52 protein-coding genes and 1 pseudogene (1 of these 53 only partly in view) are annotated in these 55353 nt (G+C 72.8%); 26 read left to right on the top strand and 27 right to left on the bottom strand.

What is annotated here, in order from left to right; all coding sequences use genetic code 11:
• Nucleotides 1–48 carry the start of a heavy metal translocating P-type ATPase gene (locus ACFY8U_RS34035; protein ID WP_389576027.1) on the bottom strand. 2223 nt of this gene lie to the left of the window's left edge, so the window shows 48 of its 2271 coding nt (coding positions 1–48); it begins with the start codon at nt 46–48; its stop codon lies beyond the left edge, outside the window.
• Nucleotides 49–219: 171 nt separating this feature from the next.
• Nucleotides 220–510: a cation transporter gene (locus ACFY8U_RS34030; protein WP_389576026.1), complete on the bottom strand. Its 291-nt coding sequence runs from the start codon at nt 508–510 to the stop codon at nt 220–222.
• Between the two features lie 166 nt (nt 511–676).
• On the opposite strand from ACFY8U_RS34030, the gene ACFY8U_RS34025 reads away from it, so the two are divergent.
• The gene (locus ACFY8U_RS34025) at nt 677–1621 is read left to right on the top strand and encodes a hypothetical protein (protein WP_389576025.1); all 945 of its coding nucleotides are present in this window, start codon (nt 677–679) and stop codon (nt 1619–1621) included.
• A gap of 51 nt (nt 1622–1672) precedes the next feature.
• Nucleotides 1673–2362 (top strand): copper homeostasis protein CutC, encoded by a 690-nt coding sequence (locus ACFY8U_RS34020; protein ID WP_389576024.1) that lies wholly within the window; start codon nt 1673–1675, stop codon nt 2360–2362.
• Between the two features lie 189 nt (nt 2363–2551).
• Here the strand turns inward: ACFY8U_RS34020 and ACFY8U_RS34015 are convergent, their stop codons facing one another.
• On the bottom strand, nt 2552–3418 hold the full coding sequence (locus ACFY8U_RS34015) for a helix-turn-helix domain-containing protein (protein WP_389576023.1): 867 nt from the start codon (nt 3416–3418) through the stop codon (nt 2552–2554).
• Nucleotides 3419–3556: 138 nt separating this feature from the next.
• Here ACFY8U_RS34015 and ACFY8U_RS34010 point away from each other — a divergent pair, with 138 nt between their 5' ends.
• Both ACFY8U_RS34010 and ACFY8U_RS34005 read left to right on the top strand, forming a co-directional pair.
• On the top strand, nt 3557–4423 hold the full coding sequence (locus ACFY8U_RS34010; protein WP_389576022.1) for an aminoglycoside phosphotransferase family protein: 867 nt from the start codon (nt 3557–3559) through the stop codon (nt 4421–4423).
• Nucleotides 4424–4562: 139 nt separating this feature from the next.
• On the top strand, nt 4563–5255 hold the full coding sequence (locus ACFY8U_RS34005) for an esterase/lipase family protein (protein ID WP_389576021.1): 693 nt from the start codon (nt 4563–4565) through the stop codon (nt 5253–5255).
• Here the strand turns inward: ACFY8U_RS34005 and ACFY8U_RS34000 are convergent, their stop codons facing one another.
• Entirely contained in the window at nt 5256–7289 is a 2034-nt protein-coding gene (locus tag ACFY8U_RS34000) for a HelD family protein (RefSeq protein WP_389576020.1), read from the bottom strand.
• Nucleotides 7290–7545: 256 nt separating this feature from the next.
• Between ACFY8U_RS34000 and ACFY8U_RS33995 the strand changes: the two genes are divergently transcribed.
• Nucleotides 7546–7725, top strand: coding sequence for a hypothetical protein (locus tag ACFY8U_RS33995; RefSeq protein WP_361598815.1), 180 nt, complete (start codon nt 7546–7548; stop codon nt 7723–7725).
• A gap of 48 nt (nt 7726–7773) precedes the next feature.
• Nucleotides 7774–8136 (top strand): hypothetical protein, encoded by a 363-nt coding sequence (locus ACFY8U_RS33990; protein ID WP_389576019.1) that lies wholly within the window; start codon nt 7774–7776, stop codon nt 8134–8136.
• A gap of 124 nt (nt 8137–8260) precedes the next feature.
• Here ACFY8U_RS33990 and ACFY8U_RS33985 read toward each other — a convergent pair whose 3' ends face one another.
• Nucleotides 8261–9922, bottom strand: coding sequence for a DNA repair helicase XPB (locus ACFY8U_RS33985; protein WP_361437118.1), 1662 nt, complete (start codon nt 9920–9922; stop codon nt 8261–8263).
• 110 nt (nt 9923–10032) lie between these two features.
• Nucleotides 10033–12798 carry a helicase-associated domain-containing protein gene (locus tag ACFY8U_RS33980; protein WP_389576018.1) on the bottom strand — a complete coding sequence of 922 codons (2766 nt, stop codon included), beginning with the start codon at nt 12796–12798 and terminating at the stop codon, nt 10033–10035.
• A gap of 62 nt (nt 12799–12860) precedes the next feature.
• On the opposite strand from ACFY8U_RS33980, the gene ACFY8U_RS33975 reads away from it, so the two are divergent.
• Nucleotides 12861–13775 carry a hypothetical protein gene (locus ACFY8U_RS33975; protein WP_389576017.1) on the top strand — a complete coding sequence of 305 codons (915 nt, stop codon included), beginning with the start codon at nt 12861–12863 and terminating at the stop codon, nt 13773–13775.
• Between the two features lie 39 nt (nt 13776–13814).
• On the opposite strand, the gene ACFY8U_RS33970 is transcribed toward ACFY8U_RS33975, so the two are convergent.
• Genes ACFY8U_RS33970 through ACFY8U_RS33960 form a run of 3 tightly spaced genes read right to left on the bottom strand, consistent with a single transcriptional unit; the run spans nt 13815 to nt 16710 of the window.
• A complete protein-coding gene (locus tag ACFY8U_RS33970) occupies nt 13815–14621 on the bottom strand; it encodes an ABC transporter ATP-binding protein (protein WP_389576016.1) in 807 nt (268 codons plus the stop codon).
• Complete coding sequence (locus ACFY8U_RS33965) at nt 14618–15709, bottom strand: FecCD family ABC transporter permease (RefSeq protein ID WP_389576015.1); 1092 nt, start codon at nt 15707–15709, stop codon at nt 14618–14620. Before ACFY8U_RS33965 ends, ACFY8U_RS33970 begins: the two co-directional genes overlap by 4 nt.
• Nucleotides 15706–16710 (bottom strand): iron ABC transporter permease, encoded by a 1005-nt coding sequence (locus ACFY8U_RS33960; protein ID WP_361437130.1) that lies wholly within the window; start codon nt 16708–16710, stop codon nt 15706–15708. Before ACFY8U_RS33960 ends, ACFY8U_RS33965 begins: the two co-directional genes overlap by 4 nt.
• A gap of 108 nt (nt 16711–16818) precedes the next feature.
• Here ACFY8U_RS33960 and ACFY8U_RS33955 point away from each other — a divergent pair, with 108 nt between their 5' ends.
• Complete coding sequence (locus ACFY8U_RS33955) at nt 16819–17448, top strand: haloacid dehalogenase-like hydrolase (protein ID WP_361598795.1); 630 nt, start codon at nt 16819–16821, stop codon at nt 17446–17448.
• Here the strand turns inward: ACFY8U_RS33955 and ACFY8U_RS33950 are convergent.
• The gene (locus tag ACFY8U_RS33950; RefSeq protein WP_389576014.1) at nt 17445–17714 is read right to left on the bottom strand and encodes a hypothetical protein; all 270 of its coding nucleotides are present in this window, start codon (nt 17712–17714) and stop codon (nt 17445–17447) included. The genes ACFY8U_RS33955 and ACFY8U_RS33950 overlap by 4 nt on opposite strands.
• A 151-nt stretch (nt 17715–17865) precedes the next feature.
• Between ACFY8U_RS33950 and ACFY8U_RS33945 the strand changes: the two genes are divergently transcribed.
• Nucleotides 17866–18249, top strand: a complete 384-nt coding sequence (locus ACFY8U_RS33945; RefSeq protein ID WP_361437137.1) for a cold-shock protein — start codon at nt 17866–17868, stop codon at nt 18247–18249.
• Nucleotides 18250–18267: 18 nt separating this feature from the next.
• Here the strand turns inward: ACFY8U_RS33945 and ACFY8U_RS33940 are convergent, their stop codons facing one another.
• From ACFY8U_RS33940 to ACFY8U_RS33925, 4 genes are all read right to left on the bottom strand, one after another.
• Nucleotides 18268–19119, bottom strand: coding sequence for a 1,4-dihydroxy-6-naphthoate synthase (locus ACFY8U_RS33940; protein WP_389576013.1), 852 nt, complete (start codon nt 19117–19119; stop codon nt 18268–18270).
• Entirely contained in the window at nt 19116–19790 is a 675-nt protein-coding gene (locus ACFY8U_RS33935) for a futalosine hydrolase (protein WP_389576012.1), read from the bottom strand. The genes ACFY8U_RS33940 and ACFY8U_RS33935 overlap by 4 nt, the downstream gene beginning before the upstream one ends.
• Nucleotides 19791–19797: 7 nt before the next feature.
• Nucleotides 19798–20277 (bottom strand): DUF2771 domain-containing protein, encoded by a 480-nt coding sequence (locus ACFY8U_RS33930; protein ID WP_361598783.1) that lies wholly within the window; start codon nt 20275–20277, stop codon nt 19798–19800.
• Between the two features lie 156 nt (nt 20278–20433).
• On the bottom strand, nt 20434–21798 hold the full coding sequence (locus ACFY8U_RS33925) for an MFS transporter (protein WP_361437146.1): 1365 nt from the start codon (nt 21796–21798) through the stop codon (nt 20434–20436).
• 327 nt (nt 21799–22125) lie between these two features.
• Between ACFY8U_RS33925 and ACFY8U_RS33920 the strand changes: the two genes are divergently transcribed.
• The 3 genes from ACFY8U_RS33920 (at nt 22126) to ACFY8U_RS33910 (ending at nt 27988) form a co-directional block, all read left to right on the top strand.
• Nucleotides 22126–23046, top strand: coding sequence for a DUF3027 domain-containing protein (locus ACFY8U_RS33920; RefSeq protein WP_361598777.1), 921 nt, complete (start codon nt 22126–22128; stop codon nt 23044–23046).
• A 382-nt stretch (nt 23047–23428) separates the two neighbouring features.
• Entirely contained in the window at nt 23429–26584 is a 3156-nt protein-coding gene (locus ACFY8U_RS33915) for a sacsin N-terminal ATP-binding-like domain-containing protein (RefSeq protein WP_389576011.1), read from the top strand.
• Between the two features lie 96 nt (nt 26585–26680).
• On the top strand, nt 26681–27988 hold the full coding sequence (locus ACFY8U_RS33910) for a glycosyltransferase 87 family protein (protein ID WP_389576010.1): 1308 nt from the start codon (nt 26681–26683) through the stop codon (nt 27986–27988).
• Between the two features lie 89 nt (nt 27989–28077).
• On the opposite strand, the gene ACFY8U_RS33905 is transcribed toward ACFY8U_RS33910, so the two are convergent.
• From ACFY8U_RS33905 to ACFY8U_RS33895, 3 genes are all read right to left on the bottom strand, one after another.
• Nucleotides 28078–30624, bottom strand: a complete 2547-nt coding sequence (locus ACFY8U_RS33905; protein ID WP_389576009.1) for a hypothetical protein — start codon at nt 30622–30624, stop codon at nt 28078–28080.
• Nucleotides 30625–30692: 68 nt separating this feature from the next.
• On the bottom strand, nt 30693–33101 hold the full coding sequence (locus ACFY8U_RS33900; protein WP_389576008.1) for an HAD-IC family P-type ATPase: 2409 nt from the start codon (nt 33099–33101) through the stop codon (nt 30693–30695).
• 120 nt (nt 33102–33221) lie between these two features.
• Nucleotides 33222–33509 carry a DUF2530 domain-containing protein gene (locus ACFY8U_RS33895; protein ID WP_389576007.1) on the bottom strand — a complete coding sequence of 96 codons (288 nt, stop codon included), beginning with the start codon at nt 33507–33509 and terminating at the stop codon, nt 33222–33224.
• Nucleotides 33510–33677: 168 nt separating this feature from the next.
• Here ACFY8U_RS33895 and ACFY8U_RS33890 point away from each other — a divergent pair, with 168 nt between their 5' ends.
• Entirely contained in the window at nt 33678–35099 is a 1422-nt protein-coding gene (locus tag ACFY8U_RS33890) for an NCS2 family permease (RefSeq protein WP_389576141.1), read from the top strand.
• On the opposite strand, the gene ACFY8U_RS33885 is transcribed toward ACFY8U_RS33890, so the two are convergent.
• Nucleotides 35092–35298, bottom strand: a complete 207-nt coding sequence (locus ACFY8U_RS33885) for a ribbon-helix-helix protein, CopG family (protein ID WP_361598762.1) — start codon at nt 35296–35298, stop codon at nt 35092–35094. The two genes, ACFY8U_RS33890 and ACFY8U_RS33885, sit on opposite strands and share 8 nt — an antisense overlap.
• A 132-nt stretch (nt 35299–35430) precedes the next feature.
• Here ACFY8U_RS33885 and ACFY8U_RS33880 point away from each other — a divergent pair, with 132 nt between their 5' ends.
• The 3 genes from ACFY8U_RS33880 to thpR all read left to right on the top strand — a co-directional run bounded on the left by ACFY8U_RS33880 (nt 35431) and on the right by thpR (nt 37944).
• Entirely contained in the window at nt 35431–35874 is a 444-nt protein-coding gene (locus tag ACFY8U_RS33880) for a MarR family winged helix-turn-helix transcriptional regulator (RefSeq protein ID WP_389576006.1), read from the top strand.
• Nucleotides 35875–35900: 26 nt separating this feature from the next.
• Nucleotides 35901–37238: an MFS transporter gene (locus ACFY8U_RS33875; protein ID WP_389576005.1), complete on the top strand. Its 1338-nt coding sequence runs from the start codon at nt 35901–35903 to the stop codon at nt 37236–37238.
• Between the two features lie 136 nt (nt 37239–37374).
• Nucleotides 37375–37944, top strand: coding sequence for an RNA 2',3'-cyclic phosphodiesterase (gene thpR, locus ACFY8U_RS33870; protein WP_389576004.1), 570 nt, complete (start codon nt 37375–37377; stop codon nt 37942–37944).
• A 155-nt stretch (nt 37945–38099) separates the two neighbouring features.
• On the opposite strand, the gene ACFY8U_RS33865 is transcribed toward thpR, so the two are convergent.
• Both ACFY8U_RS33865 and ACFY8U_RS33860 read right to left on the bottom strand, forming a co-directional pair.
• A complete protein-coding gene (locus ACFY8U_RS33865; RefSeq protein WP_361598753.1) occupies nt 38100–39089 on the bottom strand; it encodes an aldo/keto reductase in 990 nt (329 codons plus the stop codon).
• A 100-nt stretch (nt 39090–39189) separates the two neighbouring features.
• On the bottom strand, nt 39190–39726 hold the full coding sequence (locus ACFY8U_RS33860) for a MarR family winged helix-turn-helix transcriptional regulator (RefSeq protein WP_389576003.1): 537 nt from the start codon (nt 39724–39726) through the stop codon (nt 39190–39192).
• 43 nt (nt 39727–39769) lie between these two features.
• Here ACFY8U_RS33860 and ACFY8U_RS33855 point away from each other — a divergent pair, with 43 nt between their 5' ends.
• Nucleotides 39770–40240 carry a carboxymuconolactone decarboxylase family protein gene (locus ACFY8U_RS33855; protein ID WP_389576002.1) on the top strand — a complete coding sequence of 157 codons (471 nt, stop codon included), beginning with the start codon at nt 39770–39772 and terminating at the stop codon, nt 40238–40240.
• A gap of 3 nt (nt 40241–40243) precedes the next feature.
• Here the strand turns inward: ACFY8U_RS33855 and ACFY8U_RS33850 are convergent, their stop codons facing one another.
• Together ACFY8U_RS33850 and ACFY8U_RS33845 are read right to left on the bottom strand one after the other, a co-directional pair.
• Nucleotides 40244–40765, bottom strand: coding sequence for a hypothetical protein (locus ACFY8U_RS33850; protein ID WP_389576001.1), 522 nt, complete (start codon nt 40763–40765; stop codon nt 40244–40246).
• 127 nt (nt 40766–40892) lie between these two features.
• The gene (locus ACFY8U_RS33845) at nt 40893–41588 is read right to left on the bottom strand and encodes a GDSL-type esterase/lipase family protein (protein ID WP_389576000.1); all 696 of its coding nucleotides are present in this window, start codon (nt 41586–41588) and stop codon (nt 40893–40895) included.
• 139 nt (nt 41589–41727) lie between these two features.
• Between ACFY8U_RS33845 and ACFY8U_RS33840 the strand changes: the two genes are divergently transcribed.
• A complete protein-coding gene (locus tag ACFY8U_RS33840; protein WP_389575999.1) occupies nt 41728–42714 on the top strand; it encodes a WD40 repeat domain-containing protein in 987 nt (328 codons plus the stop codon).
• Here the strand turns inward: ACFY8U_RS33840 and ACFY8U_RS33835 are convergent.
• Nucleotides 42680–43435: a TetR/AcrR family transcriptional regulator gene (locus ACFY8U_RS33835; RefSeq protein ID WP_389575998.1), complete on the bottom strand. Its 756-nt coding sequence runs from the start codon at nt 43433–43435 to the stop codon at nt 42680–42682. The two genes, ACFY8U_RS33840 and ACFY8U_RS33835, sit on opposite strands and share 35 nt — an antisense overlap.
• Nucleotides 43436–43512: 77 nt before the next feature.
• Between ACFY8U_RS33835 and ACFY8U_RS33830 the strand changes: the two genes are divergently transcribed.
• From ACFY8U_RS33830 to ACFY8U_RS33820, 3 genes are all read left to right on the top strand, one after another.
• Nucleotides 43513–44619 (top strand): ATP-binding cassette domain-containing protein, encoded by a 1107-nt coding sequence (locus tag ACFY8U_RS33830; protein WP_389575997.1) that lies wholly within the window; start codon nt 43513–43515, stop codon nt 44617–44619.
• Nucleotides 44616–45455 carry an ABC transporter permease gene (locus ACFY8U_RS33825; RefSeq protein WP_389575996.1) on the top strand — a complete coding sequence of 280 codons (840 nt, stop codon included), beginning with the start codon at nt 44616–44618 and terminating at the stop codon, nt 45453–45455. The genes ACFY8U_RS33830 and ACFY8U_RS33825 overlap by 4 nt, the downstream gene beginning before the upstream one ends.
• Nucleotides 45456–45524: 69 nt before the next feature.
• Nucleotides 45525–45890, top strand: a complete 366-nt coding sequence (locus ACFY8U_RS33820; protein ID WP_389575995.1) for a hypothetical protein — start codon at nt 45525–45527, stop codon at nt 45888–45890.
• Between the two features lie 82 nt (nt 45891–45972).
• Here ACFY8U_RS33820 and serC read toward each other — a convergent pair whose 3' ends face one another.
• Entirely contained in the window at nt 45973–47091 is a 1119-nt protein-coding gene (gene serC / locus ACFY8U_RS33815; RefSeq protein ID WP_389575994.1) for a phosphoserine transaminase, read from the bottom strand.
• Nucleotides 47092–47141: 50 nt separating this feature from the next.
• Between serC and ACFY8U_RS33810 the strand changes: the two genes are divergently transcribed.
• Genes ACFY8U_RS33810 through ACFY8U_RS33800 form a run of 3 tightly spaced genes read left to right on the top strand, consistent with a single transcriptional unit; the run spans nt 47142 to nt 51162 of the window.
• A complete protein-coding gene (locus tag ACFY8U_RS33810; RefSeq protein ID WP_389575993.1) occupies nt 47142–49895 on the top strand; it encodes an FAD-binding and (Fe-S)-binding domain-containing protein in 2754 nt (917 codons plus the stop codon).
• 9 nt (nt 49896–49904) lie between these two features.
• Nucleotides 49905–50636 carry a TetR/AcrR family transcriptional regulator gene (locus ACFY8U_RS33805; protein ID WP_389575992.1) on the top strand — a complete coding sequence of 244 codons (732 nt, stop codon included), beginning with the start codon at nt 49905–49907 and terminating at the stop codon, nt 50634–50636.
• On the top strand, nt 50575–51162 hold the full coding sequence (locus ACFY8U_RS33800) for a DUF2867 domain-containing protein (protein ID WP_389575991.1): 588 nt from the start codon (nt 50575–50577) through the stop codon (nt 51160–51162). The genes ACFY8U_RS33805 and ACFY8U_RS33800 overlap by 62 nt, the downstream gene beginning before the upstream one ends.
• A gap of 79 nt (nt 51163–51241) precedes the next feature.
• Here ACFY8U_RS33800 and ACFY8U_RS33795 read toward each other — a convergent pair whose 3' ends face one another.
• Nucleotides 51242–52198, bottom strand: a complete 957-nt coding sequence (locus ACFY8U_RS33795) for a helix-turn-helix domain-containing protein (RefSeq protein WP_389576140.1) — start codon at nt 52196–52198, stop codon at nt 51242–51244.
• 162 nt (nt 52199–52360) lie between these two features.
• Here ACFY8U_RS33795 and ACFY8U_RS33790 point away from each other — a divergent pair, with 162 nt between their 5' ends.
• Nucleotides 52361–52954 carry an MBL fold metallo-hydrolase gene (locus tag ACFY8U_RS33790; RefSeq protein WP_361598714.1) on the top strand — a complete coding sequence of 198 codons (594 nt, stop codon included), beginning with the start codon at nt 52361–52363 and terminating at the stop codon, nt 52952–52954.
• 66 nt (nt 52955–53020) lie between these two features.
• Here the strand turns inward: ACFY8U_RS33790 and ACFY8U_RS33785 are convergent, their stop codons facing one another.
• Nucleotides 53021–53878 (bottom strand): LysR family transcriptional regulator, encoded by an 858-nt coding sequence (locus ACFY8U_RS33785; protein WP_361598711.1) that lies wholly within the window; start codon nt 53876–53878, stop codon nt 53021–53023.
• A 117-nt stretch (nt 53879–53995) separates the two neighbouring features.
• Between ACFY8U_RS33785 and ACFY8U_RS33780 the strand changes: the two genes are divergently transcribed.
• Nucleotides 53996–55033: a DMT family transporter gene (locus ACFY8U_RS33780; RefSeq protein WP_389575990.1), complete on the top strand. Its 1038-nt coding sequence runs from the start codon at nt 53996–53998 to the stop codon at nt 55031–55033.
• On the opposite strand, the pseudogene ACFY8U_RS33775 reads toward ACFY8U_RS33780, so the two are convergent.
• Nucleotides 55033–55219 (bottom strand): annotated as a pseudogene (locus ACFY8U_RS33775) (transposase); the annotation flags it as partial. The gene ACFY8U_RS33780 and the pseudogene ACFY8U_RS33775 sit on opposite strands and share 1 nt — an antisense overlap.
• Nucleotides 55220–55353 lie beyond the last annotated feature (134 nt).

The raw sequence follows: 55353 nt of genomic DNA, 5'->3' as shown, positions 1-55353 counted from the left end.
GCCGATGGCGAGCTCGACCTGGGCGGCGCCCGGAGTGGTCGTGGTCATGGAACACCTCATTCGTCGGTCTCGGCCTGCCGGCCTCGTTCGGCGGGGTCGGGCTCGGGGGCCGGGGCCCATGGAGGGACGGGCCCCGGCGGCCGGGTTCTGGCTCGGGCTCGGGCTGGGGTCGGGCTCGGGCCCCGAGCTCGGGTCGGGCTCTGGGCTGGGGCCGGACGGTCAGGCGCGGCCGGTGAGGTCGTAGCCGGCGTCGTCGACGGCGGCGGCGATCGCGGCGTCGTCGGGGGCGCCGCCCGTGGTCACGGTCACCAGGCCGCCGGCGATGTCGACGTCCACGGAGATGACGCCGTCGAGCGCGGACACCGAGGTCGTGATCGCGGTCCTGCAGTGTCCGCAGGTCATGCCGGACACGGCGTAGACGGTGGCGGTGGTGTCGGCGACGGCGGTGGCGGTCGTCGCCGCGCCGGCGTCGGTCGAGCAGCTGCCGTCAGGAGTACAGCAGGAACCCATGTCTTCCTCCTCGCTAGGGCTGGATACCCTTGGGGGGTATCTGTTCGTCGATTCCATGTATACCCCCAGCGGGTATCGCGTGCAAGCGTTCCCCGAACTTGACTTGATACCCCCTAGGGGTATCGTGAGGTGCATCGAACGGTTACTCACGTACGGGAGAGCTGCCATGAACACCGGAGTGAAGATCACCGCCTTCGCCGCCGCGCTCGCCGCGACCTTCGGCACCGCGTACGGGGTCGGCCAGGGCATCGGGCCCGTGGGCGAACCGGCGAAGGCCGTGCACGAGGAGCACGGCGGCGAGCAGCGCGCCGGCGAGGAGGCCGGGCACGGCGGCCACGAGGAGGGCGCCGCGAACGCGCCCGCCGCCGGAGGTCTCCAGGTCTCCGAAGGCGGCTACACGCTGGCCATGGAGACTCCGAAGCCGGCCCAGGGAAAGAGCGTGCTGAAGTTCTCGATCAAGGACGCGGGAGGAAGGAACGTCACCGCGTTCACCACCGAGCACGGCAAAAAACTGCACTTCATCGTGGCCTCGCGTGACCTCACGGTCTACCGCCACCTGCACCCTGTGCGCGCGGCCGACGGAACCTGGTCGACACCGGTCGACCTGCCGGCCGCGGGCGGCTACAAGGCCTTCGCCGACTTCAAGCCCGCGGTGAAGAACGCCACGGGCGTGACGCTGGGTGTGGACCTGTCCGTCCCCGGCGCGTACGCGCCCCGTCCGCTCCCGGCCGCCGCGCGGACTGCGACCGTCGACGGCTACGAGGTCGAGCTGGGCGGCACGCTCGCCCCCGGCAAGGCGGGCGAACTGAAGCTCACGGTGCGCAAGGACGGGAAGCCGGTCACCGATCTGGAGCCCTACCTCGGGGCGTACGGCCATCTCGTCGCCCTGCGCGACGGCGACCTGGCCTACCTGCACGTCCACCCCAACGAGGGCGGCCCCGGCCCGGACGTCTCCTTCACCGCGACGGCGCCGAGCGCCGGTGCGTACCGGCTGTTCCTCGACTTCCAGCACGACGGGAAGGTGCGGACGGCGGCGTTCACGGTGCACGCGGGGCAGACGGCGGGGGCGGATGAGGCGCCGCACGATGCGGGAGACCACGCGCACGGCTAGGGTGGTCATTGGACTAGACCTGTAGCCGTCATTCATGGAGGAATGGGCTCGATGAGCAACCGTGCAGTCCTTGAGGTGATCGCCCTCGACGAGCAGGACGCCGTCGCCGCCCAGGCCGGCGGGGCGGACCGCCTCGAGCTGGTCACCGACATGGCGGCCGACGGGCTGACCCCGTCACGGACCGGCTTCGCCGCGATCCGGTCCGCCGTGGACATTCCGCTGCGCGTGATGCTCAGACTGACGGACGGCTTCGCGGCGGGTGACATCGACGCACTGGTGGCCCGCGCCGGCGACCTGCGGGAGGCGGGCGCGGAGGAGTTCGTGCTCGGCTTCCTGACGGCGGACGGCGACGCGGACCTGGTGGCCGTGGAGCGGCTGATCGCCGTCCTGGACGGCTGCCGGTGGACGTTCCACCGGGCGCTCGACCGCGCGGCCGACCGCGACGCGCTGCGCAAGCAGCTCGCGGACCTGCCGGGCCTCGACACGTACCTGACGGCGGGCGCGGCCACGGGCGTCGACGACGGCCTGCCCGTCCTCACGGCGGAAGCGGCACGCTCGGGCGAGCCGGGCTACGAGCCGCAGATCCTGGTGGGCGGCGGCCTCCGCCTCGACCACCTCCCGGAACTCCGCGCGGCGGGCCTCGACGCCTTCCACATCGGCGGCGCGGCCCGCCCGCAGGGCTGGAAGGCCCCGGTCTCCCCGGAGGCCGTCAGGCTCTGGCGCGACGCACTGGACGCGTGACGCCGAGACGCGGCCTGGTCGTCCGGGAGGCCTGACGCCGAGACGCCCGCCGTCCAGGACCCCCGGTCGTCCGGACGCGTGACGCGAGGACCCCCGGTCGTCCGGACGCGTGACGCGAGGACCCCCGGTCGTCCGGACGCGTGACGCCGTGACGCCCGGTCGCCCCGGCGCCGTGGCCGACGGTGTGGTTCAGCCCGCGACCCGTTCCACCGGGATCCACACCTCCGCGTCCGCGTGCGTGCCGTCCTCGGACACCCGGGTGCGCGAGAGCGACGGACCCGGCCGGCTCCGGAACGGGTTCGACGGGAACCACTGCGTGTACACGTCCCGCCAGAGGTACTGGACCGCCAGCGGGAACTCGCCCGAGGACTCGAACACCGCCCACGTCCCCGGCTCGACGTCGAGGCTCTCCGAGGCCCCGGGCACCTCCGCGTCGCTCACCACCCCGTGGAAGTAGTCGAGTTCGGTGCCCTCCGCGTCGTCCGCCGAGTGGTTGGCGACGGCGGCCACGACACCGCCGGGCTCCCCGGTCGCGTACTCCTCCCAGCGCCCCAGCGTCTCCATGCCGATGCTCTTGACGAACTCCACGATGGCCGGGTTCATCCCCTCGTAGACCAGCGGGACCTGCGTCCCCCTGCCCACGAGCCTGAACCCGTCCTTCTCCACCACTCGGTACCGCATGCTGCTGCTCCCTTCGACGATCAGCCGGAAGGACATCCGTGGCTGGGAGAGCAGTGCCGCACCCGTCCGCCGCGCCTCGCCGGGGCCGACCCCGTGCACGGCGCGGAAGGCACGCGCGAACGCCTCGCCCGAGCTGTACCCGTACCGCACCGCGACATCGAGCAGCGTCCGCTCCCCGGCGAGCACCTCGGCCCCGGCGAGCGTCAGCCGCCGGCGGCGGACGTACTCGGAGAGCGGGATGCCCGCCAGCGCCGAGAACATCCGCCGGAAGTGGTACTCCGACGTCATGGCGATACGCGCCAGCTCGGCCGCGTCGACGGGCTCGTCGAGGTGGCCCTCGATGTGGTCCATGGCCTCGTTCAGCCGCTCCAGCACTCCTGGCCGTCCTTCCCTCACTGATCCCCACGCTAGGGACGTCCCACTGTGCCGGACCCGACATCCTGTGCCCGCTGCGGTCGGGTCGGCCCGCAATTCGGTGGCCCCGCACGGAGGCCGCCGACTACCCTCCCCGCCATGGTCGACCTCGTGCGCGGACTCATCGCCGCCCAGTTCCCGCAGTGGGCCGGGCTGCCCGTCACGCGCGTGCCGTCGGCCGGTACGGACAACGACATGTACCGCCTCGGCGACGCGATGGCGGTCCGGCTGCCGAAGACCGCCGAGACCGCCGGGGGCGTGGCCAAGGAGCAGCGCTGGCTGCCGCACCTCGCCCCGCACCTCCCGCTGCCCGTGCCCGTTCCCGTGGGCATGGGGCGGCCAGGGGAGGGCTTCGACCTGCCCTGGTCGGTGTACGGCTGGCTCGACGGCGCCAACGCCTTCGACGAGCCGGTCACCGATCTCGCCCACGCGGCCGTGGAGTTGGGCCGTTTCGGCGTGGCACTGCGGGGCGTGGACGCCACCGGCGGCCCGAAGTCCTTCCGGGGCGGCCACGTCACCGAGTGGACCGGTGACCACATCGACCGCGCCCTCCGCGACCTCGGCGCCGACGGTACGGTCGACCGCGCCGCCGCCGAGGCCTGGGAGTCGGTGCTGCGCGTGCCGCAGTGGGACCGTGACCCCGTCTGGATCCACGGCGACCTGCTGCCCGGAAACCTGCTGACCCGCGACGGGCGGCTCAGCGCCGTCATCGACTTCGGCGCCGTCGGCACCGGCGACCCGGCCTGCGACATGATGGCCGCCTGGACGCTCCTCACCCCCGAGACCCGCCCGCTGTTCCGCGAGGCGGCCCGGGTGGACGACGCCACCTGGGCCCGTGGCCGCGGCTGGGCCCTGGGCTGGGGTCTGGTCACGGAGCACTACTACCGGGGCAGGAACCCCGTCCTCGCCGCCGTCGCCCACCGCGCGTGGACCGAGGCGCTCCCGGAGTTCGCGCCCGGCGCGTGAGGAAGGTGCGCGAGGGAGGCGCGTGAGCCGAGGCGCGTGAGATCCGCGCAATGAGGTGCGCGCACGAGGCTGGTCATCCCGCCCCGCAGGCCGCACCATGCCCCTCACTACTCGTGCGTAACACCTTGTAGGGGGAAGCGTGTTGAGGCTCCGTGTCAGGTTCGTCCCGCTGCTCGCGCTCGTCGTGTCCCTGCTCGTCCCGGTCACTGCCGGACCCGCCCAGGGGGCGGCGCAGGCCCGTACCCCGGTCGTCCTCGTCCACGGATACAACGCCGACCCCGGGGTCTGGGGCGGCCTGCGCGAGAACCTCAAGGCCGACGGGTACACCGACGCCGAGCTGTTCTCCTTCGGCTACGACACCCACCGGTCCGTCAACGAGGTCCTCGCCGGCGAACTCGCCGCGTACGTCGCGGACGTCAAGCGGCGGACCGGCGCGAGCCGGGTGGACCTCGTCGCCCACTCCTTCGGCAGCCTCCTCACCCGCTGGTACGTGAAGTTCGACGCCGCCGGCCAGTCGTCGGTCGCCCACTGGGTCTCGCTCGCCGGCCCCAACCACGGCACCGGCACGGCGTGGGCCTGCGCCCTGTGGGACCAGGCCTGCCGGGACATGACGCCGGGCTCCTACGTCCAGAAGAAGCTGGCCGAGGGGGACGAGACCCCCGGCGCCGTCCGGTACGCCACCTGGTGGTCGAACTGCGACGAGGTCATCAACCCCGACAGCAGCGTGCCGCTGACGGGGGCCACCAACAACGCCGCCGGCTGCCTCGACCACAACGCGCTGCTCGGCGACGACGGCGTCTCCCGGGGAGTCCGCGCCTTCCTCGCCTCCTAGCTAGCCGACGCAGTCCAACTGCGGCGGCAGCGGCGAGGAGTGGACGACCGTCAGCCCCGACACCGCACGCGTCAGCGCCACATACAGCCGCCGCAGTCCCGTCCGCTCGTCCGGCTCGCCGTCCACGACGGCGGCCGGGTCGTCCAGGACCACGTAGTCGTACTCCAGGCCCTTCGCCAGCGAGGCCGGGACGAGCGTCAGACGGGACTCGGCCGTCGTCTCCTCGCCGGGGGAGAGGTACGTCAGCCCGGCCGCCGTCAGCGCCTCCGCGAGCGGCGCGATCCGGGCGTCGGCGGCGATCAGGCCGATGGAGCCCTCGTGCTCCAGGGACTCCACGCAGGCCGCCACGACCCCGGCGTCCAGCTCCGCAGGCTCGCGGTGGCGGATCGACAGCGAGCCCGGGTTCTCCCGGACCGACTCGACCGCCGCAAGACCGGGGGACATGTACGGCAGCAGCAGGGACGCGTACGCGATGACCTCGCGCGGCACACGGAAACCGGCGGTCAGCTCCTCGACCACGGCCTCCGGCTTGCCGAGGTGCGTCAGCGCCTGCGCCCAGCTCTCGGTCGCCCACGGCGTGGTGCCCTGCGCCAGGTCGCCGAGGATCGTCGCCGAACCGGTCGTGCAGCGGCGGCCGACGGCCCGGTACTGCATCGGGGAGAGGTCCTGCGCCTCGTCGAGGACGACGTGGCCGAGCGAGTGCGTCCGCTCCACCAGGTCCTTCGCCTCGTCGATCAGGACCGCGTCCGCCGCCGACCACTTCGCCGACTTCACCGACCGGGCGGGCTTCGCCCACAGCAGCAGCTTCTGCTCGTCGTCGGTCAGGATCCCCGCCGCGTGCGCGGCGAGGAACTCGGCGTCGCTCAGCAGCCGCAGCACCAGCTTCGCCGGATCGACCGGCGGCCAGAGCGCCTTCACGGCCGCCTTCACCGCAGTGTTGCGGGCCACCGCGTCCTGCACCCGGTCGTCGGGAGCCTCGCCCGCCTGCTCCATGCGGACCAGGACCGCGTGCGCGATGCGCTGCGGAAGCGCGTCGCGGGCAGCGCCGTAACGGATGTCGCGGTCCAGCAACTCGCGGACCATCTCCTCCAGTTCGTACGCGGGGACGCGCCAGCGACGCGAACCGCGCACCACCATCAGCGGCTCCGTCGGCAGCGTGACGTGCGAGCGGACCGCGCGGCGCAGCACCTCCGCCATCCTCGCGTCGCCCTTGACGGTCGCCGTCGCCGCCTCGTCGGTGCCGCGCACCTCGACATGGGCGACGAGGTCGTCGACGGTGGCCTGCTGGACCTCCAGCTCGCCGAGGGCGGGGAGGACCTGCTCGATGTAGTGGAGGAAGGAGCGGTTCGGCCCGATGACGAGCGTGCCGGTGCGGGCGAGCCGGTCCCGGTGCGCGTAGAGGAGGTACGCGACCCGGTGCAGGCCCACGGCCGTCTTTCCGGTGCCGGGGCCGCCCTGGACGCAGACGGTGCCGCCGAGCCCCGACCGTACGATCTCGTCCTGCTCGGGCTGGATGGTGGCGACGATGTCCCGCATCGGTCCCACGCGCGGGCGCTCGATCTCGGCCTGGAGCAGCCGGCTCGTCCGCTCCTGCTCGGCCGGGTCGGAGAGATGCTCGTCCTCGTACGCGGTGAGCTCGCCGCCCGTGTAGCCGAACCGGCGCCGCAGCCCGACGTCCTGCGGGTCCTTCTTCGAGGCCCGGTAGAACGGCTGGGAGACCGGGGCGCGCCAGTCGATGACCATGGGGTCGCCGCCGGCGTCGTGGACGTGCCGTCGGCCGATGTAGAAGCGCTGGCCCTCCTGCGTGGTGTGCAGGTAGTCGAGCCGGCCGAAGAAGAGCGGCGTGTGGGAGAGGTCGGCGAGGGCCTTGATGCGCTCCTCGATCTGGCGGCCGAGGACGAGCGAGTTGACCCAGTTCGCGGTGACGTCCTTGATGTCGAGCGCCTCGACGTCCTCGCGCATCGCCCGCAGCGCGGCGCGCGAGTCGGCGAGATGGGCGCGTTCGCGCGCGAGCGGATCGACGGACGTGGACATGCGGAAGCCTCCAGGCCGGGGTGCGGGACACACGGGACATGACAGGGCGGCCGCCGGTTTCCGACCGGAGGCGGCGCTCCACGGAGGGAGGCGGGGAAGTCGGAGATTGTAGCTTCGGGGGCGCGGGGGAGGCGAATGGTTTTCCGTGAGGGAGGGCGCTGATCGGACCCGTAGGGGGTGGGTCCCTCCTGAGGGGGACGGAGGTTTCCACCCCCAGCCTGATGTGTTCGGAATGTCCGGATTCCATCATGGAGGCATGACCACAGCGACCTTCACCCCCGACCGCACGATTCCCCGCTCCCACCGACTCGCCCTCGCGCTCCGCGCGATACGCGCCTACGGCACCGCCGCCGTGGACGTCGTCGTGCTCGGCCGGTACGCCGAGGAGGCGGGGGTCAGGAACCCCCGACCCGAGTACATCGGAGGCCCGGACTGAGTACGACCGCCCATGCCCGGGTCCGGCCTGCGCTGATGTGATCGGGGCATGACGACGAACCAGGCACCCCAGGCGGCGGCTCCCACGGCCGAGCCCGAGCCGACGGCCGTGCCCGACCCGACGGCCCCGTCCGCCCGCGCGCTGCGGATCATCGCGCTCTGCGGCCTCCTGGCGCTCTTCGTCTCCTTCGTCCTCACCGCGATCGTCATGCTGGAGGACAGCATCGGCGACGACGGCAGAGCCGGTGCGGCGATCGACGCGGCCTTCTGGGCGCTGGGCCTCGGCACCCTGGCCGGTCTCGTCGCCGCCGTACTGCCCCGCTCGGTCCTGGCCCACCGCGCGCGCACGTACGCGGTGGCCCTCCAGTACATGCTGGCGCTGATCGCCCCGTTGATCGCGATGATGGACTGATGCCGTGAGCCCGGCCGGCGTACGGGCGGGCGCGCTGTCCCCGGCCATCGGCCGGCATCGCGCCGACCGGCCACCGGAGCCCGGCGCCGGTCGACCCGCCGGCACCCGGCACCGGACCTCGGCGCTACTGCCCCGCCTGTTCGCCCTCGCCCGCCATCAGTTCGTCCGCGTCCACGATCCGGTACGCGTAGCCCTGCTCCGCGAGGAACCGCTGGCGGTGCGCCGCGAAGTCCTGGTCGATCGTGTCGCGCGCGACGACCGAGTAGAAGTGCGCCTGGTGCCCGTCGGACTTCGGCCGCAGCACCCGGCCGAGGCGCTGCGCCTCCTCCTGGCGCGAGCCGAACGTGCCCGACACCTGGATCGCGACCGTCGCCTCCGGCAGGTCGATGGAGAAGTTCGCCACCTTCGAGACGACGAGCACGCTGATCTCGCCCTCACGGAACGCCCCGAAGAGCTTCTCGCGCTGCGCGTTCGACGTCTCGCCCTTGATGACCGGCGCGTCCAGATGCTCGCCGAGCTCGTCCAGCTGGTCGATGTACTGGCCGATGACGAGGATCTGCTGCCCGGCGAACTTCCGCACGAGCGCCTCGGTCACCTTCCGCTTCGTCGCCGTCGTGGCGCAGAAGCGGTACTTCTCCTCCGTCTCGGCGGTCGCGTACGCCAGCCGCTCCGACTCCGTCAGGTTGACCCGGACCTCGACGCAGTCGGCGGGCGCGATGTACCCCTGCGCCTCGATCTCCTTCCATGGCGCGTCGAACCGCTTCGGCCCGATGAGCGAGAAGACATCGGACTCGCGTCCGTCCTCGCGCACCAGCGTGGCCGTGAGTCCGAGCCGCCGCCGGGCCTGGAGGTCGGCGGTGAACTTGAAGACGGGCGCGGGCAGCAGGTGCACCTCGTCGTAGACGATCAGGCCCCAGTCGCGGGAGTCGAAGAGCTCCAGGTGGGGGTAGATCCCCTTCCGCTTGGTCGTGAGCACCTGGTAGGTGGCGATGGTGACCGGCCGGATCTCCTTCTTCGTACCGGAGTACTCGCCGATCTCGTCCTCGGTGAGCGAGGTCCGCTTCACCAGCTCGTGCTTCCACTGACGGGCCGAGACGGTGTTGGTGACCAGGATGAGCGTGGTGGCCTTCGCCTGGGCCATCGCCCCGGCGCCGACCAGCGTCTTTCCGGCGCCGCAGGGAAGCACGACGACACCGGAGCCGCCGTGCCAGAAGCCCTCGACGGCCTGCTTCTGGTACGGGCGAAGGGCCCAGCCGTCCTCGGCGAGTTCGATCGGGTGCGCCTCGCCGTCGACGTAACCGGCGAGGTCCTCGGCGGGCCAGCCCAGCTTCAGGAGCGTCTGCTTGATCTGGCCGCGCTCGGAGGGGTGCACGGCGACGGTGTCCGGGTCGATCCGGGCGCCGACGAGCGGCTGCACCTTCTTCGAGCGGAGGATCTCCTCCAGGACGGGCCGGTCGGTGGAGGTGAGGACGAGCCCGTGGGTGGGGTGCTTGGAGAGCGTCAGCCGGCCGTAGCGGGCCATGGTCTCGGCGACGTCCACGAGGAGCGCGTGCGGCACGGGGTAGCGGGAGAACTCGACGAGCGCGTCGACGACCTGCTCGGCGTCGTGCCCGGCGGCCCGCGCGTTCCACAGGCCGAGCGGCGTCACCCGGTACGTGTGGATGTGCTCGGGCGCCCGCTCCAGCTCGGCGAACGGCGCGATGGCCCGCCGACAGGCGTCGGCGAGCTCGTGGTCGACCTCCAGGAGCAGCGTCTTGTCGCTCTGGACGATGAGTGGTCCGTTCACGTACGTACATCCCTTCGCACGGGCCAAACATCCAGTGTGCCTGACACCCGGCCGATGCAGGTGGGGGCCGCCGCACCGGCCGGACGGCCAGAGGGTGTCCGGCGGATCCCCTAGACCTGGTCGTCCGCCAGTTCCGCGACGCCCGTGATGCGGTGGAGGGGGTACGTGCGGACTTCGTCCGCCGTGTGGTCGTAGCCCGTCACGAAACCGCCCTCCACCCGGACCGGGGCGATGACGCGCTGGCTCGCCGCGCCCTCCGCGTTGACGTAGCCGATCCAGACGGCGGAGCCGGTCATCGCGGCGGCCTGGACGGTGGCCAGGGTCTCGGCGGGGGAGGTGCGGGGCAGCTCGCCGCCGGCGCGGGCCGGGGCATCGGGGCGTTCCTTGCGGACCGCCGTCGCGGCCGCGTCCCCCGACCGGATCGCGCGGACCGCCGCGCCGAGGAGCGTCCCGTCAGGGGCGGGCGGGCCGTCGGGGACGGGCGCGGGCGCGGTGCGGGGGCCGGTGCGGTAGGCGTCGGCGCGGGTGATCAGGACGTCGCCGGCCGCGGACTCGGCGGCCGGGGCGTATCCCATCGACCGCAGCCCGTCGAGCAGCGCCGCAGGGTCGGTCTGGGCGGCGAGCACGGTCGGCGCGAGGCGGCGCAGCCGCAGCGACGCGGAACGCTTGTCGGCCAGGATCTCGCCGAGGAGCGCGTCGTCGTCGCAGCGTACGTAGGCGGAGGCGGCGCCGATCCGGAGGTGGCCGTGTTTCCGCGCCACGTCGTCGATGAGGTACGAGAGCGGCTGCGGGACCGGCGTACGGGAGTGGGCCGTCAGGAAGTCCTGGAGGTCGGACGCGCTGCGCCCGGCGTCGAGCGCGCGGCGGACCGAGCCCGGCGTGAACCGGTAGACGGTCGCACCGCCCTTCGACTCCACGTCCGCGAGGACGGAGAGCATGTCGGCGAGCGGGCGCCTGAGCGGTCCCGGTGCGACGGCGGTGAGATCGGCCTGGAGCAGCACGTGGTCGACGGCCTCGGGGAGCAGCGGGGCGAGCAGGGTCGCGGCGCGGGCGGCGGCGACGGACAGCTCGACGCCGTGTTCGGCGACCGGCTCGGCGGCCGCCTCGGCGAGCGGCAGGTTGAGCAGCGCCCGGGCGGGCGAGGCGAGGGCGCCGCGCCCGGTGATCCCGAGCAGCTCGGCCTCGGCGAGGGTCCACAGGGCGAGCCGGGACCGGAGGTCGCTGGGCCCGTGTCCGGTGGCGGACCGGGTGGCGCCCGTACCGCCGCCGGGCCCGGTGCCGGTGCCTGTGCCGTACGCGGTGCCGGTGCCGGTGCCGGTGCCGGTGCCTGTGCCGTACGCCGTACCGGTGGTGCCGTACGCGCCGCCCGCACCCGCACCAGCGCCGTACGCGCCGCCATGCCCCGTCCCGCTCGGGCCGCCCCGGCCGCCCGTGGCCGTGCCGGCGCCCTGGTCCGGCGCGCCCGCGCCGCCCGCCGACGAGCCCCGCAGCGGGCGCTCCCACCGCAGCCGGGCCAGCAATGTCTCCGGGTCCGCCGCCACGCCGGGCGGCAGCGTCGCCTGCAGGGTGAGGACCCGGCGCCGTACCTCCGGTGCCGCGCCCCGGTCGAGGTCCGGGCCCAGGGCGGAGAGCGCGCGGCCCTTCGCGTCCTGGCCGCCGACGAGCCCCGAGGTCCGCGTACCCACCAGCCAGGACGTGGCGAGCCGGGCCCAGCGCTCGGCGGGCGGCAGGTCGAGCCAGTCGTCGTAGGCGGGCGTCGGCGCGTACCGCTCGTCCGCCTCGCCGTCCGAGGCGAGCAGCCCCGCCCCGTACGCCAGCTCCAGCCAGAACGCCGCGACCTGCTCCGTCACGTCCAGCGCCGTGGCGGTCCGCTTGAGGTCCCGTACGGACATCCCGCCCGCGCGCAGGACGGCGGGGCCGCCCTGGTCCCAGGTCTTCAGCAGCTCCTCGACCGTCGCGAGCGCCGTGTACGCCTGGCCTGCCGCCGCGTTGTCCACAACCTGGGGACGGTATTCGCGCAGAACGGCCAGCGTCGGCGCGTGCGGCTCGGGCGAGCGGTGCGCCCGGCCGCCGCGCAGGTGCAACGCCGCCTCCCGGGGCAGGACGACGGTGCGGGGCGAGGCGGGCAGCAGCAGGCCGCGGTCACGGAGCCAGCGGACCGGCGGGGCCGGGTTCGCCGTGACCTCGCCGTACGGCGGGCCCCACACCAGCCGGTCGAGCACCGCCAGCGCGTCCGACGGCGCCGTGTCGAGCAGTGCGCCCATCCGGTCCCGGTCGGTGAACAGATCCGTCAGCGCCGCCACCGCCGACACCGGGTCGTGCGTCGCGGGCAGCCCGGCGGCCGCGAGGATCTCCTGGATCCGGCCCGGCGACATCCCGGCCGTCGACTCGGAGACGGTCGGCCCGAGACCGGTCGGGGACGGGTGCTGCGGGGAGGGCGCGAGCAGCTCCCGCGCGGTCCGTACGAGCCGCAGCCGATCGTCCTCGCCCCAGACCAGGGCCTGTTCGCGCAGCACCTCCACGGCGCGGGGCAGCGCCGCCTCGATGTCCGGGTCGCCGTCGTCGCCGGTGAGGAGAGCGAGGAGTACGGGATACGGGGCGGGGTCCGGGGCCACGGCCAGCGCCTCGGCGGTCTGGAGCGTGAACCGGTCGAGCCGTTCGAGCGCGCGCACCACGGAGCCGCGGGTTCCGGCCCTGGTGGCGAGCTGGGTCAGGTCGTTCGGCACGGGGGAGAGCAGATCGGGGCGGGCGCGCAACAGCGCGGCGAGCCCTTCGTCGCCCCGCGCGCGCAGCGCCTCCGCGAGCGTGCGCGGCGCAGCGGCGGCGCCAGTTCCTCCGGGCACGTGCGCCTCCCGATCGAGCTCACCGATCCCCATCCGCCCCACGTTAGCCCCTGCGCGGGCGCTAACGTCGGGGCGTACCGGCCGTGGAGGGGACTGTGGGCATCGAGAGCGACCAGTTGGTCTTCGACTATCTGAGCCGGGTGGGCGATCTGGCGCAGCAGCGGCAGCTGCCGTCGGGGGCGCGGATGAAGCTCGTGTCGTCGCTCCGGGGCGAGATCGACCGGCGGCGCGCCACGTACGGCCGGGAGAGTCCGACGGCGGTCCGCTCCCTCCTCGACGAACTGGGCTCGCCGGACGAGGTGGTGGACCGGGCGGCGGGTATCGCGCCGTCGCCGTCGCCCTCGGTACCGATGCCCCGCCCGGAGCCGACCGCCGGAGCCGCGCCTCCGCACCTGGCCGGGACGGACGAGGTCGGGTCGGCCGACACGGAACCGGACTGGTGGCGGCTGGACGACCGCGAGCCGGCGCTGCCGGGGGACGACCTGGTGCCGGGGTTCAGGGGCGGCGTGGAGATCCCGGAGATCCTGAAGCCGCCGCCGGGGGAGACGGAGGAGGACGCGGGGGAGCCGGGGGAGCCGGACCTGGAGGCCGCCGGCCGCCGGCCGATGTGGCGACGTGTCCTGCGGCCGCGGCGGCTGCCCGAGGAGGAAGCTGTCGCGCGCCGCGTCCGGTTCGGCAGCCCGATGCTGTTGGTGGCGGCGCTTCTGCTGCTCGGCGGCGCGGTCTTCGGCTCGCTGGTGGCGCTGGCCCTGGGCTGGCTCCTCGCGTACGGCTCGCGCCGCCTCTCGGCGGGGGAGACGCGGTTCGCGGTCGTCATCCTCCCGCTCCTCGCGGCGACGGCGGGCGTGGCCTGGCTCTGGGGCCGGGCGGACGGCCGCTGGGGCGAGCCGGTGGCGGCGGGGAGCGAGGCGCTGGGGGCGGCGATCTCGGAGACGTGGCCGTGGACGCTCAAGGGCGCGGCGATCGCGACGTCGCTCTACCTCGTGTGGCGCAGCCGCCGCCACGTGTGACGCCCCTGTGGCCCCCGCCGCACCCGGCGGAACCCACCGTCACCCCCTGGGTGCCGGCACCGCCCCCCACGGCGCCCCCGGGACCACCAGGGGGGAGCCCGTGACGGGGTCCGGGACCACCACCGACTTCAGGCCGAAGACGTCGCGGACCAGGTCCTCCGTCACCACGTCCTCCGGCGCCCCCTCCGCCACCACGCGCCCCGCCTTCATCGCCACCAGATGGTCCGCGTACCGCGCCGCCTGGTTCAGGTCGTGGAGGACCAGGACGACCGTCCGGCCCCGCGCCACGTTCAGGCGGCGCACCAGGTCCAGGACCTCCACCTGGTGGGCGATGTCCAGGTACGTCGTCGGCTCGTCGAGCAGCAGCAGATCCGTCTCCTGCGCGAGCGCCATCGCGATCCAGACCCGCTGCCGCTGACCGCCCGACAGCTCGTCCACCGACCGGTCGGCCAGCGCGGCGACGTCCGTCGACGCCATGGCCTCCTGGACCGCCCGCTCGTCCGCCTCCGACCACTGCTTCCACCACGCCTGGTGCGGCTGACGTCCCCGCGAGACGAGGTCGGCGACCGTGATCGCCTCCGGTGCGACAGGGGTCTGCGGCAGCAGCCCGATCGACTGCGCGATCCGCTTCGTCGGCAGCTTCGCCAGCGACTCCCCGTCGAGGAGCACCGCCCCGCCCGCCGGCTTGAGCAGCCGCCCGAGTGCCCGCAGCGTCGTCGACTTCCCGCACGCGTTAGGACCGACGATCACGGTCACCTTGCCGTCCGGGACGGCAAGGTCCAGCTCCTCCACGACCGTACGGTCCTCGTACGCGAGCGTCAGCTCGCGCGCGGTCAGCCGGCTCACGACTTTCCTCCCACGCTTCGGCTCCGGACGATGAGCCAGATCAGATACGGGGCGCCGACCGCCGCCGTCAGGACACCCACCGGCAGCTCGGTCGGCGAGAACAGCCGCTTGCCCAGCAGATCCGCGAGCACCACGACGAACGCGCCCATCAGCGCCGAGCACAGCAGCGGGATCTGTGCCGTACGCGTCATCCGCCGGGCGATCTGCGGGGCGAGCAGCGCCACGAAGTCGACCGGACCGGCCACCCCCGTGGCCACCGACGCGAGCACGACGCCGACGCACACGAGCCCCAGCCGGGTCCGCCCGAGCGAGACCCCCAGGGCCGTCGCCGTGTCGTCGTCCAACGACACCGTGCGCTGCGCGCGCGCCGCCCACAGGATCGCCGGGAGCAGCACGATCAGGGTCCAGCGGATCGGCGCCGCCTCGTCCCAGCCGCGCCCGTTCAGCGAGCCGGTCATCCAGATCTGGGCCTGCTGGGCGACCAGGTAGTCGCCCTTGGTCATGAACAGGGTGATCAGCGAGCGCAGCGCGATCGCGAAGCCGATCCCGATCAGCACGAACCGCGTCGCGTGCAGCCCGCCGCGCCACGCGAAGACGTACACGAGCGCGGCGGCCGCGATGCCGCCGACGACCGAGAGGTACGGCAGGACGGTGTACGAGGTGAGGCCGAAGGTCATCGCGCCGACCGTCAGCGCGCCCGCGCCCTGGCTGATGCCGATGATGTCGGGGCTGGCCAGCGGGTTGCGGGCGACGGTCTGGATGAGGGCGCCGGCGATCCCGAACGCGGCGCCGACCATCAGCCCGACCGCGAGCCGCGGCATCCGCAGCTCCTCGACGACGAACGCGGACCGGGACTCCTGCCCGAGGACCACCTTCAGGACCTCGCCCGGTGCGACGAACTTCTCGCCGACACAGAGGTACGCGACGCAGACCGCGACGAGCAGCAGCAGAAGACCCGTGGCCACCAGCGCCGAGCGCCGGTGCAGCAGGAACGACCCGCCGCCCGCGCGCACGACCCCGTACCCGGCAGGCCGTACACGCCCGGCAGGACGGACGCGCCCGGCAGGACGTGCAGACGTCGTCGTCATGCCGGCACCGCCTTCCGGCGCACCAGCGTCACCAGGAACGGCACCCCGATGAGCGCCGTCATCACCCCCGCGGGCACCTCGCCCGGAGGAAAGAGCACCCGCCCGATCACGTCCGACACCAGCAGCATCACGGGCCCCACCAGGGCCGCCATCGGCAGCACCCAGCGGTGGTCGCTGCCCACGATCGCGCGGGCGATGTGCGGCACCGCGAGGCCGACGAACGCGATCGGTCCGGCCGCCGCGACCCCCGCGCCGGTCAGCACGGTCGCCCCGACACCGCCCACGATCCGTACCGTCGCCACCCGCTGGCCGAGCCCCTTCGCCACGTCCTCGCCGAGCGCCAGCGCGTCCAGTCCCCGGGCCACGGAGAGCACGAGCACCGCGCCGAGCAGCAGGAAGGGCCAGATCTGGCCGACGACCTCGGCGTCCCGCCCGTCCAGCGAGCCGATCTGCCAGAACCGGAACTCGTCGAGCGCCGACGCCCTGGTCGTGAGCACCCCGGTCGTCACGGACAGCAGCAGCGCGTTGATCGCGGCGCCGCCGAGCGCCAGCTTCACCGGCGTCGCCCCGCCGCGCCCGCTGGAGGCGATCGCGTACACCGCGACCGACGCGAGGGCCGCGCCCGCGAAGGCGAACCACACGTACCCCGTCAGCGTGTGCACCCCGGCGAAGGCGATCGCGAGGACCACGCCCACCGAGGCGCCCTGGCTGATGCCGAGGATCCCCGGGTCGGCGATCGGGTTCCGGGTGATGCCCTGCAGGGCCGTGCCCGCGAGGGCGAGGGCGGCGCCGACCATCAGCCCGATCAGCGTCCTGGGGACGCGCATCTGCCGTACGACCTCGGCGTCGTCGCTCGTGCCGCCGTGCAGCAGCGCGTCGAGGACCGTGGACGGGGCGACGGCCCGGGCGCCCACGGCGAGGCTCAGCAGGATCGCGAGGAGGAGGGCGACGACGGCGACGGTGGTGGCCAGAACGCGTCTGGAACGGAAAGCGGCGGTCATCGAGGCCCATCGGGAGGTGCGGGTGGTACGTCGACTTCGGTGAGCCTGGGCTCACCCGGTCGGCGGGGGTCAGTCTAAGCAGCAGGCCTGTTCGAACACCCGGGCACAATGTCACCCATGACTCTCGCGCGACTCCCGCTTACCGTCGGCTTCGACCTGGACATGACGCTGATCGACTCCCGCCCGGGCATCAAGGCCACCTACGAGGCCTTCTCCGCGCAGGTCGGCGTCGCGATCGACGCCGATCTGGCGGTCTCGCGGCTCGGGCCGCCGCTGGAGCACGAGCTGGCCCACTGGTTCCCGGAGGCGGAGATCGTGGAGCGGGTCGGCCAGTACCGCGCGCTCTACCCGACGTACGCGATCGAGCCCTCGCTCGCGCTGCCCGGCGCCCGGGATGCGATTCAAGCCGTTCGCGAGGCGGGCGGCCGCGCCATCGTCGTCACCGCGAAGAACGAGCCGCACGCCAAGCTGCACCTCTCCCACCTCGGCATCGACCCGGACGCCGTCATCGGCGGACTGTGGGCCGAGGGCAAGGCGGAGGCCCTGCGCGAGTACGGCGCGCGGGTGTACGTCGGCGACCACACCGGCGACGTACGCGGCGCCGCGACCGCGGGCGCCCTGTCGGTGGCCGTGGCGACCGGACCGTGCGACGAGGCGGAGCTGCGGGCCGCCGGCGCGGACGTCGTCCTGCCGGATCTCACCGGGTTCCGTGCCTGGTGGGAGGCGTACCGGGGCTAGTCGGCCCCGGCCCCGGCCGCCTTCGCCTGCCGCCGCTGAGCCCCGATCGAGCGCAGCACACCGGCTCCCGCGACCAGGAATCCGACGCCCATCAGCATGCAGACGGCGTACGCGACCGGCGGAAACGGGTCGGTGCCGAGGAACAGCGGCGCGACCGTGACCAGCGTGGCCACCGCACCGATGATGAAGACAATCGCACCGGCACGGACGAGGCCGTCACCCGGAGCGCTGTCGTCCGACGGGGCCGAAGGGGTTTCACTACGCATTCGGCCAGGGTAGTTCCCAGGCCGAAGGAACAAACCGGCGACGTCTTGTCACCGCCCCGAAGCCCATTAGCCTTGGTGCGGGCGACCGCTGAATCGGTCTCCAGAGCCGGATTCCCGGCGCATTCCATCGAGTACGAGGACGAGGACGGACGTGCCTACCGGCAAGGTCAAATGGTTCAACAGCGAGAAGGGCTTCGGCTTTCTCTCCCGCGACGACGGCGGCGACGTCTTCGTCCACTCGTCGGTGCTCCCTGCCGGAGTCGACGCCCTCAAGCCGGGGCAGCGTGTGGAGTTCGGGGTGGTCGCCGGACAGCGCGGTGACCAGGCGCTCTCCGTGACGGTCCTCGACCCGACCCCGTCCGTCGCCGCGGCGCAGCGCCGTAAGCCCGACGAACTGGCGTCCATCGTGCAGGACCTGACGACGCTCCTGGAGAACATCACGCCGATGCTGGAGCGCGGCCGCTACCCCGACAGGGCGCAGGGCGGCAAGATCGCGGGCCTGCTGCGGGCGGTCGCGGACCAGCTCGACGTCTGATCCGATCCATCCGTTCCGTTACGGGAACGACAGCGCATCCGGGCCGAGGGGCGGTACCAGCCCCTCGGCCGCCGCGCGTGTGAGCAGCCCGCGCACGGCCGCGTAGCCGGCCTCCCCGAGGTCGGCCGTGAACTCGTTGACGTAGAGACCGATGTGCTGATCGGCCACCTTGGGGTCCATCTCCTGCGCGTGCTCGAGTACGTACGGGCGTGAGACGGCCGGGTCGTCCCAAGCCATCCGAACCGATGCACGGGCCGCGTCCGCGAGGCTCCGCAGCACGTCCTGGCCGAGCGAGCGGCGGGCGATGATCGCACCGAGCGGGATCGGGAGACCGGTGGTGTCCTCCCAGTGGGTGCCCATGTCGGCCAGCGCGTGCAGACCGTAGTTCTGGTAGGTGAACCGGGCCTCGTGGATGACGAGCCCCGCGTCGACCTTCCCGTCGCGCACGGCGGGCATGATCTCGTGGAACGGCATGACGACGACGTTCCCGACCCCGTCCGGGACGACGTCCGCCGCCCAGAGCCGGAACAGCAGGTACGCCGTGGAGCGCTCGCTCGGCACGGCGACGGTCTTCCCCGCCAGATCCACCCCCGGCTCCCGGGTGAGCACCAGGGGGCCGCAGCCGCGGCCCAGCGCGCCGCCGCAGGGCAGCAGGGCGTACTCGTCGAGGACCCAGGGCAGCACCGCGTACGAGACCTTCAGGACGTCGTACGCGGGGTCGGCGCTCTCGGCCCAGCCGTTGGTGAGGTCGATGTCGGCGAACGTCACGTCGAGGCGCGGGGCGCCGGGGACGCGGCCGTGGGCCCAGGCGTCGAAGACGAAGGTGTCGTTCGGGCAGGGCGAGTACGCGATCTTGAGCTTGGGCGTCATGGGGCGGGCTCCACGAAGACGGTGGTGCTGAGCAGCTGGAACGTGTGCCGCAGCGAGTCCAGGGCCTCGCCGATACGCCAGGCGGCCCGGTCGCGCGGGCCGACGGCGTTGGAGACGGCGCGGATCTCGACCACGGGTACGCCGTGGGCGGCGGCGGCCTCGGCGACGCCGAACCCCTCCATCGCCTCGGCGGCGGCGCCGGGGTGACGGGCCGCCAGCTCGGCGGCCCGCTCGGCCGTGCCGGTGACGGTGGAGACGGTGAGGACGGGCGCGACGGTGTGGCGCTGCCCGCCGCGGGCGAGGGCGTCGGAGATCCGCCCGGTCAGGGCGGGCGGCACGGGGTGCGTGGAGCGACCGAAGCCGAGCTCTTCGACGGTGAGGTAGCCGTCGGGCGTCTGCGCGCCCAGGTCGGCGGAGACGATCGCGCCGGACACGACGACGGAGCCGAGGGGCGCGAGGGGCTGGAACCCGCCGGCGATCCCGGCGGAGACGACGAGGTCGTAGGGGGTGGCGGCCCGCGCGAGCGCGGTGGCGGTGGCCGCGGCGGCGGCCGCGGGCCCGACACCGCCGACGAGTACGTCGGCGGCGTGCGGCCCGTCGACGCGAAGGCCGCGCGCGACGGAGTCCGCCTCCGCCGCCACGGCCGTCACGATCAGGGTCCGGACCGTCACCGGAGGATCAGGATTCCTTCTTCAGCCCGAAGTGCCAGACGCCGGTCAGCTTCTTGCCGTCGCTCTCGACGATGGTGACCTGGGTCTCGTCGGTCGCCTCGCCGGTCTGGGAGGAGAAGAAGGCGCTGGCCGGAATGGTCCGGTACGTCTTGTGGTACGGCTCCGGCTCGGCGTTCTGGCCACCGAGGAAGATGGTCCAGCCGTTCTCGGCGATCGAGGGGTCGACGCCGAAGCGGATCTTGTCGTCCGCGGCGACCGTGAGGGTCTTCTCGGCCTTCTTGTTGAGGCACTGCTGGATCTGCGACTCCTTGATGGCGTCGCCGTCGTTGTAGCAGGCGGCCTCGGAGTGCACCGAGTCGGTCCCGACCGTCAGGGTCGCGAGCGGAGTCGGCTTGTCGCAGGCGGAGAGTACGAGGAGGCCGGCGGAGACGGCCCCGAGGGCGACGGCGGCCCGGCGGCGCGAGCTGGTGAAGAACGCAACGGTCATGGCCCGAAGGCTATCGGGCGGGTCGAACTCCGCCACGCGGGGGTGCGGCGCGCCGCGTTTTCCTGCCGGTGTGGCGGCGGGGGAGGGGCGGGTCCGGGGTGTGCCGTACCTCCCCGGGGTCCGGGGTGCCGCACGTCCCCGGGGTCCGGCGCGTCGTCACTCCGGGTGCTGGGAGGGCAGGGGCTTGCGGGCGGCCACCAGGAGGCCGCGGACCGCGAGGAGGGCGCCCAGGCCCAGGAAGCCCGCCGCCACCGACATGCCCACCGGGCCGCTCAGCGGCAGCGAGATGCCGATCGCGCCGCCCACCACCCATGCCATCTGGAGCAGGGTCTCCGAACGGGCGAACGCGGACGTGCGCACCACCTCCGGCACGTCCCGCTGGATCAGCGCGTCGAGCGACAGCTTCGACAGCGCCTGCGTCAGGCCCGCCACCGCACCCAGTACGGCCACCATGACCCCGCCGAAGAACGCCGCCGCGAGGATCGCCACCCCGCACACCGTCGTGATCATCGTGGCGATGATCACCTCCGGCGCGTGGCCGCGGTCCTTCAGGAGCGAGCCGACGGCCGTCCCGCACGCGTTCCCCACGCCCGCCGCCACCGCCACCATCGCGAGCGACACCGCCGCGCTCTGCCCCGACAGCGGATGCTCGCGCAGCAGGAAGGCCAGGAAGAAGATCAGGAACCCCGACAGCATCCGCTGCGCCGCGTTCGCCTGGAGCCCGTGCAGCACCGAGGGCCCCACCGTCCGCAGGCTCGGCTTCTTCTCGCCGTGCGTGAGCAGGTGCACCCGCCGTTCGCCCTTCGCCGAGTCGACCTTGTGCGGCATGCGGAAGGCCCAGTACGCGCCCAGCAGGAACAGCGCGCACGCCCCGTACAGCGGGTACTGCGGCCCGATCTGCTGGAGCCCCGCGCCGATCGGCGCCGCGATCCCGGTCGCGAGGAGACCCGCGAGGGTGACCCGGGAGTTCGCCTTGACCAGCGAGAAGCCGTGCGGCAGCAGGCGCGGCACGACGGCGCTGCGCACCACCCCGTACGCCTTCGAGGCGACGAGCACGCCGAGCGCCGCCGGGTACAGCTCCAGGCCGCCGGTCGCCACCGCGCCCGACATGGTGATCGCGAGGACGGCGCGGGTCAGCATCGCCCCGGCCATCGCGGCGCGCCGCCCGTGCGGGAGCCGGTCGAGCAGAGGGCCGATCACAGGGGCCAGCAGGGTGAACGGGAGCATGGTGATCGCCAGGTAGAGCGCGACCCGGCCGCGTGCCTCGTCCGTCGGTACGGAGAAGAAGACCGTGGAGGCGAGCGCGACGGTGATCATGACGTCGCCGGCGCCGTTCACGGCGTGCAGCTCGATCAGCTTGCCGAGCCCCGACTCGCCCGCGCCGTGCGCGTGTGTCGCCCTGCGGATGCCCTTGGCCGTGCCCGTGACCGGCCAGTGCAGGGCGCGCCCGACTGCCCGGCCCGCTCGGCTGAGCGGCCCGGCATGATCGTCGGATCGTGCGGACGACCGTGCGGCTGCCACTCCGTCATAGTGCCCCACGCCCCTGACTTGTGAACCGTGGCACGGCGGACCGGCGGTCCACGATCCGGGCCACTTGGGGCGGGCAGGTGGGCGGCGGGCGGCGGAGGGGGTAGCGTGCGTAGCGCGCCACCGGCGGAAGATCTCGGCCGCGCGCCTCTTCGGCATCCCGCAGAATGGATGACGATAGGTGTGCCCGAGAGACGCGAGACATGTCGGGCGCGGACGTCGATGCGGCCCCCTGGTCCGCTCCGCCCGCCGCCCGGGGCTTTTCGCTCCCGCTCCTCGGCCGGCGCACCCGTGAGACGGCGTAGGAGAGAAGCGAGACCTGTGAGTGCTGCGACGACGCGAAGCCGTACCCCGCGTACCCCGCGTACCCCCGACCGCCTGTGCGCCGAGGCGGTAGACCTGGCGCGGGCGGCCGCCGAGGAGGCTGCCGCACCCGGCATCGTCGGGGCCCATGTGGAGGCCGTCGCCGACGGTGACCGGGTCGTCACGCACTTCTTCGAGAGCAAGGAGCCGGGCTACCGCGGCTGGCGCTGGGCCGTGACGGTCACCCGTGCCTCCCGGGCGAAGAACGTCACCCTTGACGAAACCGTCCTGCTGCCGGGTTCGGACGCCCTCATGGCCCCGGAGTGGGTGCCGTGGAGCGAGCGGCTGCGGCCGGGCGACATGGGCCCGGGGGACCTGCTGCCGACGGAGCAGGACGACCTCAGGCTGGAGCCGGGGTACACGGGCGAGGACGCGCCGCCGCCGAACTCCGCGGTCTCGGAGGAGATGGCGGACCACCTCGACGCGGAGGACGCGGAGATCGTCTCCCGTACGCCGTCCCGGGGCGCGATCGCCTCGGTGGCGGAGGAGCTCGGGATGCGGCGGGCGCGGGTGCTGTCGCGGTACGGGCTGCATGTGGCGGCGGACCGCTGGGACGAGTCGTTCGGGGCGAAGACCCCGATGGCACAGGCGGCGCCGGCGTCGTGCGACTCCTGCGCGTTCCTGGTGCCGCTGGCGGGCTCGCTGAAGCAGGCGTTCGGGGTCTGCGCGAACGAGTTCTCGCCGGCGGACGGGCGGGTCGTCTCGCTCGCGTACGGGTGCGGTGGGCACTCGGAGGCGGCGGTCATGCCGAAGCCGCCGCGGCCGGCGCCGCCGGTGCTGGACTCGATGGGGGCGGATGCGTTTCCGCTGCGGCCGGCGAAGGACTCGGGCTCGACGACGGAACCGGACGACACGTCGGAAGACCTGGGCCACTCCTAACCACCCGCCGCTGGGCCCCGCCCGGGACGCCTGCTGCCCACCCGTTGTGGGCAACTGTTCCGCCGGGGCGTGGGGTCCCCCCGGACGGAGTCTGGGGGAGGGTGGGCACAACGGACGGCGCCCTAGCAGGCGCCTCTGCCCCTTGGGCCCGGTGCCGCCAGGGCCCTGAAACTTGGACGTGCCTCGTGGTGCGGGGGTGCTCGGAGCGGACGCGCCCGCAGGGGCGCCGTCCCGTGTGCCCACCCGTCCCGCCCAGCGGGACGATTGCCCACACGGGGGGTGGGGTGCAGGCGACTGCCCGTCCGCGGCCGGCCACCCCGTCGGCGTGGGGGAGGCGTGGGGCGCGGTACCTTCGGGCACCCGTACAAACACGCCCCGCAGAGTGGAGTCAGACGTGAGCGTCAGCGTCAGGACGTCGACCGACGGAGCCGACCCCTTCGGTACCGCCCGGCTGCGGAGAGGCGTACTCGATGCCTGGGGCGCCGGGCCCGCCCGGTTCCGGGAGGACGCCAACGCCGAGGAGGACCTCGCCCTCGGCGGCTACCGCGACCGCCTCGTCGTCGAGCTCGCCCAGAACGCCGCCGACGCCGCCCACCGCGCCGGCGTCACCGGTCGGCTCCGGCTCACCCTGCACCCCGCCGGGCCCGACGCCCCCGCCCTCCTCGCCGCCGCCAACACCGGCGCCCCGCTCGACGCCACCGGTGTCGAGTCGCTCTCCACCCTCCGCGCCTCCGCCAAGCGCGATCACGACCGCGGAGCCGTGGGCCGCTTCGGCGTCGGCTTCGCCGCCGTCCTCGCCGTCTCCGACGAGCCCGCCGTCCTCGGCCGCCACGGCGGCGTCCGCTGGTCGCTCGCCGAGGCCCGCGAGCTGGCCGCCGGAGCCGCCCGGCACAGCCCCGGCCTCGGAGACGAGCTGCGCCGCCGTGACGGCCACGTACCGCTCCTGCGTCTCCCGCTGCCCGCCGAGGGCACCGCACCCGACGGCTACGACACCGTCGTCGTGCTCCCGCTCCGGGACCCCGCCGCCGTCGACCTCGCCGAGCGGCTCCTCGACTCCGTCGACGACGCCCTGCTGCTCACCCTCCCCGGCCTCGCCGAGATCGTCGTCGAGACCACGGACGGCGTACGGGTCCTCACCCGCGCCGAGCACGACTCGTACGTCCACATCGACGACACCGCCACCCAGGAGACCCGCCGCTGGCGGACCGTCAGCCACGGCGGTCCCCTCGACCCCGTTCTCCTCAAGGGCCGGCCGGTCGAGGAGCGGCTGCGCCCGTTCTGGTCGGTGACCTGGGCCGTACCTGTGGACGGCCAGGGCGCCCCGCAGTTCCCCCGCACCAGCCCCGTCGTCCACGCCCCCACCCCCACCGACGAACCGCTCGGCCTGCCCGCCCTGCTGATCGCCTCCCTCCCGCTGGACACCGCCCGCCGCCACCCGGCGCCCGGGCCGCTCACCGACTACCTCGTCGAGCGGGCGGCCGACGCGTACGCCGAACTCCTCGCCGACTGGGAGCCGGTGACGGTCGCGACGATCGACCTGGTGCCCGGCCCGCTCGGCAAGGGCTCCCTCGACGGGGCGCTGCGCGCGGCGATCCTCCAGCGGCTGCCGCGCGTCTCGTTCCTGGCGCCCGAGGCGCCGTCGGAGGAGGTGCCCGCGCTGCGGCCGGTGGAGGCCGAGGTCGTGGAGGGCGCGGGCCGCGAGACCGTGGCCGTCCTGGCGGAGGTCTTCCCGACCCTCCTGCCCGCCGGGCTCGAACGGCGGGTGGAGCTGCGCACGCTCGGTGTCGGGCGCGTCCCGCTGACCGAGGCGATCGACCGGCTCGCCGGGGTGGACCGGCCGCCGTCGTGGTGGTGGCGGCTGTACGACTCCCTCGCGGGCGTGGACCCGGACCGGCTGTCCGGCCTGCCGGTGCCGCTGGCCACCCCGGCCGACGCCCCCGATGACGCCAGGATCCGTACCACCATCGGCCCCCGGCACGTACTCCTTCCCCAGGATCACACCCCCGCCGACCTGACCCGCCTCGGCCTCAAGGTCGCCCACCCGGACGCCGCCCACCCGATCCTGGAGAAGCTGGGCGCCCTCCCCGCCACGCCCCGCGCGGTCCTGACGACACCTCAGGTCAGGGCGGCGGTCGCCGCCTCCCTCGACGCGGGGGAGATCTGGGACGAGGACGCGGACACCCTGGACGCCGACGAGCTCGCCGAGACGGTGCTCGGGCTCGTCCGGGACGCGGAGCTGGAGCCGGGCGACGAGCCGTGGCTCGGCGCGCTGGCCCTCCCGGACGAGGACGGGGAGCTGGCGCCCGCCGGCGAACTGGTCCTGCCCGGCAGCGCCTTCGCCGCCGTGATGCGCGAGGACGAACTGGCCCTCTGCGACGCCGAACTGGCCGACCGCTGGGGCGAGCAGCCGCTCGCCGCCTGCGGGGTGCTCGCCAACTTCGCCCTGGTCCGGGCCACCGACCTCGTCCTCGACCCGGACGAACTGGAACCCCGCGAGGGGGATTTCGCCGAGTCCGACGACGCCGGGCTGCTCGACGCGGTCGACGTCTGGTGCGAGGACGTCCTCGACCGGCTGCCGGAGGCGCCGGTGCCGCCCGTGGCGACCGAGATCGTCGCCGTACGGGACCTGGATCTGGTCGACGACGACGCGTGGCCGCAGGCGCTCGCCCTCCTCGCGCAGCCGCCCCTGAGGGACGCGCTCACCCAGCCCGTACGGGTCCTGATGCCGGACGGCACGACCGAGACCGTACGGTCGTACACCGCCTGGTGGCTGCGCGACCACCCCGTCCTCGACGGCCGCCGCCCCGCCGGACTGCGGGCCGCCGGTACGGACCCGCTGCTGATCGGCCTGTACGACTCCGCGGACGCGACCGGCTTCGAGGACGAGCAGGTCCTGCGGGCCCTCGGCGTACGGACCTCGGTCTCCGCGCTCCTCGACGAGCCGGGCGGCGCGGCCGAGCTGCTCGGCCGGCTGGCCGACCCGGACCGCGAGGTGTCCGGCGCCCAACTGCACGCCCTGTACACGGCGCTGGCCGACCTCGACCCCGAGCAGGTCACCCTCCCCGACGACCTGCGCGCGGTCGTGGACGGCGAACTCGTGGTGGTCGACGCCTCCGAGGCCCTGGTCGCGGACGCCCCCGACCTCCTCCCGCTCGCGGGCGGGCTCCCGCTGCTGCCGGTCGCCCCGGCGCGGGCGGCGGACCTGGCGGAGCTGTTCCAGGTGCGGCGGCTGAGCGAGTCCGTCGAGGCCGACGTGACCACGGTGGGCGAGGAGCACGACGTCCCGCCCTCGGTCCACGCGCTCCTCGGGCCGGCGACCCCGGACGCGTACATCGAGCACGAGGAACTCCGCGCCGCGGGCGTCGAGCTGGACTGGCGCCAGACCCCGGACGGCGCGATCCACGCCGCGACCCTGGAGGGCGTCGCGGCCGGCCTCGCCTGGGCGGCGGGCCAGTGGCCCCGCCGCTTCGAGGTCGCGGCGCTCCTGGAGGACCCGTCGCGGACGGCGGAACTGGCCCGGGACAGGTGGTTCGACTGACTGGCCCTGCGGGCGCCCGCCCGACGGGGGGAAGTGGGCGGGCACGAGCGGTGCGTTCACAGGGAAAGCGGCCGTTGCGGCCTACATTCCCCATCCATGACGCAGCAGAAGGCCGGCCTTCTGGGCGGCGCACCTCCTGAGCCGGACTCGAACTCACCCGCCTCGAACCCGCCCACCTCCGTCCCTGACACGTCCGCCCGGTCGGCCCTGCGCAGGGCCGACCGGGCCGCCCCCTGGTCCACCCGGACGTCGCTCGCGGCGATCTGGGCGGTCTGGGCCCTGACCCGGATCGCCATGGTGTACCTGCTGGTGCAGGACGACATCGGCGTCAGCAACGTCTCGGCCGAGGTGGAGCACCTCTATCCGCGGTGGTCCGAGCAGCTGACCGACGGCTCGTACCCGGTCGGCGACGTCACCTGGCAGTACCCGCCGGGTGCCGGGCTGCTGTTCCTCTTTCCTTCGCTGCTGCCGTTCCTCGACTACTTCGCGGCGTTCCTCGTGCTCACGCTCGCCGCCGACGCCGTGGTCACGCTGGCGCTGGCCCGCCCGAGCCGCAGGCTCGCCGGCGCCTGGCTGTGGACCGCCGGGCTGCCGCTGCTCCTGAACCTGCCGCACGGGCGGTTCGACATCCAGGTGACGGCCCTCGCCGTCCTCGGGCTGCTCGCCGGGCGCCGTCACCCGCGCATCGGCGGGGCGTTCGCCGCGTTCGGCGCCCTGATCAAGGTGTGGCCGCTGCTCACCCTGCTGGGCACGGAGCACGGGCGGAGCAGCCGAGAGGCGTGGCGGTCCGCCGTCGTGACCGCCGGAGCGCTGCTGGCCGTCCTCGCGCTCGCCTTCCGGCACAGCTTCGGCTTCCTGTCGCAACAGGGCGCCCGGGGCGTGCAGATCGAGTCGCTGGGCGGCACGCTGCTGTCGCTGATGCGGGCGTCGGGGATGCCGATCGGGATCGAGGTGCGCTACGGCGCCCTGGAGTTCGTCGGGGCGCATGTGGCGACCGTGGCGCAGCTGTCGCTGATGACGACGGCCGCCGCCTTCGGCTGGCTGATGTTCTGGCGGGGCCGGGCCTCGCGGTGGACGGAGGCGACACCGTTCGACGCGGCCCTCACCGCGGTCCTGCTGTTCACGGTCACCAGCCGGGTGATCAGCCCGCAGTACATGGTCTGGCTCCTGGGCCTGGCGGCGGTCTGCCTCACCTCACGGTTCACCACGCAGCGCCCGGTGGCCTGGCTGCTGCTGGCCGCGACCGCGGTGACGGCGCTGGCCTTCCCGACGTACTACCTGGACGTCATGGAGGGCTCGCCCCTGGGCAACACGCTGATGGTCCTCCGCAACGGCCTCCTGCTCACGGCGACCCTGCTCTCCTGCCACCGGCTGTGGCAGGAGACGGCCAGGGACTCGGCCTAGATTAAGGACCGCCGTATGGGCGGGGCCGACCAGCCGGATGCCCCGGCCGCGGGAGATCCCAGCGGCCGGGGCATCCGGGCGGAAGCGCGTCAGCGCACGTCGATCGCGTCCGGCGTCAGGGCCGGCTTGGTCGTCGTGAGGATCAGGCTGGGGCCCGCGTTCCAGCGGTACTCGCCGTCGTAGGTCGCCTTGAGCGTGACCGCCGCCTTGCCGGTGGAGTCCGTCACGGCGGAGCCGACCAGCGCGTAGCCGGTGGTGCCGGCCTGGCGGAACTCCAGGTTCACCCGCTGACCGGGAAAGCCGAGCTGACCGCCGGTCAGCCAGTCGGAAGCCGTGAACCGTGCGGTGACGGTGAGCGTGGCGCCCTTGGTGACCGGTTCCGGCGTGGCGTCGGTGGTCAGTCGGGTCGTGCGCACGATCCGCACGGTACGGGCGGTGTGCCTGTCGGCGTAGCTCGTGCCGTCCTGGGACTCGGCCCAGACGGCCACCTTCCACTCACCGGCGAGCGCGTTGTCGGCGAGGTCGCGCGGGGCGATGGCCACGTCTCCCGTGCAGGAGGCGGTCGTGCCGTTCGCCGGGCTGCACACCGTCCACAGGAGCGGAATCACGGCGTCGGGCCGTTCGTACGACCCCTTGTACAGCGTCATTCCTCCCCGGGCGATTCCGGCGGGCGAGGAGGCGGTGAACGCGGCCTTGACGAAGATCGGGTACTGCCCGTACGCCCCGTCGACGACGATCGGGTTGTTGCCGTTGACCGTCACACCGCTGATCGTGACGTCACCCGTCGACTCGTCGGGCAGCCTGACCGAGCCGGGGCCGCCGAAGGCGCGGATCAGGGTCGTCCGGACCGTGGCACCGGAGTCGTCGGTGCCGGTGGCGCGCAGGGAGAGGAAGCGGTCGTCCGCGCCGACGGTGATGTCGCCCTCGGCGGAGGCCGGACGCCAGGTCGCACCGTCGTCGACGGAGTACTCGAGCCCCGTCAGGGACGCCGTCGCCGTCTCCCACCGGGAGGTGACCGTGGTGGCGACCCGGACCGTACCGGCCGGGGCCGTGTTGCGGCTGTCGAGCCCGGGCACGTCGAAGGCCACGTCGAGCAGGGGCAGGAAGTTGTCCTGCCGGGGCACGGACGAGTAGCCACTGGAGGTGAACGTCCACTCACGGACGAGCCTGGTCGACAGCCGGGCGTGCGGGCCGCGCCGGATGGTGGTGTGGGTGAACTCGTACGGGGCGGCGGCCTGCGGAACATCGGCTCCGTACGCCTTGAAACCCTCCTCGTAGGCGCTGTCGACCAGAGTCACTCCCCGGGACGTCAGCCGGTACTTCTGCAGCGCGCCGTAGTCGGCCCCCCGGTTGCCGTCTGCGTCGCTGTAGGAGTAGGGCTCGTACAGGCCGATCCGTGTACTGCGCCGGTCGGAAGCTCCGGCTCCGGGCTGGAGCGGGCCCCGTCCGACCGTCTCGCCGGCGGAGGTGCCGGCCGGCAGCGTGCGGTCGTCGAGGTCGACCTGGTTGTCGCCGTCGTAGAACGAGCGGCCGAACGTCACGTTCGGAGTCACGTACTCCGTGAGGGTGCCGGGCGCGGTCACGGTGGAGGCGGCCTGTGCGGCGACGAACGGCTCGGTGTCGGCCGGCTTGCGCCAGCTGTCCAGCCGTCCCGTCTGTCGGCCGGCCTGTGCGTGGAAGGTCGTCACGGTCTTCGCGAGACTGGCGGTCTTCACCGTCACGATCGGGTTCGCCGGCACCGTGCTCTTGAACTGGTGGACCAGGTCATAGCGGTACGGACTGGGCTTGAGCTGGCTCGAACCGTACTTCGCCAGCACGTCGTGGAGGTGGACGGTGACGCCGCTCATGGTGAACGGGGTGACGAAGATCTTGTCGGCGCCGCCGCCGACCTGACCGACCGTGTCCCCGTTGGGCGTCGTCAGCCACACGGCGGCGCCCGCCCGGCGGGCGCCCGTGTCGTCGGCGACGATGCCCATCGGCTTGGCGGCCGTCTCGTCGAAGACCACGTTGGCCGTGGTGCTGCCGACCGTGAACGACTTCGTGAGGAGGTACGCGGGCCGCGTCTCGGCGTAGTAGTCGTACTGGATGGTGGCGAAGTACGTGCCCGGCGGGACGTTCGCCGTGCCCTTGGCCGCGTACTGCTCGCTCTCGACGGAGTGCCGCGTCCACGTGGAGGTGTTCCACAGGCTGATGAAGGCGCCGCTGCCGCGGTCTCCGGCGACGGAGAAGTTCACCCGCTGGTTCGCCGTCGCCCCGTAGGGCGTCATCCCCGAACCGGACTCGTCCGTCCGCACGGTCGTGGCCGGCAGGGGCTGCTTCCAGCCGATCGGCTGGACCGTCAGCTCGCCGTCGGCCTGGGCGAAGGCGTACGTTCCGGTGGCCGGCCGGCCGTCGGCGCCCGCCACCCGGAAGCCCTTCGTGCCGGGGATGCGTTCCAGCCGCTCACCGGTGGACAGCTTCACCCCCGCGTCCTTGGCCGTGCCCTTCGTGGCACGTACGGGGCCGCCCCCGTTCGCCGCCTGCTCGGCCGCCGAGACCTGGTCCGGCAGGAGTGTCGTACCCGTGGCGGCGAGGACGCCCGCCAAGGCGCCCATGACCGTTCTTCGCAGGATTCTGCGGCTCTTCGTCACGTGCATGTCTACGCGGATCCCCCCACGTCTCTGATGTCACAGCGATCGCTGTGGGCACAGAGTAAGCGCCGTACTCAGGCGGGGAATCGCCGGTCCACCCAGCGCCACGCCACTTCGAGCAGGGCCGCGCCCGCCGCCGCGATCGCCACCGCCGTCCACGGCATCGTCACGCCCACCAGTTTCAGGGCGAAGAAGTCCTGGAGCCAGGGGACCACGAGGACCAGGAGGAAGGCGCCGGCCATCGTCGCCACCAGGGCGATGCGCCACCATGTGTAGGGGCGGGCGACGATGGCCAGGACCCACATGGAGACCAGGAAGAGGGTCAGCGTCGCGGCGCTCGTCTCGGCGTCCAGGGCGCCCGTGCCGCTGTAGTACGAGCGGGCCACGAGGTACGTCGTGAAGGTGGCCGCCGCCGCGACGATGCCGCCCGGGATCGCGTACCGCATCACCCGTTTCACGAAGTTCGGCTTCGCGCGTTCCTTGTTGGGGGCGAGCGCGAGGAAGAAGGCCGGCACGCCGATGGTGAGGGTGGACAGCAGGGTCAGGTGCCGCGGCAGGAACGGGTACTCGACCTGGCTGCACACCACCAGCACGGCCAGCAGCACCGAGTAGACCGTCTTCGTCAGGAAGAGGGTCGCCACCCGGGTGATGTTGCCGATGACCCGGCGGCCCTCGGCGACCACCGACGGGAGGGTCGCGAAGGAGTTGTTCAACAGGACGATCTGGGCCACAGCCCTCGTCGCCTCGGAGCCCGAGCCCATCGAGACGCCGATGTCGGCGTCCTTGAGCGCGAGGACGTCGTTGACACCGTCGCCGGTCATGGCGACCGTGTGGCCGTGGGACTGGAGCGCGCCCACCATGTCCCGTTTCTGCTGCGGGGTGACGCGGCCGAAGACCGCGTTGCGGTCGAGTTCGTCGGCCATCGCGGACTGTTCGGCCGGCAGCAGGCGGGCGTCGACGGTGTTCTCGGCGCCGGGCAGGCCGAGCTTGCCCGCCACCGCGCCGACCGACACCGCGTTGTCGCCGGAGATGACCTTGGCGGCGACGTTCTGGTCGGCGAAGTAGGCGAGGGTCTCGCCCGCGTCGGGGCGCAGCCGCTGCTCCAGGACGACGAGAGCGGTCGGGCGCGCGTCGGAGGCGACCTCCGGGGAGTCGAGCTCACGCGTGGTGCGGGCGAGGAGCAGGACGCGGAGACCCTGCTCGTTGAGGTGGTCGATCTCGGCGAGGGTGGGGTCGTCGGCCTTCAGGAGCACGTCGGGCGCGCCGAGCAGCCAGGAGGACGCGTCCCCGTTGCCCTCGCTGAAGGCGGCGCCGCTGTACTTGCGGGCGGAGGAGAAGGGCAGCGACTCGGTGCAGCGCCAGTCGTCGGAGTCGGGGTAGGCGTCGATGATGGCCTGGAGCGAGGCGTTGGGGCGCGGGTCGGACTCGCCGAGGGCGCCGAGGACCTTCCGTACATACGTCTCGTCGCTGCCGTTCAGGGGCCGCAGTTCGGTGACGTCCATGCCGCCCTCGGTCAGCGTGCCCGTCTTGTCCAGACAGACGACGTCGACGCGCGCCAGGCCCTCGATGGCCGGCAGCTCCTGGACGAGGCACTGTTTGCGGCCGAGGCGGATCACCCCGATCGCGAAGGCGACGGAGGTGAGGAGGACGAGGCCCTCGGGGATCATCGGGACGATGCCGCCGACGGTCCGGGCGATGGAGTCCTTGAAGTTGGTGTCCTTGACGACGAGCTGGCTGATGATGAGGCCGATCGCGGTCGGGACCATCATCCACGTCACGTACTTGAGGATCGTGGAGATGCCGGAGCGCAGCTCGGAGTGGACGAGGGTGAAGCGGGAGGCCTCCTCGGCGAGCTGGGCGGCGTACGCCTCGCGCCCGACCTTGGTGGCGGTGAACGCGCCGCCACCCGCGACGACGAACGAGCCCGACATCATCCGGTCGCCGGGCTTCTTCACGACCGGGTCGGCCTCGCCGGTGAGCAGCGACTCGTCGATCTCCAGGCTCTCGGCCTCCGCCACCTCGCCGTCGACGACGACCTTGTCGCCGGGGCCGAGTTCGATCAGGTCACCGAGGACGATCTCGGAGGTGGAGACCTCGGCGGCGGTCCCGTCGCGGCGGACGGTGGGTTTGGCCTCGCCGATGACGGCGAGCCCGTCGAGGGTCTTCTTGGCGCGGAGCTCCTGGATGATGCCGATGCCGGTGTTGGCGATGATCACGAAGCCGAAGAGGCTGTCCTGGATCGGCGCGACGAAGAGCATGATCACCCAGAGCACGCCGATGATCGCGTTGAAGCGGGTGAAGACGTTGCCGCGGACGATGTCGACGGTGGAGCGGGAGCTGCGGACGGGTACGTCGTTGACCTCGCCGCGCGCGACGCGTTCGGCGACCTCGGCGGAGGTCAGTCCGGCGACCCGGTGGACGACGGGAGCCTCGTCGGCCGCGTTCACGGTGCCGTCGGTGTCGATCTTCGCCCGCTGAGTCATGTTTTCGACGGTACGACCGGAACCGATCGTTCACCCGCCGAGGAGCGTGAACATCAGACCGCGGGAGGATCGAAATCGTCCCGGGGTACTACGGGGGTCAGGAGGTATGGGGCACGAGGGTCAGGAGGTGTGGGGAGCCTGCCGCTCGCCCTCGGGCGCCTCGGCCGCCGCCGCGCGCCTGATCGCCGCGTCGCGCTTCCGTACGTACCAGATGCCGATCAGCCCGAGGCCGGCGCCGGCCAGGCACGTCCACACCCACCAGGTCAGGTCGCGGTCGTCGAACCAGCCGTAGAAGGGGACCTGAACCAGGAACAGGACGAACCAGAGGATCGTGCCGCCGGTGATGGTGGCGACGACGGGCCCCTCCAGGGGCTCGGGTGCCTCGTGCTTGGGGGTCCACTTCGCCATGCGGTCAGTCTAGGCGTCCCGAAATGACATCTACGCGCGGAGATGGACGCTCGCTCGTTCATGTGTTCATACTGAAACGGTTTGCCTCTGGCGGGTTTCCTTCGTATGAACCGCCAACAGCCACCCCCCATGAGGAACCCCATGAGCACCACGGCCACCGCCAAGGCCATGCCCCCCGCGCCCGAGAACGGCTCTCCCGTCTCCGGCGTCGACCGCTTCTTCAAGATCTCCGAGCGCGGCTCCACCGTCGCCCGCGAGGTCCGCGGCGGTTTCGCCACCTTCTTCGCGATGGCCTACATCATCGTGCTGAACCCGATCATCCTCGGCAGCGCCAAGGACATGTACGGGCACCAGCTCGACGGCGGCCAGCTGGTCACCGCGACCGTGCTCACCGCGGCCTTCTCGACGCTCCTCATGGGCGTCATCGGCAACGTACCGATCGCCCTCGCGGCCGGCCTCGGTGTCAACACGGTCGTCGCCCTCCAGCTCGCGCCGCGGATGTCCTGGCCGGACGCGATGGGCATGGTCGTCCTCGCGGGCCTCGTCGTGATGCTGCTCGTCGCCACCGGTCTGCGCGAGCGCGTGATGAACGCGGTCCCGGTCGGTCTGCGCAAGGGCATCGCGATCGGTATCGGTCTCTTCATCATGCTGATCGGCCTCGTCGACTCGGGCTTCGTCTCCCGCATCCCCGACGCCGCGCACACCACCGTCCCGCTCCAGCTCGGCGGCGACGGTCACCTCACCGGCTGGCCGGTCCTGGTCTTCGTCCTCGGCACGCTGCTCACCCTCGCGCTGATCATCCGCAAGGTGCCGGGCGCCATCCTCATCTCCATCGTCGTCATGACGATCGTGGCGATGGTGATCAACGCGGTCGCCACCGTCCCGTCCTGGGGTCTGACCACCCCGACCTGGCCCGGCAACCCGGTGGCCTCGCCCGACTTCGGCCTGGTCGGTGAGGTGAGCCTGTTCGGCGGGTTCGAGAAGGTCGGGATGCTCACCGGCGTCCTCTTCGTCTTCACCGTGCTGCTGTCCTGCTTCTTCGACGCGATGGGCACCATCCTCGGCGTCGGCGACGAGGCGAAGCTGATGGACAAGGACGGCAACTTCCCCGGCATCAACAAGGTCCTGCTGGTGGACGGCCTGGCCGTCGCCTCCGGCGGTGCCACCTCGTCCTCCGCCACCACCTGCTTCGTGGAGTCCACGGCGGGTGTCGGCGAGGGAGCCCGTACCGGCCTCGCCTCGGTGGTCACCGGCGGTCTGTTCTCGGTGGCGCTGTTCCTGACGCCGCTCGCCACGATGGTCCCGTCCCAGGCGGCGACGCCCGCGCTGCTCGCGGTCGGCTTCCTGATCCTGGCCGGCTCGATCAAGGAGATCGACTGGAGCGACTTCACCATCGCGGTGCCGGCGTTCCTGGCGATGGTGATGATGCCGTTCACGTACTCGATCACCAACGGCATCGGCATCGGCTTCATCGCCTTCAGCGTGCTGCGGCTCGCGGCCGGCCGGGGCCGTGAGGTCCCGGTGGCCATGTACATCGTGTCGGCGGTCTTCGTCTTCTACTACGCGATGCCGGCCCTCGGCCTCACGTAGTGGCCGTGCTCGGGGGCTGCGGCAGCCCGTAGAACTTCTCTGTCTCGTCGACGGCCGACTTGAACCGTTCGTCGAAGTCATCGCGGATGAGCGTCCGGACCACATAGTCCTGGACGCTCATTCCGCGTTTGGCGGCATGTCCCTTGAGACGGTCGAGCAGCTCACCGTCGATGCGCAGGCTGAGCACGGTCGATCCCATGTCAGTCAGGGTTGCGGCACGGATGGGCCCGGTGCGTCACTTTCTGGATCCATCTCACTCGTTCGGGTGACAGATTCGAGCACGGGCATTCCGGGTGGTATTTAGCCCAGCTAATGAGTTATGCTAACGACCATGCCTGACCTGTCCCACGGCACCGCAGCCGACGCCGCCGCCGTGAACGCGCTCCGCTCCGCCGTCATGCGACTGAGCCGACGACTCAAGCACCAGCGCGTCGACGAGTCGCTGAGCCCCACCGAGATGTCGGTCCTCGGCACTCTGGCGCTCTGCGGCTCCGCCACCCCCGGCGAGCTGGCCCGCAAGGAGCACGTACAGCCGCCGTCGATGACCCGCATCGTCGCCCTGCTCGAAGCCAAGGGACTGGTCCGTCTCGAGCCGCACCCCGACGACCGCCGCCAGAAGGTGGTCAGCCAGACCGAGCGGGCCGAGGCCATGCTCGAAGAGTCCCGCCGCAAGCGGAACGCCTGGCTGGCCTCCCTCGCGGAGGGCCTGGACGAGGACGACTGGGCCAAGCTGCGCGCGGCGGCCCCCGTCCTGGAGAAGCTCGCCCATCTCTGACCCTGACGCCGAGGAGGCGACGCACTTTGAGTACGGGACCCGGAGCAGACTCCGCACCCGTCCATAAACCCGCTACCCACACCCGCGGCCGGGGGGAAACCTTCTCCTCACTCCGCATACGCAACTACCGGCTGTTCTTCACCGGTGCCATCGTCTCCAACACCGGCACCTGGATGGCCCGCATCACCCAGGACTGGCTGGTCCTGAGCCTCACCGGCTCCGCCGCCGCGGTCGGCATCACGACAGCGCTGCAGTTCCTCCCGATGCTGCTGTTCGGTCTGTACGGCGGCGTCATCGCCGACCGCTACCCGAAACGGCAGATCCTGCTGATCAGCCAGGCCGCCCTCGGCGTCTGCGGCCTCGCGCTCGCCGTCCTCACCCTCTCCGGCCACATCCAGGTCTGGCACGTCTACCTGGTCGCGTTCCTGCTCGGCATGGTCACCGTCGTCGACAACCCGGCACGGCAGTCCTTCGTCTCCGAGATGGTCGGCCCCGAGCAGCTGCGCAACGCCGTCTCCCTGAACTCCGCGAACTTCCAGTCCGCCCGGCTCGTCGGCCCCGCCGTCGCCGGTCTGCTGATCGCCACGATCGGCAGCGGCTGGTCGTTCCTGCTCAACGGCCTGTTCTTCCTCGCCCCGCTCACCGGACTGCTGCTGATGCGCCCGAGCGAGTTCCACCCGGTGGAGCGCGCGCCGCGCGGCAAGGGCCAGCTGCGCGAGGGGCTGCGGTACGTCGCCGGGCGTCCCGAGCTGATCTGGCCGATCGTCCTCGTGGGCTTCGTCGGCACCTTCGGCTTCAACTTCCCGATCTGGCTCACGGCCTTCTCCGAGGAGATCTTCCACGTCGGCGCGGGGACGTACGGCTTCCTGAACACCCTCATGGCGGCCGGCTCGCTCGCCGGCGCGCTCCTCGCGGCACGACGCGGCTCCACGCGGCTGCGGATGCTGGTGGTCGCGGCGGTGGTCTTCGGCGTGCTGGAGATCGCGGCGGCGCTCTCGCCGTCCTTCTGGCTGTTCGCGCTGCTGCTCGTCCCGATCGGCATGGTCGGCCTCACGGTCAACATCAGCGCCAACTCGGCCGTCCAGCTCGCGACGGATCCGGCGATGCGGGGCCGGGTCATGAGCCTCTACATGATGGTCTTCGCGGGTGGTACGCCGATCGGCGCGCCGCTGCTGGGCTGGATCACGGACACGTACGGACCGCGTGTGGGCTTCGCCACGGGCGGCCTGGTCTCGCTCGTGGCGGCGGGCGGGATCGGCCTGGTCCTGGCGCGGGTCGGCGGCCTGAGGATGTCCCTGGGCTGGCACCACGGGCACCCACGGGTCCGGTTCGTGGAACGCGAACGGCTGACGACAGCGGCGTAGCCCCGGGGCTGGGGGGTGTGTCCAGTCCGTACGGAACGCCCCCTCGCGGCCCCAGGGCTGGCCCTCGCGCCCCCGGGCCGCCCCCTCGCGTCCCCCAGGGCCGCCCGCTCGACCCCGCCGCTGCCAGACTCTTCGCATGAGGCTCTTCGCTGCCGTACTGCCTCCCCAGGAGCAGCTGACCGAACTCGCCGGGGTCGTCGACCGCCTGGCCCACCTGCCCGACGCCGAGCGGCTGCGGTGGACCTCGCGGCCCGGCTGGCACTTCACGCTCGCCTTCATGGGCGAGGTCGACGACGGGCTGCTCCCCGACCTCCACGAGCGGCTCGCCCGCGCCGCCCACCGCACCCCGCCGTTCGGCCTGCGGCTGCACGGCGGCGGCCATTTCGGCCGGGCGGTGCTGTGGACGGGGGCCGCCGGGGACCTCGACGAGATGCGCCTGCTCGCCGAGCGCGCCGACGCGGCCGCCCGCCGCGCGGGCGTCCCGATGGACGAGCACCGCCGCTACCAGGCCCACCTCACGGTCGCCCGCTCCCGCGCCGGCCTCGACCTGCGCCCCTTCGTCGACGCGCTCGCCCCGTTCGAGGGGACCCGCTGGCAGGTCCCGGAGCTGGCGCTCGTCCGCAGCAACCTGCCGGCCGGCGGCGTGCCGGGGGAGCAGCCGCGATACGAGACGGTCGCCGCGTGGCCGCTGGGCGGCGCGGGTTAACCTCGTGGGGTGGACCCGAAGACCCGTAACCGGATCATGGCCGGTGTGCTCGTACTGATGTTCGCGATCGTCGCGCTGTCGTCGGTGCTCGGCCAGTAGCCCGCCGAGCACCGACGCAGCTCGTCAGATGGCATCGCTCGCCCAGGTGGCACCGCTCACCAGGCGAAGGCCTCCGGCGACGGCCCCGGGCCGGGGAAGACCTCGTCGAGCCCGGCCAGCAGCTCCTCCGAGAGCTCCAGCTCGACCGCCCGCAGGGCGCTCTCCAGCTGTTCCGCCGTGCGCGGGCCGACGATCGGACCCGTGACGCCGGGGCGGGTGAGCAGCCAGGCCAGGGCCGCCTCGCCGGGTTCGACACCGTGCTTGTCGAGCAGATCCTCGTACGCCTGGATCTTGGCGCGTACGCCGGTGTCGGCGAGGCTGTCGGCGGCCCGGCCGCTCGCCCGCCGGCCGCCCTCGACCTGCTTCTTGATGACACCGCCCAGCAGCCCTCCGTGCAGCGGGGACCAGGGGATGACTCCGAGACCGTATTCCTGCGCGGCCGGGAGCACCTCCATCTCGGCGCGCCGCTCGAACAGGTTGTACAGGCACTGCTCGCTGACGAGGCCGACCATGCCGCGCCGGGCGGCGGCCTCGTTGGCCTGGGCGATCTTGTAGCCGGGGAAGTTCGACGACGCGGCGTAGAGGATCTTGCCCTGCTGGATCAGGACGTCGATCGCCTGCCAGATCTCCTCGAAGGGGGTCGAGCGGTCGATGTGATGGAACTGGTAGACGTCGATGTGGTCGGTGCCGAGCCGCTTGAGGGAGGCGTCGACGGCGCGGCGGATGTTGAGGGCGGAGAGCTTGTCCTCGTTGGGCCAGGTCTCGCTCTCGCGGGACATGGAGCCGTAGACCTTGGTGGCGAGGACGGTCTTCTCGCGGCGGCCGCCGCCCTGGGCGAACCAGCTGCCGATGATCTCCTCGGTGCGGCCCTTGTTCTCACCCCAGCCGTAGACGTTGGCGGTGTCGAAGTAGTTGATGCCCGCGTCGAGTGCGGCGTCCATGATCGCGTGGCTGTCGGCCTCGTCGGTCTGCGGGCCGAAGTTCATCGTGCCGAGGACGAGTCGGCTGACCTTGAGGCCCGTGCGTCCGAGCTGCGTGTACTTCATGGTCCCCAAGCCAACGCCTTGGAGCGCGCTTCAGGCAAGAGGGTTCCGGTGTACGGACGTTGGGGTCGGCCGGGGCGGCCGGGGCGGCCGGGCAGCCCGGTCAGCCGCCGAGCCAGCTGCCGGCGTCGAGGCGGAACGTGGTCTCCGGGGGGACGACCTGGCGGAGTGCGGTCTCCATGTCCCGTACGCGCCCGGCGCCGAGGGTCGCGGACCACTCCGCGTGCAGCTCGTCGAAGATCGCGGCCGAGCGGGTGAGGGCGTCGAGGCCGTGGGGCGTGAGGCGGACGAGCTTGCGGCGGGCGTCGGCGGGGTCGTCGGCGCGCTCGGCGTAGCCGACGGCGAGGAGGCGGTCGACGGTCTTGCCCGCGGCCTGCTTGGAGACGCCGAGGTGGCGGCCGATGTCGCTGGCGGTCGCCCCGCGCGGGCCGCCCGCCGCGATGGCCTGAAGGGCGAAGCCGTGGGCGGGGCGGAGGTCGGGGTGGCCCTGGCGGGCGAGTTCGGCGTGGAGCCGGTCGATGAGGGTGCGGAAGCCGGCGAAGAGGAGCAGCGGCAGCTCGTACCCGGCCGCGGAATCCGCATTCCCCTTGCCGCTATCGACAACCTGGTTTACTTTTCTCGTATCGAACTGGTCAACCATGTTGTCGATTCTACTCCCTGCTCGCGTCTGCCCAGGAGTCGCCTTGTTCACCGATCACACCGTAGAGACCGCCCCGGCCGCCTCCCGCGGCTCCATGGAGCGCGTCGTCTCCGTCTGGGGCCGCCTCCCCCAGGCCGTGGCCCGCATGGCCGAGTCCCCGCACGCGCTGGACGGCTTCCTGAAGCTGAGCGCGATGTTCGAGTCCACGACGCTCGACCCGCACTCCCGCGAGACGGTGATCCTGACGGTCGCCGTACGGAACCAGTGCCATCTCTGCATCCAGCTGCACGAGGCGAAGCTCGCCAGGCTGGGGCCGGCCCCCGAACCCGAACGACTGGAGGGGATAAGGCGGTTCACGCACCGGATCCTCGCCGCTGCCGGAGCCGTGAGCGACGAGGATCTGGAGGAGTTCTTCGCATCGGGCTACACCCGCCGGAACGCCCTGGAGGTCGTCCTCGGCATCGGTGCCTACACGCTGTCGACCCTGGCCAACCGGCTGACCCGCTCTGCGTGAGCGTCACAGCAGGATGAGGGCGACGAGGGCCACGGCCGAGCCGCCGAAGACGATGGCGTGGCGGATGTTCTGCTGGATCCGGACCCAGCCGGGGAAGGCGTTCTCCGCGGCAGTCAGGAAGGCGGGGACGTCGATACGGGCCAGCTCCGGGTCGCCCTTGCGCTCGAAGGCGGTGCGGACCGAGGAGGCGGCGGTCAGGTTGCTGTAGAGGATCAGGCCGTTCATGACGATGACGAGCGACTGGAAGATCCAGGTCAGCGTCTGCCCCCAGTCGCTGCCCGCGAAGTTGAGCGCGGCGACCGCGGTCATGATCACGGCGACCGAGACCGGGGCCCAGGTCTCGTGCCCGCTCGCGTCGAACCTGAGGCCGTTCTCGGCGAGGACTCCGGGCCGGACGCCCTGGCGGGAGAGTTCGGCCTCCGCGGCCGTCGTGGCGGCCGGGCCGAAGCGGTGGCGGACGATCGGGATGCTGACGAAGGCGAGGGCGATGAGCAGCTGCATGACGGCGGCGAGGTCGGCGTTCATCGGGGTGTCTCCTGGGATTCGGTGTCGTCGTTCCTGACGAGGAAGACGATGCCGAGCCGCGCTGACAGCCCGCGGGCTGTCGCCTGACAGCCTCGAGCGGGGGCCTGTCAGGTCGCCTGGCGCCCTGTCAGCGGCCGCCGTACGGACCCGCGTACGCGGTGCCGAGCCCCCACGCCTGGTGCATCGCCGAGGCGAAGGAGGCCGCCAGTTTGTGCTCGCCGGACGGGCCTGGGTGCGTGCCGTCGTACGTGTCCGTGGGGAGGTCGTACGGCTCCGGTGGCGTCGCGAGCAGCAGCGGCGACGCGGCCGTGTCCAGGTCGGCGACGGCCTTGGCGAGCAGCTCGTTGAAGCGCTCGCACTCGGCGGCGAAGGGCGGGTCGTACGTGGCCCGGACGTTCGGGATGACCGGCATGACGACGGCCCTGACGCGCGGGTTCGCCGCGCGGGCGGCGGCGACGAAGGCGCGCGTGTTCTCCACGGTCTGCGCGCTGTTGGTGTAGAAGCCGAGGTCTATCAGGCCAAGGGAGACCAGCAGGACGTCGGCCCCGGTCGCGGTCACCGCCTCGCCGATCAGCGGCGCCATGTGCAGCCACCCCTCGCCCCAGCCGGCCAGATGGCGGCGGGCGGGGGCGGGGAAGGCCGGGTCGGCGTAGGCGTGCGAGACGGGCGCGTCGGCGACGGAGTCGTACAGCTCGGTGCGCGGCCCGACGATCTCGTACCGGCCGGGCAGCGCGGCTTCGAGGTGCTGCCACATCCGGTAGCGCCAGGTGTGGTCGCCGGCCTGTCCGATGGTGCAGCTGTCGCCGACGAACATGAAACGCATGGTCACATCATCGCGGAGGCCGGCCACCCCCTGCGACGTGATCCCGGCCACCCGGTGTCGTCCGCGGACCAGGGGCCGTGCGCCGCCCACCACCACCTCAGGCGGCGGCCGGGTCCGGACCCGTGGCACGCTGGAGGGCATGCGATCACTCCTGGGTGCTGTCGGTGCCGCCGCGCTGGTCCTGACCGTGGCGGCCGCCCCCGCCGCGGCCGCCGATGCGGACCAGGACTTCACGATCAAGGATCCCCGGATCACCGAGTCCAGCGGTCTGGCCGCCAGCCGCGCCCACCCGGGCGTCTACTGGACGCACAACGACCAGGACGCGCCGCTGATCTACGGCATCGACTCCCGTACCGGCGAGACGGTCGCGACCCTCACCATGAAGGGCGTGGGCACGCCCCGCGACATGGAGGCGATCTCCGTCGGCCCGGACGGCGACATCTACGTCGGCGACATCGGCGACAACAGGGACGGCACCTGGGACCACGTCTGGATCTACCGCTTCCCCGAGCCGAAGCAGCTGAGGAACCAGACGGTCACGGCGAAGCAGTACGACGTGAAGTACGCCGACGGGCCGCGCAACGCCGAGGCCCTGATGGTGCATCCGGAGACCGGCCGGGTCTACATCGCGAGCAAGAACGAGAACACCGGCGGACTGTACGCGGGCCCGGAGCGGCTCTCGACCTCCGGTACGAACGTCTTCCGCCGCGTCGACGACGTGCCGTGGGTGACCGACGGCGCGTTCTCGCCCGACGGTGAACGGCTCCTGCTGCGCGGCTACTTCAGCGCGAAGGAGTACGTGTGGAAGGACGGCCGCCTCGGTGACGAGGGGACCGGCGCCGGCGCCCCGTTCCAGGGGCAGGCGGAGTCGGTGACGTACACGAGGGACGGCTCGGCGCTGATGTTCGGCTCCGAGGGCGCGAACAGCAAGGTCGTCCGCGTGGACCGCGACCCGGACACGCGCCCCTCGGCGGAGCCCCCCGGCGGATCGCCGAAGAACCCGGGCCCGGGTCCGGACTCGTCCGCCACCGCCGAGGACCGCGGCAACTTCACCGTCGGCGTGATCGTGCTCGGCGTCGCGACCGCCCTGGTCATCGGCGCGAAGCGTCTCCTGCGGCGCGGCTGACGAGCGCCTCGAAGCCGTCGAGGAGCCGTTCGAGCCCGAAGGCGAAGTGGTCGATGTCGCGGGAGAAGGTGTCCTCGGCGAGGGCCGCCATGTGCGGGTAGTCGCCGGAGGCCATCGCCCGCTCCAGGTAGGGCTGTTGGCCCGTCCAGAACTCCTCGTCGCCGACGCCCGTCTCCTTCGCGGCCTCGGAGGCCTGGATCTCCATGCGGGCGACGCCGGTGACGTAGTTCTGCACGGTGATGATCACCCCGATCGTCTCGGGGTCGCTCAGCCCCATCCCGTGCGGCCCCTTCAGTCCTGAGAGGCAGAGTTCGAGCCCTCGCAGCGCGCTCGGGCCGAGGACCGAGCGGGCCTGGTTGACCCGGAGCAGCCAGGGGTGGGACTGGTACAGCTCGCGGTAGGAGCGCGCGAGCTGTACGACGGTCTCGCGCCAGTGCGTGGGGATCGGCGGGTCGTCCTCGAAGGACTCGCCCTGGACGCGGTCGAGCATCAGGTCGAGCAGCTCGGTCTTGCCGGGGACGTACCGGTACAGCGACATCGTCCCGACCCCGAGCTCGGCCGAGACGCGCCGCATCGACACCGCGTCCAGCCCCTCCGCGTCGGCGACCGCGACCGCGGCCGTGACGATCCGGTCGAGGGTGAGGCCCGGCCTGGGGCCGCGGCTGGGGCGCTCACCCGTGCCCCACAGGAGTTCCAGGCTGCTCGTCGTCGCGTCCTTCATGGCCTCACCCTAAAACTGAGTACACCGTACTCGTAATCGGGTACGGTGTACTCAGTTTCGCCGAACGGAGGATTCCCATGGACGAACACGCGGTCCTCGTCGAGGGCCTGCGCAAGCGGTACGGCGGCAGGCGCGGGAGGAAGAGCGGCAGTCGGGGGCACCCGAGCACCCTCGCTCTCGACGGCTTCGACCTCGCCGTCCGCCCCGGCACGGTCCACGGCCTTCTCGGGCCCAACGGTGCGGGCAAGACCACCGCCGTACGCGTCCTCGCCACGCTCCTGAAGTCCGACGGGGGCCGGGCCGAGGTCGCCGGGATCGACGTGGTCCGCGATCCGCGCGCCGTCCGCGCCCGGATCGGTCTGGCCGGCCAGTACGCGGCCGTCGACGAGGGCCTGACCGGCCGGCAGAACCTGGAGCTCTTCGGCCGGCTCTTCCATCTCGGCGGCCGCCGCGCCCGCGACCGGGCCGCCGAACTGCTCGACCGCTTCGACCTCACCGCCGCCGCCGACAAGGGCGCGGGGAAGTACAGCGGGGGCATGCGCCGCCGCCTCGACCTGGCCGCCTCGATGATTCTCGCGCCCGACGTCCTCTTCCTCGACGAGCCGACCACCGGCCTCGACCCGCGCGGCCGGGGCGAGGTGTGGGACGCCGTCCGCGCCCTGGTGGCCGGCGGTACGACGGTGCTCCTCACCACCCAGTACCTCGACGAGGCCGACCGGCTCGCCTCCCGGATCACGGTCATGGACCACGGCCGGGCCATCGCGGACGACACCCCCGACGGGCTGAAGGACCGGGTCGGCGGTGACCGGATCGAGGTCGTGGTCGCGGAGGCGGCCGACCTGCCGGCCGTACGGAAGGTCCTCGCCCGGGTCGCGGCGGCCGAGCCCGCCGTGGACGAGGCGGGCCGGCGCCTGTACGCCCCCGTCACCGACCGGGTCGCCGCCCTCACCGACGTCGCGCGCACCCTGCGGGACGAGGGGATCGCCGTCGAGGACATCGGCTTGCGCCGCCCCAGCCTGGACGACGTCTTCCTGGCCCTGACGGGCCGCCCGCGCGCGGACGACACCACCGACGAACCGGACGCCACGCCCGACGGGCCGGGCGCCACCACCGGCGAACCGGACGACACCACCGGCGAACCGGGCGCCACCCGCCCCGACACCCAAGGAGCCGCAGCCGCATGACGACCGCCGCCACGGCGGACCGGGCCCGGACCCCGGTCGCCACTCACGGCCGCGCCTACTGGGCGCTGGCCGACTGCGCCACCCTCGTCCTCCGCACCCTGCTCAACTATCGCCGCCAACCCGTCGCCATCCTCTGGCAGCTCGGCTTCCCGATCGTCTCCGTCCTCCTCTACGGCTTCGTCTTCGGCAGCGCGATGCGGGTGCCCGGCGGCGGCGACTACAAGGACTTCCTCATGCCGGGGATGTTCACCATGACGATGACCTTCGGCCTCATGAACACCGCGACGGCCGTCGTCTCCGACTCGGGCAAGGGGGTCATGGACCGGTTCCGGTCCATGCCGATGGCCCCCTCCGCCGTCACCACCGGCCGCGGTCTGTCCGACCTGCTGGTCGCCTCCGCCGAGCTCGCCATTCTCGCCGCCACCGCGCTCGCCATCGGCTGGACCTCGGACGGCGGCGTCGGCGGCACGCTGCTCGCCTTCGGCCTGCTGCTCCTGCTGCGGTTCAGCCTCATCTGGGTGGGCGTCTGGTGCGGGCTGATCGTCCCGAACACGGAGACCGCCGGCGCGCTCTACGCGGTGATCTTCCCGATCACGATGATCTCCAGCGTGTACGTGGCGCCGTCCCTGATGCCGGGCTGGCTGGCCCCCGTCGCGGCCTGGAACCCGATCTCCTCGACGGTCGCGGCCACCCGCGAGCTGTTCGGCAACCCGGGCGCGGGCGGCGGGAGCTGGGTGGAACAGCACGCGCTCCTGATGGCCGTTCTCTGGCCGCTGCTCCTCACGGCGGTCTTCCTCCCGCTCGCGGTGCGCCGCTTCCAGCACCTCAGCCGCTGACTCCCCGTCTCGACCGGGGGCCCGGCCGGGTCGAGACTGGAAGGGGGCCGGAAAACGCGTGGAGGAACCATGACGGGATTCACTCGCGAGAACACCCCTGTCGCCATGGAAGGCGGCGGCCTGGACTTCCGCATGACGGAGGCCGGGGGCGACATGACCGTCGCCTTCATCCACCTCCCCAAGGGCACCGACATGGCGCCGGCGCTCAAGGGCCTCCAGGACGACCTGTGCCAGTGCCCCCACTGGGGTTATGTGCTGAGCGGTCGGATCAGGATGCGGACCGCTTCGGGTGAGGAGTTCTACGAGGCCGGACAGGCCTACTACTGGGGGCCCGGCCACGCCCCCGAAGCAGTGGAGGACGTCGACGTCGTGGAGTTCTCGCCGACCGTCGAGTTCAACGAGGTCGTCGACCACGTCAAGGCACAGTCGGGCTGAGCCGCTCGGACGTCGGACGTGGGTACGGCGAAGGGCCCGGCATCGGCCATGTCCGACGCCGGGCCCTCCGTACACCCAGGGGCTACAGCTTCTCGATCACGTAGTCGATGCAGGCCGTCAGGGCCCGCACGTCCGCCGGGTCGACCGCCGGGAACATCGCGATCCGCAGCTGGTTGCGGCCCAGCTTGCGGTACGGCTCGGTGTCCACGATGCCGTTGGCGCGCAGCACCTTCGCCACCGCCGCCGCGTCGACGTCCTCGGCGAAGTCGATCGTGCCGATGACCTGCGAGCGCTTGGCCGCGTCCGTGACGAACGGCGTCGCGTACTTGGACTCCTCGGCCCAGCCGTACAGCGCCTGCGAGGACTCCTTCGTCCGGGCCACGGCCCAGTCCAGACCGCCCTGGCCGTTGATCCACTTCAGCTGCTCGTTGAGCAGGAAGAGGGTCGAGAGCGCCGGGGTGTTGTACGTCTGGTTCTTCAGCGAGTTGTCGATCGCCGTCGGGAGCGAGAAGAACTCCGGGATGTGCCGGCCGGACGCGTGGATGCGCGCGGCGCGCTCCAGGGCGGCCGGCGAGAAGGCCGCGAGCCACAGGCCGCCGTCGGCGGCGAAGGACTTCTGCGGGGCGAAGTAGTAGACGTCCGACTCGGTGATGTCGACCGGGAGGCCGCCCGCGCCGGAGGTCGCGTCGACCAGGACGAGCGCGCCCTCGTCGGCGCCCGCCACCCGCTTCACCGGGGCCGCGACACCGGTGGAGGTCTCGTTGTGCGTGTACGCGTACACGTCGACGCCCGCCTCGGCCTGCGGCTCCGGGTGGGTGCCCGGGTCGGAGGAGATCACGGTCGGCTCGGCCAGCCAGGGGGCCAGCTTCGCGGCCTTCGCGAACTTGGAGGAGAACTCGCCGAAGGTGAGGTGCTGCGACTTCGACTCGATGAGCCCGTGGGTCGCGATGTCCCAGAAGGCGGTGGAGCCGCCGTTGCCCAGGATCACCTCGTAGCCCTCGGGCAGCGAGAAGAGGTCACGCACTCCGGCACGTACCTCGCCGACCAGGTTCTTGACCGGAGCCTGGCGGTGGGACGTGCCGAGGAGGGAGGTGCCGGTGGCGGCCAGGGCGTCCAGCGCCTCCGTACGCACCTTGGAGGGGCCCGCGCCGAAACGGCCGTCGGCGGGCTTGATGTCAGCGGGAATCTGGATCTCAGCCACGAGGCGGAGCGTATCGGGTCGGACCGCACACGGCCGACGATGTCCGCCGGATGAGACGACAGGTGAGACATCCTGACCTCGTGCGAAAACACCACGAGCGGTCCGAGCTGGAGGCGGCGCTGCGCGCGGCCGTGGCAGGAGACGTCGACTTCGGCACCACGGCGAGGGCGCTGATGACGATGGACGCGTCCAACTACCGCCGGGTGCCGGTGGGTGTGGTCGCGCCACGGGACGCCGACGACGTGGCGGCGGTGCTGTCCGTCTCCCGCGCGCGGGGAGTGCCGGTCGTCGCACGGGGCGGCGGCACGTCGATCGCGGGGCAGGCGACCGGCACGGGTGTCGTGCTCGACCTCACCCGTCACCTGCGGTCGGTCGTCTCCGTCGACCGCGAGGCGCGGACGGCCGTCGTCCAGCCGGGGCTGGTCCTGGACCGGCTGCGCGACGCGGTTCGCCCGTACGGGCTGACTTTCGGCCCCGATCCGTCCACGCACAGCCGCTGCACCCTCGGCGGGATGATCGGCAACAACGCGTGCGGCGCGCATTCGGTGGCCTGGGGCACGACCGCCGACAACGTCCTCTCGCTCGACGTCCGTACGTACGGGGGCGAGGCGCTGGTCCTCGGGCGGGACTGGCAGGGGGCTCCGGCGGGGCTGCGGGAGCTGATCGACCGGAACCTGGCGCTGGTGCGGACGGGGTATCCGGCGGGGCTGCCGCGCCGGATCTCCGGCTACGCGCTCGACGCGCTGCTGCCGGAGCGGGGCGGCGACGTGGCCCGGCTGCTCTGCGGGAGCGAGGGGACGCTCGGGGTGGTGACGGAGGCGACCGTACGGCTGGTCCCGCTGCCCGCCTCGCCGGTCCTGGCGGTCCTCGGGTACGCGGACGAGAGCGCGGCGGCCGACGCGGCGGCGGGGCTCCTTCCGTACCGGCCGCTGACGGTGGAGGGGATGGCTGCCGATCTGGTGCGGGGCGCCTCCGGGCTGCCGCGCGGCGGGGCCTGGCTCTTCGTGGAGACGGACGGGGAGGCGGCGGCCCGCGAGCTGGTGAGGGCGGCGGACGCGCTCGACGCCTCGGTGGTGGTCGACGCGGCGGATCAGCGGGCGCTGTGGCGGATCCGGGAGGACGCGGCGGGCACGGCGACCCGGATGCCCGGGGGCACCTCCCCGACGGAGTCCGGGGGAGGTGTCGAGGCCTGGCCCGGCTGGGAGGACTGCGCGGTGCCGCCGGCCCGGCTCGGGGCGTACCTGCGGGAGTTCCGCGCGCTGCTCGCCGAGCACGGTCTGCGCGGCACCCCGTACGGGCACTTCGGTGACGGCTGCATTCACGTCCGTATCGACTTCGACCTCTACTCGGCGGCGGGGGTGGGCCGCTTCCGGGAGTTCTCGGAGGCGGTGGCGGACCTCGTGGTCGCGCACGGTGGCTCGCTGTCCGGGGAGCACGGGGACGGGCAGGCGCGGGCCGAGCTGCTGCCGAAGATGTACGGCTCCGAGCTGGTGTCGCTGTTCGGCCAGGTCAAGGACGTGTGGGACCCGGACGGCGGTCTGAACCCGGGGATGCTGGTGCGGCCGCTGCCGCTGGACGAGGGACTGCGCTTCAAGGCCCTGCCGGTGCTGGGCAGGGAGGTGGCGCGCTGTGTGGGCGTGGCCAAGTGCCGGGTGGAGGGGCCGACGTCGGGGCCGGGGGTGATGTGTCCTTCGTACCGTGCGACGGGGGAGGAGCAGCACTCCACGCGGGGTCGGGCGCGGCTGCTGCACGAGATGGCGCTCGGCGAGGTGATCACGGACGGCTGGCGCTCGGAGGAGGTCAAGGAGGCGCTCGATCTGTGCCTGTCGTGCAAGGGGTGCCGGAGCGACTGTCCGGTGGGCGTGGACATGGCCTCGTACAAGGCGCAGTTCCTGGACCGGCACTACGCGGGCCGGCGGCGGCCGTGGTCGCACGTCACGATGGGCCGGCTGCCGGAGTGGCTGCGGCTGTTCGGCCCGGCCCTGAACCTCGCGCGGATGTTCCCCTCGCGGTTCGCGGGCGTCGCTCCGGAGCGGGACCTGCCGCGGGTGGCGTCGCGGACGTTCGTCTCGTGGTTCGGCACGCGCCTCGACACGGCGTCCGACGTATGGCTGTGGCCGGACACCTTCACCAACCACCTGGCGCCCCGGGTGGGGAAATCGGCGGTACGGGTCCTGGAGGCGGCCGGCGTACGGGTGGGGCTGCCGCCGGGGCGGGTGTGCTGCGGTCTGACGTACGTGTCGACGGGGCAGCTGGACCGGGCGCGGGCGACGATGGGCAGGACGCTCGACGTGATGGAGCCCAGGCTCGGTCACCCCGTGGTCGTCCTCGAACCCTCCTGCGCGGCGACCCTGCGGACGGACCTCCCTGAACTCCTCCCGGACGATCCGCGCGCCCGCGAACTGGCCTCCTCGGTGCGGACCTTCGCGGAGGCCCTGGAGGAGTTCGCGCCCGCGTGGGAGCCGCCGCGCCTGGACCACCCGGTGGCCGGTCAGACCCACTGTCACCAGCATGCGGTCCTGGGTGACGGACCGGACCGCCGGCTGCGTGAACGGATGGGCCTGGTCGGGGAGTTGAGCGGCGGCTGCTGCGGTCTGGCGGGCAACTTCGGCTTCGAGCCGGGCCATTACGAGGTCTCGGTGGCCTGCGCCGAGGACCAGCTCCTCCCGGCGATCCGCGCGGCGGACGACAACGCGCTGATCCTGGCCGACGGCTTCTCCTGCCGCACCCAGATCGACTCCTTGGCGGGCCGTCAGGGCCGTCATATGGCGGAAGTCCTGGCGGAGGCGATGCGGGAGCAGTAACATACATACATGAATGTACGTGAGCAGCCCGGCTCCCCGGTCCCTCGGCGTTCGACGCAGGCCGAGCGGAGGGAGCGCACGCGCAACGCGCTTCTGGAGTCGGCCGCTCGGGGGCTGTCCCGGCACGGGTACAGCAATCTCGTCCTGGAACAGGTGGCCAGGGACGCCGGCTACACGCGGGGCGCGCTCTACCACCAGTTCAAGGACAAGCAGGACCTGGCCCTCGCCGTGTCCGAGTGGGTCTTCCAGGTCTGGGACCAGGAGGTCGGGCGGCACGTCGAGCGCGAGTCGGAACCGCTCGCCGCGCTGCTCACGCTCGCCCGTGCCCACACCGTCTTCTGCCGGCGCGACATCGCCCGCGTGGCCGTGGCCCTGCGGCTGGAGTTCTCCGGACAGGACCACCCGATCGGACACCAGGTGGAGACGGGCTACCGCCAACTCCTCGACCTCTGCACCGGCTACATCGCCGCCGGCCGCGCGGCGGGGACGATCCCCGACGGGCCGCCCGCCGGAGATGTCGCGCTGGCCTACGTCGGCGCGATCGAAGGCACCTCGATCGCCCTCGCCGGCCGCGTGCCCGACGACGCGTCACTCGTGGTCGCCGCGGCCGCGGGCGCCCTCGGGCTCGACCCCCGCACCACGCACTCCTCTGTACGGAACGAACCGCAGGAGGCACACCATGGAACTTCCCAAGTCGGCCCACACCTCACGCCCTTGGCGGATCCACGAGATAACGCCTGACTTCCGCCTCTACGACGTCTGGGCGCTTCCCACACCCGGGGGGCCCGACGATTTCCCGCGCCTGGTACGGAACTTCGCCGGCGGCGACACGGGCGACAACTCCTCCCGGATCGCCCGTCTGCTCTTCGCGATCCGCTGGAAGCTCGGCAAGGTGCTCGGCTGGGACGACAAGGGCGAGGGTCTTGGCTCCCGGGTGCCGACCCTGCGCGACAGGCTGCCGCAGGACCTCCGCGACGGCCCGGCCGGACCGGAGTTCGAGCTGCTGCCCTTCACCTCCGTCTACCTGAGGGACGACGAGTGGGCGGCGGAGATGGCCAACCGGACCATGCACGGAGTGATGCACCTGAGCTGGGTCCCCGACGGCGAGGGCGGCCACCGCGGCCAGATGGCCGTCCTGGTGAAGCCCAACGGCCTCTTCGGCAAGGCCTACATGGCCGCGATCGCCCCCTTCCGGCACCTGATCGTGTACCCGCCGCTGATGCGCGACATCGGCCGCGAATGGCGCGCGTCCGCACCACAGGTGTGAGACGGGTCCGGGGGCGGCCCGGCGCCGGCCCCGTGGGGGCCGGTCTCGACCGGGCTGCCGTGCGGGGGTCGTGGCGGCCTCACCGGGCCGGCCCGGCAACGCGGCCGGCCGGTCCCTCGCGCGCCGCGTCCGCCGTCCTGGCGAACGTACGACGGTAGGTGCGCGGCGGTACGCCCCGGCGGCGGACGAACTGTTCGCGCAGGACCGCCGCGCTGCCGTAACCGACCAGGCGGGCGATCTCCTCGACCGGCAGGTCGGTCGTCTCCAGGAGCTCCTCCGCCCGGCCGAGCCGCAGACCGAGGACCCAGGCGTGGGGCGTCGTCCCCGTCGCGGCGGCGAAACGGCGCGCGAAGGAGCGGCGGCTCATCAGGGCGCGGCGGGCCAGTTCGGCCACGGGCAGCGGCTCGTGGAGGTGTTCGCGCGCCCAGGCGAGTACGCCGGCGAGGCGTTCGTCCTCGCAGTCCTCGGGGACGGGAGCCGTGACGTACTGCGCCTGCCCGCCGTCGCGGTGGGGCGGCAGGACGAGGTCGCGGGCGACCGCGTTCGCGGCGGCCGACCCGTACTCGCGGCGCAGCAGATGGAGACAGAGGTCGAAGCCGGCCGCGGCGCCCGCGCCCGTGAGGATCCGGCCCTCGTCGACGTACAGGGCGTCCCGCTCCACGGTGACGGACGGGTGGCGGCGGGCGAGCAGGTCGGCGAAGCGCCAGTGGGTGGTGGCCCGCAGCCCGTCGAGCAGCCCGGCGGCGGCGAGCGCGAACGCCCCGACGCAGTGCGAACCGACGAGCGCGCCGCGCGCGTGGGCGGCGCGGAGCGCGTCGAGCACGGGGGCGGGCGGCGGGGTGCGGAAGTCGGCCCAGGGGAGGGCGAGTACGAGATCGGCGGCGGCGAGCCGGTCGAGCCCGTGGGCGACGGCGAGCGGGACGCCGAGGTCGGTCGTGACCGGCCCGGGGCGGTCGGAGCAGAGCGCGAAGTCGAAGCGGGGGAGGCCCTGGGGAGGTGCGCCGAAGACCTCGGAGACGAGGCCGACGGCGAGCATGCCGACGCGCGGCGGGGCGTAGGCGGCGACGCTCAGGAAGGGGGGCACGCGGGGAGTCTGGCACGCGGGGGGACGCGCGGGGCCTGCGACTGGCACAAAACCCGCGATGGGTGGCAGTACGGCCACTCGTCGATCGTCCTCCGTACGGCGAAGCTTGCGGACATGACAGACCAGCCGCGCGGAAACACCGCCACCTACACCGTCCTGACCACGGGTTACACCACCTCCACGGGGCCGGGCGTCGCCGCCACCGTCTCCTACGTGACCGACGGGGACCGCCATGTGATCGTCGACCCCGGCATGGTCGCGAGCCGCGACCGCATCCTCGGCCCGCTGGCCGAACTGGGCCTCGGCCCGGACGACATCACGGACGTCGTGCTCAGCCACCACCACCCCGACAACACCATGAACGTGGGTCTGTTCGGCCGGGCGCGCGTCCATGACCACAAGGCCGAGTACCAGGACGACCAGTGGACCGACCGGGACGCCGAGGGCCATGAACTCACCCCGTCCCTGCGCCTGATCCGCACGCCGGGCCACAGCCCCGAGGACATCACTCTGCTCGCCGGCACGGCCGAGGGCGTCGTCGCGTTCGTCGGCGATCTCTGGTGGCGCCCGGACGGTCCTGCCGAGGACCCGGTGGCCCCCGACCGCGACCAGCTCCGCACCTCGCGCCTACGGGTCCTGAAGTCGTCCGACGTGATCGTCCCGGGTCACGGGCGGCCGTTTCCGGCCGGGGACGAGGCGGTGCTCTAGCGCGGGGCGCCGGTACTCACCTCGTCGCACACGGATCCGGGAGCCCGGTGCCGGTGACTCCGGGGCTCAGGTGTCCTGGGCGATCTCACGGGCCAGGGTCACCAGGAGGTGGGTCGACGGGTGGGGCGAGGCGTCGCGCCAGGCCAGGAGGACGTGGACCGGTGGGGCGTCCGGGAGGGGGCGGTAGGTGACGCCCGGGTGGGGGTGCATCGCCGCCGTCGACGCCGAGGAGACGCCGACCCCGCGGCCCGCCGCGATCGCCGTGAGCCAGTCGTCGGTGTTGCCGACCGTCAGGGTGGCCGCCGGGCGGTGCGACGCCGGCCAGAGCGCGGGAGTCGTCGTGCCGGAGACCGTGTTGAGGACGACCGTCTCGCCCGCGAGGTCCGCCAGCGTCAGGGACGTACGGGACGCCAGCGCGCTGTCCGTCGCCACCGCGGCCACCCGGTTCTCGGTCGCCAGTTCCTCCGTCGCCAGGCCCGGCGCGTCCACCGGGCCCCGGAGCAGCGCGGCGTCCACCTCGCCCCGGACCAGGCCCGCCGTGCGGTCGTCGATACGGAGGAGTTCGAGCGGGGTCTCGGGGTGCTCGCGCTGCCAGCGCCGTAGCAGCGGGGTCGTGTACGGGCCGAAGGCCGACCATGCGTGGCCCAGCCGCAGCGGCCGGTGGCGCAGCCGTGCCGGGTCCAGGGCCGTGTCGAACGCGGCGACGGCCGACGCCGCGCGGTCGTGGAAGGCGCGGCCCTCGGCGGTGAGCGCGAGGTGGTGCGTGGAGCGGTCGACGAGCCGGACGCCGAGGTGTTTCTCCAGGGCGGCGAGCGTGCGGGAGACCGCGGGCTGGGTGAGGTGGAGCCGGGCGGCGGCCCTGGTCACGTTGCCCTCCTCCGCGATGGCGAGGAAGCAGCGGAGATGGCGCAGCTCGATGCTCATGCGTTCGGAGCATAACCGCAGCCCAATCGGCATTTCACGCGCCGCGCGGGCGCCCGTAGCGTGAGAGTCGGAACCTACTTGACGAGTCCATTATTCTGGACTTGAAGGTCCAATCTGATGAACCACGCAGGGAGTGAGCCGGTGGACAGCCCGGTCAAGGACATCGCCGCCGGCGCAGCACCGGCCACGGCTCCGGGCGCGCCGGGTTCGGCATCGGGCGTGCCGGGGTCCGCATCGGGCGCGCCTGGCACCGAGCCGGGCGCCGCGGCCGCCACCGCGGGAGCCTCCGCCCGTGCCGCCCGCCTCGGCCCCGTCGCGCTCGTCGTCGCCGGAGGCCTCTCCGTACAGTTCGGGTCGGCCGTCGCCGTCCTGCTCATGCCCCGCGCCGGTGCGCTCGGCGTCGTCACGCTGCGGCTCGTCCTCGCCGCCGCCGTCCTGCTGATCGTCTGCCGCCCCAAGGTCCGCGGCTACGGCCGCGCCGACTGGGGCACCGTCGCCGCCTTCGGTACCGCGATGGCGGGCATGAACATCCTCTTCTACCAGGCCGCGGACCGGATCCCGCTCGGCGCCGCCGTGACCCTGGAGGTCCTCGGCCCGCTGATCCTCTCCGTGATCGCCTCGCGCCGGCTGATGAACCTGCTGTGGGCCGGGCTCGCCCTCGGCGGCGTCGTCCTGCTCAGCGGCGGCGGCTTCGACCGCCTGGACCCGGTCGGCGCGGCCTTCGCGCTCGCGGCGGGCGTGATGTGGGCGACGTACATCGTCTTCAGCGCCCGGACCGGCCGGCGCTTCCCGCAGGCGGACGGGCTGGCCCTCGCGATGGCGTTCGGCGCGCTGCTGAGCCTGCCGTTCGGCATCGTCGAGGCGGGCGACAAGCTCCTCGTCCCCTCGACGATCGGCCTCGGCCTCGCCGTCGCCCTGATGTCCTCCGTCCTCCCGTACACCCTCGAACTCATCGCCCTGCGGCGCCTCCCCGCCCCCACCTTCGCGATCCTGATGAGCCTGGAACCGGCCATCGCGGCGGGCGCCGGCTTCCTCGTCCTGAGCCAGGCGCTCTCCCTGACGGACGCGCTCGCGATCGCCCTGGTCATCGCGGCGAGCATGGGCGCGGTCCGCACGCAGATGAAGCGCGCCGCCGCCCTGCCGCCGCAGGCCTAGGTAGTTACGAAGGCGAGCGGGCGGCATCGGCTGTCGGCGGCAAGGTGGATCTTGTTGCTCAGGCCGCCGCAACCGGTTGTGGGCGCCCTTCCGCGACCCGAAACGCTCGGGCAGGTCCATCCACGGAGTCCTGGTGCGGTACTTGAACGCGATCGCATCGATCACCTGCCGGTGATCACGCCACCGCCCACATCAACCAACGATCGGATGATCCGAAGGAAACGTCCTAGTGACCTGAGTCAGAGATTCGTTGGCAGTAGGCGGCGACTTTGTCGAGGATCTCGTCGGCTGTCTTCGTCCAGACGAACGGTCTGGGGTGC

The sequence above is a fragment of the Streptomyces sp. NPDC012508 genome (genome assembly GCF_042902595.1).
Classification (GTDB): domain Bacteria; phylum Actinomycetota; class Actinomycetes; order Streptomycetales; family Streptomycetaceae; genus Streptomyces.
Note: the sequence above shows the minus strand (reverse complement) of the source record. Positions and strands in the feature narration are given on the sequence as shown.

Excerpts from the sequence above, each read along its gene's own strand:
- ACFY8U_RS33785 (WP_361598711.1), bottom strand. The coding sequence starts at position 53,878 with ATGAGCATCGAGCTGCGCCATCTCCGCTGCTTCCTCGCCATCGCGGAG.
- ACFY8U_RS33950 (WP_389576014.1), bottom strand. The coding sequence starts at position 17,714 with ATGCGTAGTGAAACCCCTTCGGCCCCGTCGGACGACAGCGCTCCGGGT.
- ACFY8U_RS33805 (WP_389575992.1), top strand. The coding sequence starts at position 49,905 with ATGAATGTACGTGAGCAGCCCGGCTCCCCGGTCCCTCGGCGTTCGACG.
- ACFY8U_RS33900 (WP_389576008.1), bottom strand. The coding sequence starts at position 33,101 with ATGACTCAGCGGGCGAAGATCGACACCGACGGCACCGTGAACGCGGCC.
- ACFY8U_RS33825 (WP_389575996.1), top strand. The coding sequence starts at position 44,616 with ATGACGACCGCCGCCACGGCGGACCGGGCCCGGACCCCGGTCGCCACT.
- ACFY8U_RS33895 (WP_389576007.1), bottom strand. The coding sequence starts at position 33,509 with ATGGCGAAGTGGACCCCCAAGCACGAGGCACCCGAGCCCCTGGAGGGG.
- ACFY8U_RS33860 (WP_389576003.1), bottom strand. The coding sequence starts at position 39,726 with ATGGTTGACCAGTTCGATACGAGAAAAGTAAACCAGGTTGTCGATAGC.
- ACFY8U_RS34010 (WP_389576022.1), top strand. The coding sequence starts at position 3,557 with ATGGTCGACCTCGTGCGCGGACTCATCGCCGCCCAGTTCCCGCAGTGG.
- ACFY8U_RS33995 (WP_361598815.1), top strand. The coding sequence starts at position 7,546 with ATGACCACAGCGACCTTCACCCCCGACCGCACGATTCCCCGCTCCCAC.
- ACFY8U_RS33885 (WP_361598762.1), bottom strand. The coding sequence starts at position 35,298 with ATGGGATCGACCGTGCTCAGCCTGCGCATCGACGGTGAGCTGCTCGAC.
- ACFY8U_RS33810 (WP_389575993.1), top strand. The coding sequence starts at position 47,142 with ATGAGACGACAGGTGAGACATCCTGACCTCGTGCGAAAACACCACGAG.
- ACFY8U_RS33990 (WP_389576019.1), top strand. The coding sequence starts at position 7,774 with ATGACGACGAACCAGGCACCCCAGGCGGCGGCTCCCACGGCCGAGCCC.
- ACFY8U_RS33795 (WP_389576140.1), bottom strand. The coding sequence starts at position 52,198 with ATGCTCGCCGTCGGCCTCGTCTCCGAGGTCTTCGGCGCACCTCCCCAG.
- ACFY8U_RS34030 (WP_389576026.1), bottom strand. The coding sequence starts at position 510 with ATGGGTTCCTGCTGTACTCCTGACGGCAGCTGCTCGACCGACGCCGGC.
- ACFY8U_RS33965 (WP_389576015.1), bottom strand. The coding sequence starts at position 15,709 with ATGACGACGACGTCTGCACGTCCTGCCGGGCGCGTCCGTCCTGCCGGG.
- ACFY8U_RS33910 (WP_389576010.1), top strand. The coding sequence starts at position 26,681 with ATGACGCAGCAGAAGGCCGGCCTTCTGGGCGGCGCACCTCCTGAGCCG.
- ACFY8U_RS33840 (WP_389575999.1), top strand. The coding sequence starts at position 41,728 with ATGCGATCACTCCTGGGTGCTGTCGGTGCCGCCGCGCTGGTCCTGACC.
- thpR (WP_389576004.1), top strand. The coding sequence starts at position 37,375 with ATGAGGCTCTTCGCTGCCGTACTGCCTCCCCAGGAGCAGCTGACCGAA.
- ACFY8U_RS34020 (WP_389576024.1), top strand. The coding sequence starts at position 1,673 with ATGAGCAACCGTGCAGTCCTTGAGGTGATCGCCCTCGACGAGCAGGAC.
- ACFY8U_RS34000 (WP_389576020.1), bottom strand. The coding sequence starts at position 7,289 with ATGTCCACGTCCGTCGATCCGCTCGCGCGCGAACGCGCCCATCTCGCC.
- ACFY8U_RS33905 (WP_389576009.1), bottom strand. The coding sequence starts at position 30,624 with ATGCACGTGACGAAGAGCCGCAGAATCCTGCGAAGAACGGTCATGGGC.
- ACFY8U_RS33940 (WP_389576013.1), bottom strand. The coding sequence starts at position 19,119 with ATGACGCCCAAGCTCAAGATCGCGTACTCGCCCTGCCCGAACGACACC.
- ACFY8U_RS33845 (WP_389576000.1), bottom strand. The coding sequence starts at position 41,588 with ATGCGTTTCATGTTCGTCGGCGACAGCTGCACCATCGGACAGGCCGGC.
- ACFY8U_RS33890 (WP_389576141.1), top strand. The coding sequence starts at position 33,678 with ATGCCCCCCGCGCCCGAGAACGGCTCTCCCGTCTCCGGCGTCGACCGC.
- ACFY8U_RS33865 (WP_361598753.1), bottom strand. The coding sequence starts at position 39,089 with ATGAAGTACACGCAGCTCGGACGCACGGGCCTCAAGGTCAGCCGACTC.
- ACFY8U_RS33930 (WP_361598783.1), bottom strand. The coding sequence starts at position 20,277 with ATGACCGTTGCGTTCTTCACCAGCTCGCGCCGCCGGGCCGCCGTCGCC.
- ACFY8U_RS33780 (WP_389575990.1), top strand. The coding sequence starts at position 53,996 with ATGAACCACGCAGGGAGTGAGCCGGTGGACAGCCCGGTCAAGGACATC.
- ACFY8U_RS33960 (WP_361437130.1), bottom strand. The coding sequence starts at position 16,710 with ATGACCGCCGCTTTCCGTTCCAGACGCGTTCTGGCCACCACCGTCGCC.
- ACFY8U_RS34025 (WP_389576025.1), top strand. The coding sequence starts at position 677 with ATGAACACCGGAGTGAAGATCACCGCCTTCGCCGCCGCGCTCGCCGCG.
- ACFY8U_RS33850 (WP_389576001.1), bottom strand. The coding sequence starts at position 40,765 with ATGAACGCCGACCTCGCCGCCGTCATGCAGCTGCTCATCGCCCTCGCC.
- ACFY8U_RS33800 (WP_389575991.1), top strand. The coding sequence starts at position 50,575 with ATGGAACTTCCCAAGTCGGCCCACACCTCACGCCCTTGGCGGATCCAC.
- ACFY8U_RS33980 (WP_389576018.1), bottom strand. The coding sequence starts at position 12,798 with ATGGGGATCGGTGAGCTCGATCGGGAGGCGCACGTGCCCGGAGGAACT.
- ACFY8U_RS33830 (WP_389575997.1), top strand. The coding sequence starts at position 43,513 with ATGGACGAACACGCGGTCCTCGTCGAGGGCCTGCGCAAGCGGTACGGC.
- ACFY8U_RS33880 (WP_389576006.1), top strand. The coding sequence starts at position 35,431 with ATGCCTGACCTGTCCCACGGCACCGCAGCCGACGCCGCCGCCGTGAAC.
- ACFY8U_RS33835 (WP_389575998.1), bottom strand. The coding sequence starts at position 43,435 with ATGAAGGACGCGACGACGAGCAGCCTGGAACTCCTGTGGGGCACGGGT.
- ACFY8U_RS33790 (WP_361598714.1), top strand. The coding sequence starts at position 52,361 with ATGACAGACCAGCCGCGCGGAAACACCGCCACCTACACCGTCCTGACC.
- ACFY8U_RS33820 (WP_389575995.1), top strand. The coding sequence starts at position 45,525 with ATGACGGGATTCACTCGCGAGAACACCCCTGTCGCCATGGAAGGCGGC.
- ACFY8U_RS33955 (WP_361598795.1), top strand. The coding sequence starts at position 16,819 with ATGTCACCCATGACTCTCGCGCGACTCCCGCTTACCGTCGGCTTCGAC.